Annotated in this window: 48 protein-coding genes (1 of these 48 cut by a window edge); 20 read left to right on the top strand and 28 right to left on the bottom strand. The window is 74.4% G+C overall.

The window, feature by feature from the left end:
- The first annotated feature begins 137 nt into the window (after positions 1–137).
- On the top strand, positions 138–1,043 hold the full coding sequence (locus ACI78V_RS17850; protein WP_456853141.1) for a TIGR01777 family oxidoreductase: 906 nt from the start codon (positions 138–140) through the stop codon (positions 1,041–1,043).
- A gap of 1 nt (position 1,044) precedes the next feature.
- Here the strand turns inward: ACI78V_RS17850 and ACI78V_RS17855 are convergent, their stop codons facing one another.
- Positions 1,045–2,763 carry a protein kinase domain-containing protein gene (locus ACI78V_RS17855; RefSeq protein ID WP_456853143.1) on the bottom strand — a complete coding sequence of 573 codons (1,719 nt, stop codon included), beginning with the start codon at positions 2,761–2,763 and terminating at the stop codon, positions 1,045–1,047.
- Positions 2,764–2,914: 151 nt separating this feature from the next.
- On the opposite strand from ACI78V_RS17855, the gene ACI78V_RS17860 reads away from it, so the two are divergent.
- Positions 2,915–3,649 (top strand): Type 1 glutamine amidotransferase-like domain-containing protein, encoded by a 735-nt coding sequence (locus tag ACI78V_RS17860; RefSeq protein ID WP_456853145.1) that lies wholly within the window; start codon positions 2,915–2,917, stop codon positions 3,647–3,649.
- A gap of 73 nt (positions 3,650–3,722) precedes the next feature.
- Entirely contained in the window at positions 3,723–4,367 is a 645-nt protein-coding gene (gene lipB, locus ACI78V_RS17865) for a lipoyl(octanoyl) transferase LipB (RefSeq protein ID WP_456853147.1), read from the top strand.
- A gap of 53 nt (positions 4,368–4,420) precedes the next feature.
- Here the strand turns inward: lipB and leuS are convergent, their stop codons facing one another.
- Together leuS and ACI78V_RS17875 are read right to left on the bottom strand one after the other, a co-directional pair.
- Entirely contained in the window at positions 4,421–7,324 is a 2,904-nt protein-coding gene (gene leuS, locus ACI78V_RS17870) for a leucine--tRNA ligase (protein WP_456853149.1), read from the bottom strand.
- A gap of 223 nt (positions 7,325–7,547) precedes the next feature.
- Positions 7,548–8,477 carry an LLM class F420-dependent oxidoreductase gene (locus tag ACI78V_RS17875; RefSeq protein WP_456853151.1) on the bottom strand — a complete coding sequence of 310 codons (930 nt, stop codon included), beginning with the start codon at positions 8,475–8,477 and terminating at the stop codon, positions 7,548–7,550.
- 81 nt (positions 8,478–8,558) lie between these two features.
- Between ACI78V_RS17875 and ACI78V_RS17880 the strand changes: the two genes are divergently transcribed.
- The 3 genes from ACI78V_RS17880 to ACI78V_RS17890 all read left to right on the top strand — a co-directional run bounded on the left by ACI78V_RS17880 (position 8,559) and on the right by ACI78V_RS17890 (position 11,627).
- Positions 8,559–9,665, top strand: coding sequence for a hypothetical protein (locus ACI78V_RS17880; protein ID WP_456853153.1), 1,107 nt, complete (start codon positions 8,559–8,561; stop codon positions 9,663–9,665).
- A gap of 75 nt (positions 9,666–9,740) precedes the next feature.
- Complete coding sequence (gene lipA, locus ACI78V_RS17885) at positions 9,741–10,715, top strand: lipoyl synthase (RefSeq protein WP_456853155.1); 975 nt, start codon at positions 9,741–9,743, stop codon at positions 10,713–10,715.
- A 54-nt stretch (positions 10,716–10,769) separates the two neighbouring features.
- Positions 10,770–11,627 (top strand): DUF4191 domain-containing protein, encoded by an 858-nt coding sequence (locus ACI78V_RS17890; RefSeq protein ID WP_456853157.1) that lies wholly within the window; start codon positions 10,770–10,772, stop codon positions 11,625–11,627.
- A gap of 219 nt (positions 11,628–11,846) precedes the next feature.
- Here the strand turns inward: ACI78V_RS17890 and ACI78V_RS17895 are convergent, their stop codons facing one another.
- Positions 11,847–12,266, bottom strand: a complete 420-nt coding sequence (locus tag ACI78V_RS17895; RefSeq protein ID WP_456853159.1) for an RDD family protein — start codon at positions 12,264–12,266, stop codon at positions 11,847–11,849.
- Positions 12,267–12,432: 166 nt separating this feature from the next.
- Between ACI78V_RS17895 and glnA the strand changes: the two genes are divergently transcribed.
- Positions 12,433–13,866: a type I glutamate--ammonia ligase gene (gene glnA, locus ACI78V_RS17900; RefSeq protein WP_456853161.1), complete on the top strand. Its 1,434-nt coding sequence runs from the start codon at positions 12,433–12,435 to the stop codon at positions 13,864–13,866.
- Positions 13,867–14,011: 145 nt separating this feature from the next.
- The gene (locus tag ACI78V_RS17905) at positions 14,012–14,239 is read left to right on the top strand and encodes a hypothetical protein (RefSeq protein ID WP_456853163.1); all 228 of its coding nucleotides are present in this window, start codon (positions 14,012–14,014) and stop codon (positions 14,237–14,239) included.
- 319 nt (positions 14,240–14,558) lie between these two features.
- Here ACI78V_RS17905 and ACI78V_RS17910 read toward each other — a convergent pair whose 3' ends face one another.
- Complete coding sequence (locus tag ACI78V_RS17910; RefSeq protein ID WP_456853165.1) at positions 14,559–14,726, bottom strand: hypothetical protein; 168 nt, start codon at positions 14,724–14,726, stop codon at positions 14,559–14,561.
- Between the two features lie 123 nt (positions 14,727–14,849).
- On the opposite strand from ACI78V_RS17910, the gene ACI78V_RS17915 reads away from it, so the two are divergent.
- On the top strand, positions 14,850–15,257 hold the full coding sequence (locus ACI78V_RS17915) for a four-helix bundle copper-binding protein (RefSeq protein ID WP_456853167.1): 408 nt from the start codon (positions 14,850–14,852) through the stop codon (positions 15,255–15,257).
- Between the two features lie 63 nt (positions 15,258–15,320).
- Here ACI78V_RS17915 and ACI78V_RS17920 read toward each other — a convergent pair whose 3' ends face one another.
- From ACI78V_RS17920 to ACI78V_RS17935, 4 genes are all read right to left on the bottom strand, one after another.
- A complete protein-coding gene (locus tag ACI78V_RS17920; RefSeq protein ID WP_456853169.1) occupies positions 15,321–15,500 on the bottom strand; it encodes a hypothetical protein in 180 nt (59 codons plus the stop codon).
- A 113-nt stretch (positions 15,501–15,613) separates the two neighbouring features.
- Positions 15,614–16,279: a hypothetical protein gene (locus ACI78V_RS17925; RefSeq protein WP_456853171.1), complete on the bottom strand. Its 666-nt coding sequence runs from the start codon at positions 16,277–16,279 to the stop codon at positions 15,614–15,616.
- A gap of 2 nt (positions 16,280–16,281) precedes the next feature.
- Positions 16,282–16,764 carry a hypothetical protein gene (locus tag ACI78V_RS17930; RefSeq protein WP_456853173.1) on the bottom strand — a complete coding sequence of 161 codons (483 nt, stop codon included), beginning with the start codon at positions 16,762–16,764 and terminating at the stop codon, positions 16,282–16,284.
- Entirely contained in the window at positions 16,761–19,223 is a 2,463-nt protein-coding gene (locus ACI78V_RS17935; RefSeq protein ID WP_456853175.1) for a molybdopterin oxidoreductase family protein, read from the bottom strand. The genes ACI78V_RS17930 and ACI78V_RS17935 overlap by 4 nt, the downstream gene beginning before the upstream one ends.
- 150 nt (positions 19,224–19,373) lie before the next feature.
- On the opposite strand from ACI78V_RS17935, the gene ACI78V_RS17940 reads away from it, so the two are divergent.
- Positions 19,374–20,774, top strand: a complete 1,401-nt coding sequence (locus tag ACI78V_RS17940; protein WP_456853177.1) for a DUF2254 domain-containing protein — start codon at positions 19,374–19,376, stop codon at positions 20,772–20,774.
- Positions 20,775–20,909: 135 nt separating this feature from the next.
- Positions 20,910–22,166: a cation:proton antiporter domain-containing protein gene (locus tag ACI78V_RS17945; RefSeq protein WP_456853179.1), complete on the top strand. Its 1,257-nt coding sequence runs from the start codon at positions 20,910–20,912 to the stop codon at positions 22,164–22,166.
- Positions 22,167–22,175: 9 nt separating this feature from the next.
- Here the strand turns inward: ACI78V_RS17945 and ACI78V_RS17950 are convergent, their stop codons facing one another.
- Positions 22,176–23,042: a potassium channel family protein gene (locus ACI78V_RS17950; protein ID WP_456853181.1), complete on the bottom strand. Its 867-nt coding sequence runs from the start codon at positions 23,040–23,042 to the stop codon at positions 22,176–22,178.
- A 71-nt stretch (positions 23,043–23,113) separates the two neighbouring features.
- Between ACI78V_RS17950 and ACI78V_RS17955 the strand changes: the two genes are divergently transcribed.
- Positions 23,114–23,638 (top strand): DUF421 domain-containing protein, encoded by a 525-nt coding sequence (locus ACI78V_RS17955; protein ID WP_456853182.1) that lies wholly within the window; start codon positions 23,114–23,116, stop codon positions 23,636–23,638.
- A 236-nt stretch (positions 23,639–23,874) separates the two neighbouring features.
- On the opposite strand, the gene ACI78V_RS17960 is transcribed toward ACI78V_RS17955, so the two are convergent.
- Positions 23,875–24,414: an OsmC family protein gene (locus tag ACI78V_RS17960; protein ID WP_456853184.1), complete on the bottom strand. Its 540-nt coding sequence runs from the start codon at positions 24,412–24,414 to the stop codon at positions 23,875–23,877.
- A 330-nt stretch (positions 24,415–24,744) separates the two neighbouring features.
- Between ACI78V_RS17960 and ACI78V_RS17965 the strand changes: the two genes are divergently transcribed.
- A complete protein-coding gene (locus tag ACI78V_RS17965) occupies positions 24,745–26,334 on the top strand; it encodes an acyl-CoA synthetase (protein ID WP_456853186.1) in 1,590 nt (529 codons plus the stop codon).
- 57 nt (positions 26,335–26,391) lie between these two features.
- Here ACI78V_RS17965 and ACI78V_RS17970 read toward each other — a convergent pair whose 3' ends face one another.
- The 6 genes from ACI78V_RS17970 to ACI78V_RS17995 all read right to left on the bottom strand — a co-directional run bounded on the left by ACI78V_RS17970 (position 26,392) and on the right by ACI78V_RS17995 (position 36,003).
- The gene (locus ACI78V_RS17970; RefSeq protein ID WP_456853188.1) at positions 26,392–27,387 is read right to left on the bottom strand and encodes a phosphotransferase enzyme family protein; all 996 of its coding nucleotides are present in this window, start codon (positions 27,385–27,387) and stop codon (positions 26,392–26,394) included.
- Positions 27,384–28,409: a phosphotransferase family protein gene (locus tag ACI78V_RS17975; RefSeq protein WP_456853190.1), complete on the bottom strand. Its 1,026-nt coding sequence runs from the start codon at positions 28,407–28,409 to the stop codon at positions 27,384–27,386. The genes ACI78V_RS17970 and ACI78V_RS17975 overlap by 4 nt, the downstream gene beginning before the upstream one ends.
- The gene (locus ACI78V_RS17980; RefSeq protein WP_456853192.1) at positions 28,406–29,608 is read right to left on the bottom strand and encodes a phosphotransferase; all 1,203 of its coding nucleotides are present in this window, start codon (positions 29,606–29,608) and stop codon (positions 28,406–28,408) included. The genes ACI78V_RS17975 and ACI78V_RS17980 overlap by 4 nt, the downstream gene beginning before the upstream one ends.
- A 13-nt stretch (positions 29,609–29,621) precedes the next feature.
- Positions 29,622–31,463: an ABC transporter ATP-binding protein gene (locus ACI78V_RS17985; RefSeq protein WP_456853194.1), complete on the bottom strand. Its 1,842-nt coding sequence runs from the start codon at positions 31,461–31,463 to the stop codon at positions 29,622–29,624.
- Between the two features lie 74 nt (positions 31,464–31,537).
- The gene (locus ACI78V_RS17990; protein ID WP_456853196.1) at positions 31,538–32,554 is read right to left on the bottom strand and encodes a phosphotransferase; all 1,017 of its coding nucleotides are present in this window, start codon (positions 32,552–32,554) and stop codon (positions 31,538–31,540) included.
- Positions 32,551–36,003, bottom strand: coding sequence for a glycogen/starch synthase (locus ACI78V_RS17995; protein ID WP_456853197.1), 3,453 nt, complete (start codon positions 36,001–36,003; stop codon positions 32,551–32,553). Before ACI78V_RS17995 ends, ACI78V_RS17990 begins: the two co-directional genes overlap by 4 nt.
- Positions 36,004–36,359: 356 nt before the next feature.
- On the opposite strand from ACI78V_RS17995, the gene ACI78V_RS18000 reads away from it, so the two are divergent.
- Positions 36,360–37,034, top strand: coding sequence for a response regulator (locus ACI78V_RS18000; RefSeq protein ID WP_456853199.1), 675 nt, complete (start codon positions 36,360–36,362; stop codon positions 37,032–37,034).
- Positions 37,031–38,449 (top strand): sensor histidine kinase, encoded by a 1,419-nt coding sequence (locus ACI78V_RS18005; protein WP_456853201.1) that lies wholly within the window; start codon positions 37,031–37,033, stop codon positions 38,447–38,449. Before ACI78V_RS18000 ends, ACI78V_RS18005 begins: the two co-directional genes overlap by 4 nt.
- 45 nt (positions 38,450–38,494) lie before the next feature.
- Here the strand turns inward: ACI78V_RS18005 and ACI78V_RS18010 are convergent, their stop codons facing one another.
- Together ACI78V_RS18010 and ACI78V_RS18015 are read right to left on the bottom strand one after the other, a co-directional pair.
- Positions 38,495–39,250 carry an IclR family transcriptional regulator gene (locus ACI78V_RS18010; protein ID WP_456853203.1) on the bottom strand — a complete coding sequence of 252 codons (756 nt, stop codon included), beginning with the start codon at positions 39,248–39,250 and terminating at the stop codon, positions 38,495–38,497.
- On the bottom strand, positions 39,247–40,734 hold the full coding sequence (locus ACI78V_RS18015; protein WP_456853205.1) for an APC family permease: 1,488 nt from the start codon (positions 40,732–40,734) through the stop codon (positions 39,247–39,249). The genes ACI78V_RS18010 and ACI78V_RS18015 overlap by 4 nt, the downstream gene beginning before the upstream one ends.
- Positions 40,735–40,977: 243 nt before the next feature.
- Here ACI78V_RS18015 and ACI78V_RS18020 point away from each other — a divergent pair, with 243 nt between their 5' ends.
- Genes ACI78V_RS18020 through ACI78V_RS18035 form a run of 4 tightly spaced genes read left to right on the top strand, consistent with a single transcriptional unit; the run spans position 40,978 to position 46,585 of the window.
- Positions 40,978–42,459, top strand: coding sequence for an APC family permease (locus tag ACI78V_RS18020; protein WP_456853207.1), 1,482 nt, complete (start codon positions 40,978–40,980; stop codon positions 42,457–42,459).
- A gap of 33 nt (positions 42,460–42,492) precedes the next feature.
- Positions 42,493–44,433, top strand: a complete 1,941-nt coding sequence (locus ACI78V_RS18025) for a primary-amine oxidase (protein WP_456853209.1) — start codon at positions 42,493–42,495, stop codon at positions 44,431–44,433.
- Entirely contained in the window at positions 44,430–44,885 is a 456-nt protein-coding gene (locus ACI78V_RS18030) for a hypothetical protein (RefSeq protein ID WP_456853211.1), read from the top strand. The genes ACI78V_RS18025 and ACI78V_RS18030 overlap by 4 nt, the downstream gene beginning before the upstream one ends.
- Positions 44,882–46,585, top strand: coding sequence for an AMP-binding protein (locus tag ACI78V_RS18035; RefSeq protein WP_456853213.1), 1,704 nt, complete (start codon positions 44,882–44,884; stop codon positions 46,583–46,585). The genes ACI78V_RS18030 and ACI78V_RS18035 overlap by 4 nt, the downstream gene beginning before the upstream one ends.
- Before the next feature lie 45 nt (positions 46,586–46,630).
- Here the strand turns inward: ACI78V_RS18035 and ACI78V_RS18040 are convergent, their stop codons facing one another.
- From ACI78V_RS18040 to ACI78V_RS18050, 3 genes are all read right to left on the bottom strand, one after another.
- Positions 46,631–46,840 carry a YbdD/YjiX family protein gene (locus ACI78V_RS18040; RefSeq protein ID WP_456853215.1) on the bottom strand — a complete coding sequence of 70 codons (210 nt, stop codon included), beginning with the start codon at positions 46,838–46,840 and terminating at the stop codon, positions 46,631–46,633.
- Positions 46,837–49,074: a carbon starvation CstA family protein gene (locus ACI78V_RS18045; RefSeq protein WP_456853216.1), complete on the bottom strand. Its 2,238-nt coding sequence runs from the start codon at positions 49,072–49,074 to the stop codon at positions 46,837–46,839. The genes ACI78V_RS18040 and ACI78V_RS18045 overlap by 4 nt, the downstream gene beginning before the upstream one ends.
- Positions 49,075–49,187: 113 nt before the next feature.
- The gene (locus ACI78V_RS18050; protein WP_456853218.1) at positions 49,188–50,318 is read right to left on the bottom strand and encodes a 5-methyltetrahydropteroyltriglutamate--homocysteine S-methyltransferase; all 1,131 of its coding nucleotides are present in this window, start codon (positions 50,316–50,318) and stop codon (positions 49,188–49,190) included.
- A gap of 152 nt (positions 50,319–50,470) precedes the next feature.
- Here ACI78V_RS18050 and ACI78V_RS18055 point away from each other — a divergent pair, with 152 nt between their 5' ends.
- Complete coding sequence (locus ACI78V_RS18055; protein WP_456853219.1) at positions 50,471–51,208, top strand: ComF family protein; 738 nt, start codon at positions 50,471–50,473, stop codon at positions 51,206–51,208.
- Positions 51,209–51,236: 28 nt separating this feature from the next.
- Here the strand turns inward: ACI78V_RS18055 and ACI78V_RS18060 are convergent, their stop codons facing one another.
- The 6 genes from ACI78V_RS18060 to ACI78V_RS18085 all read right to left on the bottom strand — a co-directional run.
- Complete coding sequence (locus ACI78V_RS18060) at positions 51,237–51,806, bottom strand: DUF1353 domain-containing protein (RefSeq protein ID WP_456853220.1); 570 nt, start codon at positions 51,804–51,806, stop codon at positions 51,237–51,239.
- Between the two features lie 97 nt (positions 51,807–51,903).
- Positions 51,904–54,165, bottom strand: coding sequence for a xanthine dehydrogenase subunit D (pucD, locus tag ACI78V_RS18065; RefSeq protein ID WP_456853222.1), 2,262 nt, complete (start codon positions 54,163–54,165; stop codon positions 51,904–51,906).
- Positions 54,166–54,236: 71 nt separating this feature from the next.
- Positions 54,237–54,707: a (2Fe-2S)-binding protein gene (locus ACI78V_RS18070; RefSeq protein WP_456853225.1), complete on the bottom strand. Its 471-nt coding sequence runs from the start codon at positions 54,705–54,707 to the stop codon at positions 54,237–54,239.
- Positions 54,707–55,567 (bottom strand): FAD binding domain-containing protein, encoded by an 861-nt coding sequence (locus ACI78V_RS18075; protein ID WP_456853227.1) that lies wholly within the window; start codon positions 55,565–55,567, stop codon positions 54,707–54,709. The genes ACI78V_RS18070 and ACI78V_RS18075 overlap by 1 nt, the downstream gene beginning before the upstream one ends.
- A 138-nt stretch (positions 55,568–55,705) precedes the next feature.
- Complete coding sequence (locus ACI78V_RS18080; RefSeq protein ID WP_456853228.1) at positions 55,706–56,053, bottom strand: cytoplasmic protein; 348 nt, start codon at positions 56,051–56,053, stop codon at positions 55,706–55,708.
- 95 nt (positions 56,054–56,148) lie between these two features.
- Positions 56,149–57,547, bottom strand: the 3' portion of a protein-coding gene (locus ACI78V_RS18085) for a bifunctional metallophosphatase/5'-nucleotidase (RefSeq protein ID WP_456853230.1). 341 nt of this gene lie beyond the right edge of the window; only the last 1,399 of its 1,740 coding nucleotides appear in the window; its start codon lies beyond the right edge, outside the window; it ends in the stop codon at positions 56,149–56,151.

Here is a 57,547-nt window from a genome sequence, read left to right on the forward strand (position 1 = left end):
CCCCCCCGGTGCGGCACCCCCCCGAGCCCCCAAAGTCCCCCGGCGCGCGCGGTCACGCCTCACCCCCACCGTGGGGGGCCCGGGGTGAGGCGGGCCCCCCGATCGCGTTCTGCCGCCCGTGCTCGGCGAGGAGACACATGAAGGTCGCGGTCACCGGCTCCTCGGGGCTGATCGGCTCCCACCTGGTACCGGCGCTGCGCGCCGACGGGCACGAGGTGCTGCGCCTGGTCCGGCGGACGCCGCGCACCGCTGACGAGCACCGCTGGGATCCCGAGCACCACCGGATCGACCCGGCCCTGCTCGCCGACGTCGACGCGGTGGTCAACCTGGCCGGGGTGGGCATCGGCGACCGCCGGTGGACCGGGAAGCACAAGCAGCGGGTGCTCGCCAGCCGGGTGGACGCCACGCGCACCGTCAGCGAGGCGATGGCGGCCGCGGCGGTCGCCGACCCGACCCGACCCCGCGTCCTGCTCTCCGGCTCGGCGGTCGGCTGGTACGGCGACACCGGCGATCGCGTGGTCGACGAGAGCGCACCGGCCGGCGAGGACTTCCTCGCCCGGGTCTGCACCGAGTGGGAGGCGGCGACGGCACCGGCAGCCGACGCCGGGATCCGCGTGGCCCTGCTCCGCACCGGCCTGGTGCTGGGCCCGGGTGGGCTGCTGGGCCGGCTGGCTCCGCTGTTCAAGGCCGGGCTGGGGGGCCGGCTGGGATCCGGGCGGCAGTACTGGCCCTGGATCAGCCTCACCGACGAGGTCGACGCCATCCGCTTCCTGCTGGCCACCCCCGTAACCGGGCCGGTGAACCTCACCGCCCCCGCGCCCGTGACCAACGCCGAGTTCACCCGGGCACTCGCCCGCGTGCTCCACCGGCCGGCGCTGCTCCCGGTGCCGGGCACCGCGCTGCGCCTGGTGGTCGGCGAGTTCGCGCCCGTGGGCGTGCTCGCCGGCCAGCGCGCGGTTCCTGCGCGGCTCGAGGAAGCCGGCTTCAGCTGGACCCACGCCGACCTGGAGACCGCGCTGCGGGCCGCACTCCACCGCGGCTGACTCACCCCGTCCGCACCGCTGAGTGGATCCGCCAGCCTCCGGCGGCAGCCACCAGCGTCATCCGCACCCGCGCCTCGCCTCTGGCAGCCACCGTCCGGACCGCCGGCCCGTCCGGCTCCGCGGCAGCGACCACCTCGTACGCCGGCCATGCGTCCACGACGTCGAGAGTCACCCGGCCCTCGGCTGTCCCGCCCTCGACCACCGTGACGCGCTGGACCGCCGGCGCGAAACCCCGCACGGTCTCTCCGGTTCGGGCGAACGACGCGACGGTCGCCGCGTCGGTGGACAGCAGCGGGCTCCCGTCGGGGTACACCTCGTCGAGGAGCTGCGCCGCACCCGTGCCGAAGGCGGCGGCCCGCCGCTCGTAGAGCTCGGTGAGCCGTGCCGCCCACACCTCGGCCGAGTCGGGACCGGCGGCGGCCGCGGGCTCGGGCGCCGTCACGACCTCCGCGTCCCCGGGCGACACCCCGCCGTCAGTCCCCGTCCCTCCCCCGCCGTCGTCCGCCGGAGGGGCGGTGCCGGCCGTACCGGCGGGCGTCGGGGCCGCCGTCGGGCTGGGGGTGGCCGCCCGGTCGTCCGCCCCGGCGGCGACCCGTTGCCCCCCGGGGTCGTCCGGCTCGCCGGAGGGACCACCGAGCCACAGTGCTCCCGCCACCAGCGCGAGCGCGACGAGGAGCACGCCGATCCGACCGGCCAGCGCACCGGGCCGGACCACCGGCCGTACCGACCCGGCCCGGACCGCGGCGACGACCCGTGCCGCCAGGCCAGGGGCAGCCGATGCCGGTTCCGTCGCCGGACGCCGGTGTCGTCCCGGCACCTGGTGGGTGAGCTCCGTCCGGGGGATCGAGCCCGGGTCGTCGTCGTCCGTGCCCGCCGCGGCGAGCCGCACGGGCTCCGGCCGGCACGCGTGCCGCAGGTCCAACGCGAAGGCCGCGGCCGAGCCCCGTTCAGCGGGGTCCGGGGACAGCCCACGGGCGATGACCGCGAGCAGCTCGACCGGGGCGTCGGGAGCCAGTTCCGCCAGGTCCGGCAGGTGCCCCTCCGCGGCGACCCGCAGGGTGTCGGCGGGCGTGGCGGCGTTCCAGGGCGCCACCCCGGTCAGCGCATGGAAGGCGGCGGCCGCCACCCCGAACACGTCCGAGGCGGGGCCGGGCGCGCCGCCGCGGGCGACGGTCGGGTCGACGTAGGCCGGCGTCACCTCGGCCGCGGCGCTCTCGCCGAGGACCCGCGCCACCCCGAGGTCGGTGAGCACGGGGCGCCCCTCGACGGTGAAGACGATGTTGCCCGGTGAGAGGTCACCGTGCACGACCCCCCTGTCGTGTGCGTGCGCCAGCGCGGCGGCCACGGGGGCCATCGCGGTGACCACCTCCCCCGGTCGCAGCCGGCCGCGGCGGGCCAGGAGCGCGGCGAGGCTGCCGCCGGGCAGGAGGTCGAGCACGAGGGCCACCCGGGGCTGACCGCCGCGCCGGGGCTGGTGCACCACCTCGTGCAGGCAGACCAGGTGGGGGTGGTCGAGCTCCCCGAGCAGCGCCGCCTCCCGCGCCTGCCGCTCCGGGTCACCGGCCACCAGCACCTTGACCGCGACCGGTGCGCCACCGGAGCGTGGCACCGCCCGCCACACCTCGCCGGAGCCACCCCGGCCCAGCAGCTGCTCCAGTCGGTACCCGGGCACCACGGGGGTGTCGGCGGACCCGCGTGGCGCGGGAGGGGGTGTCGGCATGGCGGGCACCGTAGATCGCGCGAGGCCGACCGTGCCGGGGCCGTCCACAGGCCGCGGCGTCGTCCACCGGTACCGCACCCGTCGGGTGCGGTACCCGCCGGCGGCCTAGGTTCGGTGCGTCCCGCCCCCTCCAGCGAGGAGCTGCCTGACCGTGCCCGCCTCCGCGCCGACCATCCTGGCGACCAGCATCGGCTTCGACTCCCGGGGCCGCGGGCCCTACGACTGGGCGCCCGGCCCGGTCTTCGACCTCGCGTTCGACCTCGCCGGGGCACCCGACCGGCCGAAGCTGTGCTACCTGGGCACCGCCACCGGCGACGACCCGGTGCGCGTGGCCGGCGTCTACGGCGCCTTCGCCGGCAGCGGCGTCCAGGTCAGCCACCTGAGCCTGTTCACCATGCCCACGGTGCCAGACGTGCGCGGCCACCTGCTGGCGCAGGACGTGGTGTGGGTGGGCGGCGGCAGCGTGGCCAACCTGCTCGCGGTGTGGCGGGTGCACGGTCTGGACGAGCTGTTCCGCGAGGTGTGGGAGGCCGGGGTCGTCCTGGGCGGGGTGTCGGCCGGCTCGTTGTGCTGGCACGTCGGCGGCACCACCGACTCCTACGGCCCGGACCTGCGCCCGGTCACCGACGGTCTCGGGCTCATACCGACGTCCAACGGGGTCCACTACGACTCCGAGGAGCAGCGGCGGCCGCTCTACCACCGGCTCGTCGCCGACGGCACGCTGCCCGGCGGGCACGCCACCGACGACGGCGTGGGCCTGGTCTACCGCGGCACCGAACTGGTGGAGGCCGTCGCCGACCGCCCCGACAAGGGCGCCTACCGCGTCGAGCGGGGCCCGGACGGCACCGCCGTCGAGACCCGGCTCGAGCCCCGGCGGCTGCGCTGACCTTCCCCGTCCAGCGTCCGCCCCGAGTCGGCGGGAGGTGGGGAGGACGGGTCCCTTCTCTAGGCTGGGTGTCGTGAGCGATCTCCAGGTTCTCCGCCTCGGCACCGTCGACTACGAACAGGCCTGGGCGCGGCAGCGCGACCTGCACGCTCGCGTGGTCGAGGGCTCCGCACCGGACACGCTCCTGCTGCTGGAGCACCCGCCGGTGTACACCGCCGGCAAGCGCACCGAGCCGCACGAGCGTCCCTTCGACGGCACCCCGGTCATCGACGTCGACCGTGGCGGCAAGATCACCTGGCACGGGCCGGGGCAACTGGTCGGCTACCCCATCGTCCGGTTGCCCGACCCGGTCGACGTGGTCGCCCACGTCCGGCGCCTGGAGGGGGCGCTCATCGACGTGTGCGCCGGTGTCGGCCTGGCCACCGAGCGGGTCGACGGGCGCAGCGGGGTGTGGGTGCGCGCCGACGGGCGGGGTCCGGACCGCAAGGTGGCGGCGATCGGCGTCCGGGTCGCCAAGGGCGTGACGATGCACGGCTTCGCGCTCAACTGCGACCCCGACATGACGGCCTTCAGCAACATGATCCCCTGCGGGATCGTCGACGCCGGCGCCACCTCACTGTCGGCCGAGCTCGGCCGCGACGTGCCCGTCGCCGAGGTGGTCGACGCCGTGGAGGCCGCGATGCGGCGGGTGCTGACGCTGCAGGCTGCCACCGCCTGATCGCCGGGCCGGCCCCCTCCTCGGCCTCGGGGACGCCGAGGAGGGGGCGGTCCTCAGCCGAGAACGAAGTTGACCAGGCGCCCGGGGACGGCCACGACGCGGCGCACGGTCCTCCCGTCCAGGTGTCCGGCGATCTTCTCGTCGGCCCGGGCGGCGGCCTCCAGCGCGGCGGCGTCGGCGTCGGCCGGCACCGTCACCTGGGACCGCACCTTGCCGTTCACCTGGACGGCGACCTGCACGGTGTCCTGCACCAGCCACTCCTGGTCGGCCACGGGGAACGGCGACCACGCCACCGAGTCGGTGTGGCCCAGCCGCGACCACAGCTCCTCGGCGATGTGCGGAGCCAGCGGCGCCACCAGCAGCACCAGCGGCTCGGCGACCGACCGCGGCACCGGCGAGCTGGCCCCGTACGCCGAGGTGAGGTGGTTGGTCAGCTCGGTGATCCGGGCGATGGCGATGTTGAACCGCAGCGTGGCCATGCCGTCGCGCACGCCGTCGATGGCCCGGTGCACCGCGCGCAGCGTCTCCTCGGAGGGCTCCAGGCCGTCGTCGGCGCGGACGACCCCGGTCTCCTCGTCGACCACCACCCGCCAGATCCGCTGCAGCAGCCGCTGGGAGCCGACGACCGCCTTGGTCTCCCACGGCCGGGACTGCTCCAGCGGGCCGGTCGACATCTCGTACACCCGGAAGGTGTCGGCACCGTAGGCGCCGATCATCTCGTCCGGCGTGACCATGTTCTTCAGGCTCTTGCCGATCTTCCCGTACTCACGGTTGACCGGCTTGCCCTCGTGGAGGAACTGCCCGTCCACCTCCACCACCTCGGCGGCGGGCACGTAGAAGCCGCGCTCGTCGGTGTAGGCGTAGGCCGAGATGTACCCCTGGTTGACCAGCCGGCGGAACGGCTCCTCGCTGGACACGTACCCCAGGTCGTGCAGGACCTTGTGCCAGAAGCGGGCGTACAGCAGGTGCAGGACGGCGTGCTCGACCCCGCCGACGTACAGGTCCACGCCGCCGACGTCGCCCTCGCCGCGCGGGCCCAGCCAGTACCGCTCCAGCTCCGGGTCGACCATCCGCTCGTCGTCGCCCGGGTCCAGGTAGCGCAGGTAGTACCAGCAGGAGCCGGCCCAGTTGGGCATCGTGTTCGTCTCGCGGCGGTACCGGCGCGGCCCGTTCCCCAGGTCCAGCTCGACCGTCGTCCACTCCGTGGCGCGCGACAGCGGCGGCTCGGGGGCGGAGTCGGCGTCGTCGTCGGCGAAGGTCTTCGGCGAGTAGTCGTCGACCTCGGGCAGCAGCACCGGCAGCATCGAGTCCGGGACGGCGACCGGCAGGCCGTCCTCGTCGTAGACGATGGGGAACGGCTCGCCCCAGTAGCGCTGGCGGCTGAACAACCAGTCGCGCAGCTTGTAGGTGGTCGTCGCCTCGCCGTGACCGTGCTCGACCAGCCAGTCGGTGATCGTCGCGATGGCGGTCGCCTTGTCCAGGCCGTCGAGCGAGATCTCGTCGTTGGCGGAGTTGATCATCGGGCCGGTGCCGGTGTAGGCCCCGCCCTCGAAGTCCTCCGGCGGCTGCACCGTGCGCACCACCGGCAGGCCGAACGCCTCGGCGAACTCGAAGTCACGGGTGTCCTCGCCGGGCACCGCCATGATCGCGCCGGTGCCGTAGCCGGTCAGCACGTAGTCGGCGACGAAGACCGGCAGCTCCCGGCCGTTGACCGGGTTGACGGCGGTGACGCCCAGCCAGACACCGGTCTTCTCGCGGCCGGCGTCCTGCCGGTCCAGCTCGGAGCGGCGCGACGCCTGCCGCTGGTAGGCCGCCACCGCCTCCGCGGGCGTGGCCGCTCCGCCGGTCCAGCGGGGGTCGGTGCCGTCGGGCCAGGCCGCGGCGGTCAATGCCTCGACCAGCGGGTGCTCGGGGGCCAGCACCATGTAGGTGGCGCCGAACAGCGTGTCGGGCCTGGTCGTGAAGACCTCGATCGTCTCGGCACCGCAGCGGAAGCCGATCCGCGCACCGGTCGAGCGGCCGATCCAGTTGCGCTGCATCTGCTTGAGCGAGTCCGACCAGTCCAGCCGGTCCAGGTCGGTCAGCAGCCGCTCGGCGTAGGCGGTGATCCGCATCATCCACTGGGTCAGCGGACGCCGGAACACCGGGAAGTTGCCCCGCTCGGAGCGGCCGTCCGGGGTGACCTCCTCGTTGGACAGCACCGTGCCCAGCCCCGGACACCAGTTGACCGGCGCCTCGTGCCGGTAGGCCAGCCGGTGCGCGTCGACGACCTGCCGCCGCTCCACGTCGGACAGCTGGGCCCAGGGCCGGCCGGAGGGGTTGGTCCCCGGAGCGGGCTGCCGCGTGCCGGCGTCCAGCTCGACCACCAGCTCCTCGATCCGTCGCGCGCGGCCGCGGCCGCCGTCGGCGGACTCGTCGAACCACGAGCCGAAGATCTGCAGGAAGATCCACTGGGTCCACTTGTAGTAGCCCGGGTCGATCGTGGCGAAGCTGCGGCGGTCGTCGTGGTCGACACCCAGCCGGCGCAGCTGCGCCTTGATCGCCGCGATGTTGGCCTCGGTGGTGATCCGCGGGTGCTGCCCGGTCTGCACGGCGTACTGCTCCGCGGGCAGGCCGAAGGCGTCGTAGCCCATCGGGTGCAGCACGTTGTCGCCGTCCATGCGGCGGAACCGGCTGGTGACGTCCGTGCCGAGGTAGCCCAGCGGGTGCCCGACGTGCAGGCCGGCGCCCGACGGGTACGGGAACATGTCCATCACGAAGAACTTGGGCCGGTCGGCCACCCGCTCGAACCCGGCGGCGAGCCGGCCGGTCGGGTTGGGCGTGTGGAAGGTCCCCTCGCTCTCCCAGCGGTCCTGCCAGGCGAGCTCGATCTGCTGCGCCAGCGCGGGGGTGTAGCGGTGCGGGGGGACGCCGTCGACCGTGGGGTCGGCGCTGGGCTGGCTCGCCGTCTGGCTCATCGTTTCGTGCTCCCGGATCGTCGTACCGGCGGCGGACATGAAAAGACCCCTCGCGCAGGAGGGGTCGCCGTGCTGTCCGGACTGCTCAGGTCAGCACGGCCTGGGGAAGCAGGAGCCGCCTGGTCACGCCCATGAGACTACCGCGCGCGGCCACGACCCGGGCCGCGCGCAGGGCGCCCCCCTCCGGCTGGACCTCCACCTGAGGTGCAGCCGTGCGGCACCCTCAGCCCAGCTGGGGCGCGATCTCGGCGGCGACCAGGTCCAGGTGGTCCAGGTCGGCGAGGTCGAGCACCTGCAGGTAGACCCGCGACGCGCCTGCCTCGGCATACCGGCCGAGGGTGTCCACCACCTCGGCCGGCGTGCCGGCGGCGCCGTGCTCGCGGAGCTCGTCGACCTCGCGGCCGATCGCGGCGGCCCGGCGGGCCAGCTCGGCCTCGTCCTCGCCGACGCAGAGCACCAGCGCCGAGCTGTAGACCATGGACGACGGGTCGCGGCCGGCCGCCTCGCACGCCTCACGCACCCCGGCGAAGAGCCGCGCGTTCTCCTCCACGGGGGCGAAGGGCACGTTGAACTCCCCGGCGTAGCGGGCCGCCAGCCGCGGGGTGCGCCGCTTCCCGCGACCGCCGACCAGGATCGGGACGCCGCCCGCCTGCACCGGCTTGGGCAGCGCCGGGGAGCCGGCCAGCCGGTAGTGCTCCCCGGCGAAGTCGAACGTCTCCCCTGGCGGCGTGCCCCACAGGCCGCTGATGACGGCGAGCTGCTCCTCGTACCGGTCGAAGCGCTCACCCAGCTCCGGGAAGGGGATGCCGTAGGCGCGGTGCTCCTCCTCGTACCAGCCGGAGCCGATCCCGAGCTCGACGCGGCCGCCGCTCATCTGGTCCACCTGCGCGACCGAGATCGCCAGCGGGCCGGGGAGGCGGAAGGTCGCCGCACTCATCAGCGTCCCCAGCCGGATGCGGCTGGTCTCGCGGGCCAGCCCGGCCAGGGTGACCCAGGCGTCGGTGGGCCCGGGCAGGCCGTCCCCGCCCATGGCCAGGTAGTGGTCGGAGCGGAAGAAGGCGTCGAAGCCGGTCTCCTCGGTCCGCCGCGCGACGGCGAGCAGGTCGTCGTAGGTGGCGCCCTGCTGGGGCTCGGTGAAGATGCGGAGCTGCACCCCGGAACGCTATCCACGGCCGCCGGGATCCGTCGTCCCGAGATCGCGTTCGGGGTGTGCCCGGTGCAGCGAGCGGGCAGGATGGCCGCCGAGACGATCAACCCGGAGGTGCATCCCGTGTTCCGCAAGAAGACGCACGGCCAGATCATCGGCGAGGAGCTCCAGGAGGGCTTCAGCCACATCGGCACGGCGGTGGCGGAGGCCGGTCGGGCGGCGGCGGAACAGCTCGCACCGCGCGTCGAGGCCGCCCGCGAGGCGACCGGCCCGGCGCTGGAGGCCGCAAGGGTCGCCGTGGCGCCGAAGGTCGCCGCCGCTGCGGCCGTCGCCGCGCCCGCCGTGGCCTCGGCCCGCGACGCCCTGTCCCCCCACGTGGAGGCCGCGCGTGAGGCGCTCGTCCCGCGGGTGGAGGCCGCCCGCGGGGCAGCGGCGCCCCGCGTCACGGCGGCCCTCACCGCCGCCCAGCTCGCGGCCAGCAAGGCCGCCGGTGACCTCGGCCCGCGGGTGGAGGCGGCCCGCGAGGCGGCGCAGAAGACCCTCGAGCACGACGTCGTCCCGCGGCTGACCGCCGCGCAGGCGGCCACGCTCGCCTACGCCGCACCCAAGGTGCTGGCCGCCCGTGAGGCGGTCGTCCCCGTGCTGGAGTCCACGCGCGAGTCCATCGCGACCGGCCTCCACCACGCGCTGGAGGAGCTCGACGCCCGCCGCGAGGAGCTCACCGCCACCACCGCCGAGGCCAAGAAGAAGGCCGCCAAGCGACGGCGGACTCTGGAGAAGAAGGCGGCCAAGCAGGTCAGGCGGAAGGTGGGGGCCGAACCCGGGCCCCGCCGCTGGCCGTGGCTGCTCGCCGTCCTCGCGGTCGGTGCGGCGGCCTTCGCCGTCCTCCGCCGGCGCAAGGACGACGACCTGTGGACCCCCGCCCCCACCGGCGACGGGCCCGTGCCCAGCTACCGAGAGGACCCCGTGCCCAGTTCCCCGAGCAACTCAGGCAAGACCGTCTCCACCGCCCAGGACGTCCCCGGCGACTCCGCGCCCGCAGAGTCCGACATGGGCGTGCGCGACGCCCAGCTGGTCGAGGGCGACGGCCCCGACACCGAGACCGTCAACGGATCCGACGCCCCGCAGCCGTTCAGCGGCGGCGGTGGCGCCGACGAGGGCCCGACCGCCGGCCCGCGCGGCCAGCAGCCCTGACCCGAGCCCCGTCCCACGCCGCCCCCGTCGTCGACGCGACGGGGGCGGCGTGCGTCCGGAGTACCGTGGCCGATCATGAGTGAGACGGTGGCCCCGACCCCCTCCTCGGACTCCCCGATCGCGCCGTCCGGTCGCAAGCTGCTGCGCCTGGAGGTCCGCAACAGCCAGGTGCCGATCGAGCGCAAGCCCGAGTGGATCAAGACCCGGCTGAAGACCGGTCCCGAGTACACCGAACTGAAGTCGCTGGTCCGCCGCGAAGGCCTGCACACCGTCTGCGAGGAGGCGGGCTGTCCCAACATCTACGAGTGCTGGGAGGACCGCGAGGCCACCTTCCTCATCGGTGGGGACCAGTGCACGCGACGCTGTGACTTCTGCCAGATCGACACCGGCAAGCCCGCGGACTTCGACGCCGACGAGCCGCGGCGCGTGGCCGAGAGCGTCGCCACGATGCAGCTGAAGTACGCCACGGTCACCGGTGTCGCCCGGGACGACCTGCCCGACGGCGGCGCCTGGCTCTACGCCGAGACGGTCCGCCAGATCCACGCCGCCGTCCCCGGCTGCGGTGTCGAGCTGCTCATCCCGGACTTCAACGCCGACCCCGACCAGCTGGCCGAGGTCTTCTCGTCCCGCCCGGAAGTGCTCGCGCACAACGTCGAGACGGTGCCCCGGATCTTCAAGCGCATCCGCCCCGGGTTCCGCTTCGAGCGTTCGCTGGCGGTCATCACCGCCGCTCGCGAGGCCGGGCTGGTCACCAAGTCCAACCTCATCCTCGGGATGGGCGAGGAGCCCCACGAGGTGGTGGAGACGATGCGGGCGCTGCACGAGGCCGGGTGCGACCTGCTGACCATCACGCAGTACCTGCGGCCCTCGCCCCGACACCACCCGGTGGTCCGCTGGGTCAAGCCCGACGAGTTCGTCGGCTTCCAGGCCGAGGCCGAGCGGATCGGCTTCCCGGGGGTGCTGGCCGGGCCCCTGGTCCGCAGCTCCTACCGGGCCGGCCGGCTGTACCAGCAGGCGGTCGAGGCGCGGGGCCTGACCTCCTCCGTCTGAGGGACACCGGGCCGGTCCACCGGACCGGCCCGGTCGCGCCCCTATCCTGGGTGCATGGCACGCAGCAAGTCTCCGGACTCCCCCGCACCGACCGGCAAGGCCGGGCGGGGCCCGACCGCCGCCCGCGGCCGGGGTGGGTCGACGGCCGCGGGGGCCAAGGCCGGCGCCACCGCCCCGGGCACGAGCGGCAAGGCCCCGAAGCTGGACAAGAACGGGAAGCCGAAGGTCGGCCGGCTCAAGCGGGCCGGGAACCAGGCCCGCATGATCAGGCAGGCCTACTCGCTGACCCGCAAGAACGACCCGAAGCTGCCCTGGATCATGCTCATCGCCTTCGTGGCGGTGGCCGCGGTGGTGGAGCTGCTCGGCATCCTCTTCGGCTCGCCCTTCCTCTTCCTCCCCATCGCGATCCTGCTCGGCGCCCTGGTCGCGCTCATCGTGTTCGGCCGGCGAGCGCAGGGCTCGGCGTACCGGCAGGTGGAGGGGCAGCCCGGCGCGGCGGCCTGGGTGCTGGAGGGGATGCGGGGTGACTGGCAGGTGTCCTCCGGCGTCGCCGGCACCACCCAGCTGGACGCCGTGCACCGGGTGCTCGGCCGCCCCGGCGTGGTCCTGGTCGGCGAGGGCGCCCCGTCCCGGGTGCGGCCGCTGCTGGCCCAGGAGAAGAAGAAGGTCGCCCGCATCTCCGGCGACGCCCCGATCTACGACATCCTCGTCGGCGACGAGGAGGGGCAGGTGCCGCTGCGCAAGCTCAGCGCCCACGTCATGAAGCTGCCGCGCAACCTCTCCGGCGCCGAGCTCAATGCGCTGCGCAAGCGGCTCGCCGCGCTCGGCGGCGCCCGGATGCCGGTCCCCGGCGGCCCCCTCCCCGGCGGCCGGCAGATGTCGGTGAGTCAGCGGCAGGTCCGCCGCCGGTAGGACGACGCGACGAGCGAGCCCCCGTGCCGGCCGGCACGGGGGCTCTCTCGTCGTCAGGACGCGGGCAGCGGCTCGGCGCCGACCGGGAACGGCACCTGGCCGCGGGTGGCCCGATCGCGGGGGCCGGAGGCTCCCGATCGGGACGCGGGCAGCGGCTCGGCGCCGGCCGGGAACGGCACCTGGCCGCGGGGTCGTCCGGTAGGACGACCATGACACGACTCAGTCCCGGACGACGGCGGTGCCGGTGAGCCGGTCGTGCAGGCCACGCCCGTCGCCGTCCACGATCAGCGCGGGCACCAGCAGCATGAGCAGCGCCGTCCGGACGACGGCCCGCCACGGCGCCAGCCGCGCGCCCGGCCGCGGGTGCGCGAGGCGCAGCCCGAACAGCCGCATGCCCGGGGTCTGGCCGAGGACGACCAGGGCGATCACGGTGACCAGGCCGAAGGACAACAGGCTCCAGTTGCCGGGCAGCTCCGGGGCGGTGAAGAGGCCGGCCACGAGTGCCGCGCCGATCGCGTCGACGACGAACGCGCCGGCGCGGCTGCTGAAGGCGGCCAGCGAGCCGGGGCCGTCGGCCGGCAGCCCCAGCGACGCACCGCGGCGACGCTCCTGAGAGGGTGGCTGCACGTTCCCGACCATGTCCGCCAGCGTAGGACCCCCTGTCGGCCGGCCCCTGCGACCGGCTCCGGTGCCGCTCCGGCGACACGCCCGTCCGTTGTTACCGGTCTGAAACACCGGAGACACTGGCGGGCAACTCCGCGCTCGTAGTTTTCGGTTCGGCTGTTCGCCCACACCCGGAGGATCGATGTTCACCAGTCCCGACGAGGTCGCCGCATACATCCGCGACAACGACGTCGAGTACGTCGACGTGCGTTTCTGCGACCTGCCCGGCGTCATGCAGCACTTCACCATCCCGGCGTCGACGTTCGGCGAGGACACCTTCACCGAGGGCCTCGGCTTCGACGGCTCCTCGATCCGTGGGTTCCAGGCGATCAACGAGTCGGACATGCTGCTGCTCCCCGACGCCAACAGCGCCTTCCTCGACCCGTTCCGCGTGCACAAGACGCTGAACGTCAACTTCTTCATCCACGACCCGATCACGCGGGAGGCCTACAGCCGCGACCCGCGCAACGTGGCGAAGAAGGCCGAGGCGTACCTCGCCAGCAGCGGCATCGCCGACACCGCGTACTTCGGGCCGGAGGCGGAGTTCTACATCTTCGACTCCATCCGGCACTCGACCGGCATCAACGAGGGCTACTACCACATCGACTCGGTCGAGGGGTCGTGGAACTCCGGCGCCCTCACCGGTGAGAACGGCGGCCCGAACCTGGGGTACAAGACCCGCGCCAAGGGCGGTTACTTCCCGGTCGAGCCCTACGACCACTACAGCGACCTGCGGTCGACGATGATGACCAACCTGACCAACGCCGGCCTCGAGCTCGAGCGCGGTCACCACGAGGTCGGTACCGGCGGTCAGGCCGAGATCAACTACAAGTTCGACACGCTGCTGCGGTCGGCCGACAGCCTGATGCTGTTCAAGTACATCATCAAGAACACCGCCTGGGCCCACGGCAAGACCGCCACCTTCATGCCCAAGCCCCTCTACGGCGACAACGGGTCGGGCATGCACTGCCACCAGAGCCTCTGGAAGGACGGCGAGCCGCTCTTCCACGCCGAGACCGGCTACGCGGGCCTGTCCGACACCGCCCGCCACTACATCGGCGGCCTGCTGGCGCACGCCCCGTCGCTGCTGGCCTTCACCAACCCGACGGTCAACAGCTACCACCGCCTGGTGCCCGGCTACGAGGCGCCGATCAACCTGGTCTACTCGGCCCGCAACCGCTCGGCGTGCTGCCGCATCCCGATCTCCGGTGACAGCCCCAAGGCCAAGCGCATCGAGTTCCGCGTGCCCGACCCGTCGGCCAACCCGTACCTCGCCTTCTCGGCGATGCTCATGGCCGGCCTCGACGGCATCAAGAACAAGATCGAGCCGCCGGCGCCGGTCGACAAGGACCTCTACGAGCTGCCGCCCGAGGAGGCGCTCGGCATCGAGAAGGTCCCGGCCTCGCTCGACGCCGTCCTCGACAACCTCGAGACCGACCACGAGTACCTGATCGACGGCGGCGTCTTCACGCCCGACCTGATCGAGACCTGGATCGAGTACAAGCGGGAGAACGAGATCGACCCGATCCGTCTCCGCCCGCACCCGCACGAGTTCGCGATGTACTACGACATCTGATCGACGAGGGCGTCACCGCCCCTGAGCTGCACGTTCGCGCGGCCCCCGCCAGGGTTCCCCCGGATCCCCTGGCGGGGGCCGCGCTGCGTCCGGCGCCGGGCGCGCGGACTCCCGTGAGCGGCGCGACGGCCGGTCCCTGGGCGACGTGGACCGTCCGGGCGACTGCCGTGCTCGCCGGCTCCGGACCGGCAACCCCTCCCTGCTGATCGTCGCGGTCAACTCCGCCGCCGGGTTCGCCGCACACGCCGGCGAGGCGACGCTGAACGTGCCGGTCACCCTCGCGTTCACCGCGGCCGCCGTCGCCGCCGCGCTCCCCGCGGGCCGCCTGGCCACCCATCTGGACACCGCCCGGCTGCGCCGCTGGTTCGCCTAACTGGTGTTCGCGGTCGCCGCCGGCATCCTCGTGCAGATCGCCGGCTCCGTGCTCGGTTGACCGCCTGGGTGCCGTAGCGCCGCCTGGCGCTGAAGCCCGAGGCGGTGTTGCACCCCGGCGTACCGTTCCCAGCGGGATGAGATCGGCACCTCGCCGACCTGACGCGGGCCCCCGTCCACCGCTGCCCGACCTGCCACTTCAGGCGCTACCGCCGCCAGTCCACCTCCGAGGCCCGGCCCGACGGCCGGACGCGAGCGACCCCGCCGATCTGCCTCGCCTCTCCGACCGGTGAGCGCGTTGACCGCGGGGTCTGCTGGGCTCACGCCTCGCTCCTGCCGAGGGTCGTGCCGCGGTGCGGCCGGGTGGGGATGGCGGCGAACGGGATGGGGCAGCAGTCGTTGTCGGAGCACGCGACCAGGTCGTCGCAGCCGGCGTCCAGTGCGGCCCGGTGGGTGTCGCGGATGGTGGTGAGGTCGGTGATGCGCACCGCCGCACGTCCGGCCGATGACGATGTGTGCAGTGCGCCGCGCTCAGGGGTAGGGGCTGCGGACCGGTGCACGAAGTGGGGCCGTACGGGCATCCCGCTACCGGTACCACGAGGAGGCCAGCCGTGACCGTCGCCGCCCAGATGCTCGACACGTACCCGAAGGACCTCGGCGGGGTCGACCGGGACAAGCTGCGGGCCTGCATCGAGGCCTGCGTCGAGTGCGCTCAGGCCTGCACCGCGTGCGCGGACGCCTGCCTGAGCGAGGACTCGGTCGCCGACCTCACGAAGTGCATCCGGACCAACGCCGACTGCGCCGACGTCTGTGACGCCACCGGCCGGGTGCTGTCCCGGCACACCGGCTACGACGCCAACCTCACCCGCGCGGTGCTGGAGGCGTGCGCCGCGGCCTGCAAGGCCTGCGGCGACGAGTGCGGACGTCACGCCGAGATGCACGAGCACTGCCGCGTGTGCGCGGAGGTCTGCCGCCGCTGTGAGCAGGCCTGTCGCGACCTCATCGGCAGTCTCGGCTGACGTCGCCGCCCCGCAGGTCCCCGGCTCGCGGGACACATCGGGGGCGCGACCTCCTCCTGTCGCTCAGGTGTTCAGGTCCCGGCGGCCGTAGCGGCGACACCCGGCCACCGTGAGCACCGCGGCGGGGGTGGGCAGGCCGGCTGCCCCCGCGGCGTTCCACGGCTCGGCCGGGACCGCGTTCAGGTGGGCGAACGGGGAGAGCCAGCGGACCGCGCCCGGCCAGTCGAGAGTGTCGGCGAGCACCAGGAAGCTCCCGGCGGCGCACCGAGTCAGGCCGTAGCCCCGCCGGTGTGGGTCGGGGAGGCCCCGGGCCGCGGACGGAGCGCGATCCCGGGACTGCGCAGCGGCGCGGGCCCTCAGAGCTGCGGTCGGATCCCCGGCTCTCGAGCCAGCGCGTCGGGTTCGAGCGCCCCCTCGCCGCGAACCGCGGCCTCGGCCGGACCGTGCCGGCCGGCCGGGAGGACGGTCCTCCCGCGGGCACCCTCGAGTTCGAGGACCACCGCCGCGTAGAGGGCCAGCACCGCGAGGGCCAGGCCCACCCAGCCGGCCGTCGTCTTCCAACTCGCGGACCCGGTGAGCTCGTAGGCGCCGGTGACGAGGAACCGGATGCCGGCCAGCGCCATGACGGCGGCCGGGACGAGCTTGGTCGCACCGGCGGACGCGGGGACGAACATCGAGGTCCCCGCGACGATCAGGAGGACCCCGAGGCCCTTGCTGGCGGTGCCGGGCGGAGAGGTCACGGTGGTGAGACCGACGACCGCCCACGTGCCACCGAGGACCCCCATCCCGGTGGCGGCCACCGGGTCGCGCGCCAGGAAGCCGATGACCGCCGCGGTGAGCTGCAGCGGCACGGTCGCGACCAACGCGGTGAGGGCGGCCACCCGGCCCTCGGTGGGCGGGATCCAGCCGAGCTGGACGGTCGCGAAGACGGTCGTGGCCAGGGCCAGGGCCAGGAAGCCGAGTGGCAGCGGTGTGGCCAGCGGTCGGAGGACGACGCGGGTGGCGGTCTGCGGAGTGGTCACCGTCAGCTCACCAGGGCCTGGGTCGCGGACTCCTTGAGCTTGGCGTTGGCCCAGCGCATCTGCCGCAGCGTGTCCGGATGACAGCGCTGGGCCAGCTCGAGCAGCTCCCGCTGGCGCGCGCCCTGGGCGGCCTGGGCGAGCAGCTCCCAGTCCAGTGACACCCCGGCCGCCTCGCGGTGGATGTGACGGAGGTCTGCCAGCAACAGCAGGCCCGGCTCGGGCCGGCGCCCGAGCAGGTCCGACGTCGCCTGCTGGACCTTCTCCAGGATCCCGGGTTCGCCCTCCGGCTCGGGGTCGAGGTCGAGGTCGTAGTCGGCACCGATGCGGGCGAGCTCGGTGACGTGCCGCTGCGACCAGCCGGCGATGTCACGGGCGACGTAGAAGACCTCGTGGTCGGCCTTGTGCCGGTCCGAGGCCGCCAGCAGGGCGCGCGCCAGGTGGTTCTCCGAACGGTGCAGCTCCTCGATGGCCAGGTGCAGCTTCACCGGGCACCTCCCGGCGCCGGCTCCTCGAGTGCCTCGGCGGCGGCCCCACCGCGGGTCTCCGGTATGCCGGCGGACACCACCGGCCGGGAGCCGGTCGTGGTGGGCGCCGGGGCGGGGCCGGTCGCCTCCGCGAGCCGGGTGACCGCGGCAGCGGCGGTCTTGAAGATCGGCTGCTTGGAGCAGGCGTCCCAGTCGGTGAGCGTGAGCTCGTTGGCCGCCCGGCCGCGGTCACCGGCGGGCTCGTGGCCGCCCGGCTCGTCCCAGTAGCCGTAGTGGAACGGCAGGAACACCACACCTGGCCGGATGCCGCTGATCCGCAGCCGGCCCTCGACGCGCCCGCGCGGGGTGGCGACCTCGAGCAGGTCGCCCTCGGCCCAGCCGCGGTCCGCGGCGTCGGAGGCGGACAGCTCGACCCACACCTCCGGGGCGGCGGCCTGCAGCTGCGGTGCCCGGCCGGTCTTGGTGCGGGTGTGGAAGTGGTAGAGGGTCCGGCCGGTGACCAGCTGGAACGGGAACTGCTCGCTGGGCAGCTCGTGCGGCGGCAGGTACTCGGCGGCCTTCAGCACCGCCTTGCCGGTGGGGTTGAGCGCCTTGTACTCGGTCTCGTCCAGCGGCGCTCCGGTGACCAGGTCGCGGCCGTAGCTCTCGCAGTAGGACGGCTCGGCCCAGAACTGCCCGTCGACGTAGATGCGCTCGGTGCCGTCGGGGTGCTCGTCGTTGCACGGCCACTGGATGCCGCTGCCGCCGCGCAGCTTGTCGTAGGACAGGCCGGTGTAGTCGCACGGCCGCCCGCGGCTGCACTCCTTCCAGCCCTCGAACGCGCCCTCGGGGTCGGACCACTTGACCAGGGGGGCGCCGTCCTTGTCCTCCAGGCCGAGCCGGTGGGCGAAGTCGATGAGGATGTCCAGGTCCGGGCGGGCCTCGCCGGGCGGGTCGACGGCCTTCTCCGACAGGTGCACCGTGCGGTCGACGTTGGTGAACGTGCCGGTCTTCTCCCCCCAGGTGGCGGCCGGGAGGACGACGTCGGCCAGCTGCGCCGTCTCGGACAGGAAGATGTCCTGGACGACGAGGAAGAGCCCGTCCTGGCTCAGCAGCTCGCGCACCCGCCGCAGCTCCGGCAGGGAGACCGCAGGGTTGGTGCAGGTGACGTAGAAGAAGCGGATCGATCCCTCCTCGATGTAGCGCAGCTGCTGCATGATGTGGGTCGGCGGTGAGTAGTGCGGGATGTCGAGCGGGTCGACGTTCCACACCCGGGCGAGGTCCTGGATGTGCTGGTCGTTGGACCAGTTGCGGAACGCGGGCAGGTCGCCGTCCGCGCCGGCCTCCCGGGTGTTCTGCGCGGTGGGTTGGCCGTTCATCTGCAGCAGGCCGCACCCGGGCCGGCCGAGCATGCCGCGCAGGACGTGCACGTTGTTGACCTGGACCGCGGCCGCGGTGGCCTGGTGGGACTGGTAGAAGCCCTGCAGGACGGTGGACACCAGGCGCTCGGCGGTGCCGATGATCCGTGCGGCCTCGCGGATCTGCTCCACGGGGACGTCGCAGACCTCCGCGGCGACCTCGGGCGGGTAGTCGCCGACGCGCTTGGCCAGCTCCTCGAAGCCCACCGCGTGCGCCTCCACGTAGTCGGAGTCGACCCAGTCGTTGGCGACGATCTCGTGCAGCAGGGCGTTCATCAGCATGACGTTGGTGCCCGGCCGCGGCGCCAGGTGCACGGTCGCGGACCGGGCGACCGGCGTCTCCCGAGGATCGACGCAGATGACCTTCGGCGGGTTCGGGCCGGCCAGCCGGTCCAGCACGCGGGTCCACAGCACCGTCTGCGTCTCGGCCATGTTGTGCCCGTACAGGCAGATCACGTCGGCCGAGTCGATGTCGGTGTAGGAGCCCGGCTGCCCGTCCGAGGCGAAGGTCTCCTTCAGCGCGGCCGCGGCGGTGGCGGTGCACAGCCGGGTGTTGCCGTCGACGTGGTTGGTGCCGATGCCGCCGTGGGCGATCAGCCCCAACGTGTAGTACTCCTCGAGGAACAGCTGCCCGGTCGTGTAGAAGGCGATCGAGCTGGGGCCCCGCTCGCCGAGCAGCTCCCGGCACCGGCCGGCGGCGGCGTCCATCGCGGTGTCCCAGTCGCACTCCACCAGCTCGCCGTCCCGCCGGATCAGCGGCCGCGTCAGCCGGTCCGGTGAGTTGTTGGCCTGCCACCCGAACAGGTCCTTCGGGCCCAGCCGGCCGTGGTTCACGCGATCCACCCCGCGGCCGCGGACGCCGACGATCCGGCCGTCCTTGACCGCGATGTCCAACCCGTCGCCGTTGGAGTGCAGGATCGTCGCCGACTGCACCCAGCGGTCGACGTCGTCCTCGGTCAGCCCGTCGGCGAGGTAGGAGTCCACCCGCGTCGGCCAGGTCTCCCCCGGCCCGTACGGCGTCCGCGTCCCCCACGGCTCGGCGATCCGGTCGACACTGGGCACGGCGGTCCTCCTACCGGACGGGTCGGGTGCCCGCCGAGTCTCGCCGCCGGTCCGGCTCACCGCAGCCTGGAGTGGGCGTGCTCGGGCGGAGGTCGCCCCGCTGCGGGACGCTCGCAGCGTGCTGACCGAAGCCCCGGAGAGGTCCTTCCGGTGAACTCCAGGAGACCCAGGCGACGCAGTGCGGTCCGTGCGATCACCGCACGGCTGCGCGGGGCTCTCTGGCCGATCCCGGTGGTCGCCGTCGTGATCGCGGTCGGCGTCGGCATCGGGCTGCCTGCGGTGGACGGACTGCTCGAGAATCGCGACTCGGGTCACCCCCTGACCTTCGTCTTCGGCGGCGGGCCGTCGGCGGCACGTGACCTGCTCGCCGCGATCGCCGGATCGCTGATCTCCGTGACGGGGCTGATCTTCTCGCTGACCGTCGTGGCCTTCCAGCTGGGCAGCAGCCAGTACTCACCCCGGCTGCTGCAGACCTTCGCCACCGACCGGGTCGTCCAGTTGACCCTGGCGCAGCTGACGGCGACGTTCGTGTACGCGCTCACCGTGCTGCGGACCGTGCGCACCGAGAGCGCCACCGAAGGGGAGACCGCGTTCGTCCCCCGGCTCTCGATCACCGTGGCCTACGTGCTGACGCTCGGCAGCGTCCTGGCCGTGGTGCTGTTCCTCGGGCACCTGGCCCGCGCCCTCCGGGTCGAGACGATGCTCCGCGACGTCCACGAGGAGGCCGGGGCCACCCACGACCGGGAGCTGCCCGATGACCTCGAACACCCGGCGACGCCCGTCCGGCTGCCTCCCGGACCGGGGATCCCGGTCGCCGCCCCGTCCAGCGGCTTCATCGTCGACGTGGACGAGGAACGCCTGGTGTCCGCCGCGGCGGGCTCGGACATCGTGGTCCTCCTGGCCGCCCGGATCGGTGACTCCGTGGTGGCCGGGACACCTCTCGCCCACGCCTGGGCCAGGGACGGCGTGCACCATCCCGACACAGCGGCGTTGCAGGAGGCCCTCGGCCGCTCGGTACGACTGGACTTCGAACGCTCCCCCGCTCGCGACATCGCCTACAGCCTGCGCAAGGTCGTCGACATCGCCGTCCGTGCGCTGTCGCCCGGCATCAACGACCCGACGACGGCCGTGCACGCCCTGTCCCATGCCTCGGCGCTGCTCGGTGACCTCGTCTCCCGGCCGCTCGGCCCCGACTGCCGTGTCGACGACGACGGGGTCGTGCGCCTGGTCGTGCCGCGCTGGACCCCGGGTGACCTGGTCGACCTCGTCCTGGAGGAACCCCTCCACTACGCCTCGGGGCAACCGGCCGTCCTGCGCCGCATCGCCGCCCTGCTGCGGGAGGTGGCGTGGCGTGCGCCCCGGGGCGTCGTGGACCACACGCTGCGCGACCGGCTCCGTTCCGTCGTGGACCTCGCCGCGGAGTCCACCCGGATCACCGCGGCGGAACGCCGCACCTGGGAGGAGACGATCGACTCAGCCCTTAAGGGGGTGTGGGCTGCTGAACGACCGGGCCGACCCGGATCGGCTGGCTGGCCGCGGGGACCGGTGTGATGCCGCCCGCCGGCAGCCGGCTCCTCTACATCGGCGGCGCCGGCGACCGCTACGGTCCCGCACCGCACGAGACCGCGCTCGCCACCTGTGCGCGCCCGCCGCTTCGAACCCCTCAGAAGCGGGCACGGGGAGCCCGTGAAGACGGACCTCGTCCTGCTCGCCGGTGGACTCATCGCGCTCGGCGTCGCGGCCCTGTCCGAGCGCCTGCGCCGGCTACCGGTCTCCGAGCCGCTGCTCGGCCTGCTCGCCGGGATCGTCCTGGGCCCGGCCGTCGCGGGCCTGCTCGACGTGCGACCGCTGACCGAGGACCACACCTGGCTGCACACCGCCACCCGGATCCTCCTGGCCATCTCCGTGATGGCGGTGGCCCTGCGCTACCCACTGGGGGCGGTGCGGTCGCGGATGCGTCCGGTGCTGATCCTCCTGGCCGTCGCCATGCCGCTCATGGCCCTCATCACCGCCGGCCTGTCGGCGTGGGTGCTCGGCGTGGGACTCGGCGCCGCGGCGCTGCTCGGCGCGGCGCTGTGCCCGACCGACCCGGTCCTCGCGTCCAGCGTCGTCACCGGAGGCCCGGCGGAGGAGGACCTGCCCGCCCGGGACCGGCAGGTCCTCTCGCTGGAGTCCGGCGCCAACGACGGCCTGGCGCTGCCCCTGGTGCTCGTCGCCATCGCGATCGTCGGCCCCCTGACCGGAGCCGAGGCCGTGCTGGAGTCCCTCTGGCAGGTGGCCGGGGCCGTCGTCGTCGGGCTGGTCACCGGGTGGCTGGGCGCGCGGGCGCTGAGGGCCGGCGAGGAACACGGCTCCACCGACCCCGGCCCCCTCGCCCTGTTCACCGCCGTCCTGGCCCTCACGGTGCTCGGGCTGTCCGGGCTGGTCCACGTCGACGGCGTGCTCGCCGTGTTCGTCTGCGGGCTGGCCTTCAACGGCGTGAGCACCGGCTCCGAACGGACGTCGGACGTGCCGATCGACGAGGCCGTCAACCGCTTCCTCGTCCTGCCGCTGTTCATCGGCGTCGGCGCTGCGCTGCCGTGGGCGGCCTGGGCCGACCTCGGCTGGCGTGGGGTGCTCCTGGCCGGAGCCGTGCTCCTGCTGCGCAGACTGCCGATCCTGGTGGCGCTGCGCCGCCCGCTGCGGCTGGGCTGGCCGGACGCGCTCCACCTGGGGTGGTTCGGACCGATCGGCGTCTCGGCGCTGTTCTACCTCGCGCTGGAGGCCAAGCGGCTCGGCGCCGAACCCACCGTGCTCGCCGCCGGCAGCCTCGTGGTGGTGGCCAGCGTCGTCGTCCACGGTGTGACCGCCGCACCGGGCCGAGCTGCCTACCGGGCCGCCACCCGGCACGACGCCCGCCCCGCCACGTCGACCGCCCCCCGACAGTCGCACCGGCAGGGATGAGCCCCGATCTCATCGGGCGCGGGCGAGCTCCTGCCCGTGGTCTTCCGCGTACGCCGAGGCGATCGCCCTGGCCGGGCCACCGACGTGGAGGAAGTGCTCGTCCACCACGTGCAGGTAGTCCCCCACCGCGGTGTCCAGCAGTTCCCCGGCGTAGCGCGCGTCCGCACCCGGCGTGCGCCGGGCGTGCTCGCTCAGGTGCAGCGCCACCCCCAGCATCGCCGGCAGGGAGGCCTCGGGATCGCCGTCCCGGAAGTAGTAGGTCTCGGCGTACTGGGTCAGGTCGACCCGCAGCTGCGCGAGCCCGACCGCCAGGTCCTCCAGGAGGGGCGCGGCCATCGCCGACCGGGGGTCGGCCACCAGCCCGAGCGTGTCGACCCGGCGCAGCAGCGACAGCCGCACCGCCAGCGCACGGCGCCGGGTCAGCGCCGGGTACACCTGCAGCACCCACGAGACCGCGGCCGTGATCAGCCCGAACCCGACGAGCGCCTGGAGCGGCACCGCGATCCGCAGCCAGTCCGCCGCCGGGACGATGTCACCGAAACCGAGCGTGGCCAGGGTGACCGTGGACAGGTAGACGGCGTCCAGGAAGCCGGCCCGGGAGGTGGGGTCGAGGCTGCTGCCGAAGACGAAGCCGCCCGGTAGGTGCGGCCAGTACACCAGCGCCCACCCCAGCAGGATCAGCAGCACCCAGGCCAGCACGACCACGACCATCGCCAGCGGCCCGACCAACGCCTCCAGCGCCCGGCGCCGATGCCCGACATGCCACACCGCCGCCATGAGTCGGCGGCTGAGCCCACCGCGGCCGGTGGGGTGCCAGATCGTGTGGAAGATGTCGCGCAGCGCCATGAACACCAGCGCTGCGCCGACCGCGGTCACGACCCATCCCAGAGCACCCGTCACCCGCCGAGACTGTCAACCGTCGGGTGCGACGCGGGTAGAGGGTCAGCATGTGGTTCGACTCCTGGTCCGACATCGTCCGGATCCTCGCCGTCGGGGCGGCGGCCTACCTCACGCTCGTGGTCCTGCTCCGGGTGTCCGGCAAACGGACGCTGGCCAAGCTCAACGCCTTCGACTGGGTGGTCAGCGTGGCCTTCGGCTCCACCCTGGCGACCATCCTGCTCAGCAGCGACGTCAGCTGGAGCGAGGGAGCCGTCGCGCTGGTCCTGCTCGCCGCCCTCCAGTTCGTCGTCGCGCGGACGACGACCTGGCTGCCGGGGGGCCGCAGCGTGGTCACCGCCCGGCCGACCCTCCTGCTGGAGGACGGCCGCCCCCTCCCCGAGGCGCTCGACCGGCAGCGGATCACCATGAGCGAGCTGCGCCAGGCCATCCGCGCCACCGGCTCCGGGGATCTGTCCTCGGTGGCCGCCGTCGTCCTGGAGACCGACGGTTCCCTGAGCGTCATCTCCACCCGACAGGCCGGGAACCGGTCGGCCCTCGAAGGCGTGACCGGAGCGACCGAGCGCAGGAGATGACCGAACAGGGGCGGGCGTCTCGACTGGCGCGGTCAGCAACACCTCGAGACGGCCTTCCTGGAGCAGCGCAGCACCGGTGGCTCACACCGCCCCCGCAGGAGGCAACCCCGCGGCGGGAGCGCACGCCCGGGCCGCCGCCCCGGCAGGGGACACTCATCCGCGCCCAGCCGGCGACGTCAGCGGTGTCCGACCGGGGCCGCCCGGAGCAGGGCGGTTCGTCCCCCCCCTCACAGGGCTCAGCCGATGACCAGCTCGGTCCGGACCGGCGTCGGGTTGCGGAAGATGTCGAGAGTGGGGCAGTGCTCGTTCACCGCGGCAGCCAACTCCTGGTACCGCTCCGGCGCTGCGGGACCCCGGACCGTCACGGTGAACCGGACCTCGCCGTACCCGGGCCGCACCTGTTCGTCGAGGCCCAGGAAACCGCGCAGGTCGAGGTCACCGTCGACGGTCGCCCGGATGTCGTCGATGGGCACGTCGAGCTTGGCGGCCCAGAACCGGTAGGTCACGAGCTGGCACGACAGCAGCGCGGCCAGGGCGTACTCGACCGGGTTGGGCGCGGCGTTGCTCCCGGCGAACACCGCCGGCTCGTCCTGCCGGACGGCGTGCCCACCGATCCGCAGCCGAGTGCCGACCGGCTCCTCGCACTGCCCGGTGGCACGGAACGTGACAGCGGCGTTCCCGGCGTCGGCTTCGATGGCGGCGGCGAGGTCGCCTATGACCCGGCCCAGCAGGTCGTTGCGCTCGGTGGCAGTGGTGTTCGCAGTGTCCGGTGACATCCTTCGATCCCCCTCCGACCCGGCTGGCGAGGCGGCCGCCGCGACGACGATCCAGCGTCCTCGCACTGTCCCGCGGGTCGCAAGGGGGCTCGTCCGCGGCCTCCGGTCGAGCACCGCGGCCACGCCTGGAACCGCGAGCGGGTGGCCGGGCTCGGGGGCATGGAGGGCACCCACCGCCGCCCGCGGTGACCGCACCTGCCCACCCGGCCCCGGTCCCGGGCTCCGTCCCGGACGCACGACCGGAGCGGGACGGCGTGACCCGAGGGCGCGCCACGGGCCAGACTGCCCGGAGTCGCGCCGCCTGCCGACCCGCCACCGGGAGGACCTGCCATGACCAGCTCCGACGTCGTCCGTGCCCGTCAGCACGCGGTGGGTGACCTGCTGCACCGGACCGCGCAGCGGTACCCGGACAAGCTCGCGGTGGTCGCCGGTGAGCTGCGGGTCACCTACGCGGAGTTCGACGCCGCGGTCAACCGCACCGCGCACGCGCTGGCCGACCGCGGCCTGGTCAAGGGCGACCGGCTGGCCCTGCTGAGCCACAACTGCTGGCAGTACGCGGTGCTGGCCTTCGCCACCGCCAAGCTGGGCGTGGTGCTGGTGCCGGTCAACTTCATGCTCGGCCCCGAGGAGATCGCCTACATCCTGCGCCACAGCGGAGCCGGCGGGCTGGTCACCGAGGATGCCCTGGCCGCCACCGCGGACAAGGCGCTGGCCGCCGCCGGCACCGCCGGCGGGATCCGCGGCTGGATCGGGCTGTCCGGGGCCGCGCCGGCGCCCGGCTGGGAGGACGTCGACCCCTGGTGGCGCACCGGGGACGACCGCGCACCGGAGGTGGCCGTGGCCGATGACGACCCGCTGCGGCTGATGTACACCTCCGGCACCGAGTCCCGGCCCAAGGGCGTGCTGCTGTCCTCCCGCTCGCTGATCGCCCAGTACGTCTCCTGCGCCATCGACGGCGGCATGAGCGCCGAGGACGTCGAGGTGCACGCGCTGCCGATGTACCACTGCGCCCAGCTGGACTGCTTCTTCTCCGTCGACGTCTACCTCGGCGCCACCAGCATCATCCTGCCCGCCCCCGACCCGGCCACCCTCCTGGCCACCATCGCCGGCGAGCGGGTCACCAAGCTGTTCTGCCCGCCCACGGTGTGGATCTCCCTGCTGCGCTCCCCGGACTTCGACACCACCGACCTGTCCAGCCTGCGCAAGGGCTACTACGGCGCCTCCCCCATGCCGGTGGAGGTGCTGCGCGAGCTGCAGCGCCGACTGCCCGACGTGGCGCTGTGGAACTTCTACGGCCAGACCGAGATGGCCCCGCTGGCCACCATCCTGCGCCCCTCCGAGCAGCTGGCGCGGGCCGGCTCGGCCGGCCGCGCCGCCCTCAACGTCGAGACCCGCCTGGTCGACGACTCCGGCCATCCCGTCCCGCCGGGCACCGTCGGGGAGATCGTGCACCGCAGCCCCCAGGCCACCCTGGGCTACTACCACGACCCGGCCAAGACCGCCGAGGCCTTCGTCGACGGCTGGTTCCACTCCGGCGACCTCGGCGTGATGACCGCCGACGGCTACCTGTCCGTCGTCGACCGCAAGAAGGACATGATCAAGACCGGCGGGGAGAACGTCGCCAGCCGCGAGATCGAGGAGGCCGTCTACACCCTCGACGGCGTCGCCGAGGTCGCCGTCTTCGGCATCCCCCACCCGCACTGGATCGAGGCCGTCACCGCCGTCGTCGTCCCCAAGCCCGGCGCCACCCTCACCGCCGAGGACGTCCACGCCCACATCCGCGACCGGCTGGCCGGCTACAAACGCCCCAAGTACGTCGTCCTCGCCGACGCCCTGCCCAAGAACCCCAGCGGCAAGATCCTCAAGCGCGAACTCCGCCAACAGCACGCCGACCTCGCCCAGCAGGACCCCTCGAGGTGACCACACCACGGTGGACGACGCGGGCGGCGCCGTCCACCGTGGCCCGGTCGGCAGGCCTCAGGACAGCACGCTGCGGCAGGCGGCCACCAGGTCGTCGCGGTGCTCGTCCAACCAGGCCAGCCGGCTGTCCTCCAGGCGGATCTTGGCGTGGTCGTTGGCCGACAGCGGCTCCCCCGCGCAGACGCGCACCCGGCGCCCCAGGCCGCGCTTGAGCCGTTTGGCCTCCACCAGCAGCGGCACCGCCTCGGCCTCGGCTGCGGTGAGGCGGACCTCCCGTCCGTAGGCGGCGAGCAGCTCGGTGACCCTGGGCAGGTCGAGCGCGACCTTGTGGTCGTCCGCCCCGAGCCGCGTGTAGATCTTGCCGACGTCGTGGACGGCCACGGCCAGGTCCAGCACCCGGACGTCGGGATGGGCGCTGTCGAAGTCGAGGACGCCCACCACCTCGTCCCCGGCGAAGACGAGGCTGCCGCGCCGTGCCCCGCCGTGCACGACCACCCTGGGCAGCTCCGGCAGCAGGGCGGTCAGCCGGTGGACCACCCGCTCGGCCCGGGCGCGCAGCGCGGGGTCCAGCGCCGGCTCGTCCAGCCGTCGGCGCAGCTCGGCGAGCACCGGCGGTTCACCCACCTCGGCCGGGAGGTCAGCGACGACGCCGTGGTACCGCCCGACGGTCCGCCCCAGCGCCCGGACGTGCGCCGGCGAGCTGTCGTCGAACGGCGTCCCCTCGACGCCTCTGGTGGCGATCCACGACCGCCCGGCGAGCTCGGCGTGATCGAGGCCGGTGCGGGTGGGGACCACCTCGGGGGCGGGGAACCCCCTGTGCCGGAGCAGTCGCATCAGCGCCAGCTGCCCGACCAGCTCCTCCCGGGACTTGGACCGGTAGGAGCGCCGGAGGTAGTGGACACCGTCCCGGGCGACCACCCGGAGGTGCTCGTTCTTGCCACCGGGGACCGGGCCGACGGTCCTCCAGCCCCCCAGCGGCCACAGCGCGGCGAGCTCCGCCAGCGGCAGGGGCTGACCGGCGCGGTCGAGCACCGGGTCGGTCAGCAGCGTCATGCCCCCGCCCGTCCCGCCACGACCCGGTCGAACTCGTCGCGGTAGAGGAGGAACTCGGCGTTCCCGCCGTCGCGCCAGTCTGCCTCCCCGGTCTTGATCTTCCGGTGGAGGCTGTGCAGGACGTAGCGGGCCCAGTGGAAGCGCAGGTTGACCAGGCCTCCGTCGCCGCGGGCGGCCCCGCGGTAGGCGTCGAGGAACGCCGCGCACGGCGCGTCGGCCCGGCCGACGTCGCCGGTGGCGGAGTGCACCCCCAGCCGCAGCCGGTGCAGGAACTCCGCCACGTCCCGGGCGGGGTCGGCGGGGGCGCTGCGGTCGAGGTCGATGACGGTCGCGACGTCCTCGGTGAGGAAGACGTGGATCGGCCGGTACTGCCCGTGGCTCTGCGCCAGCACGCCGTCGACGGTGCCGCGGGTCAGGGCGTCGAGCCGTTCCAGCATGCCCAGTCCGACGTCGACGTAGCCGGGGTGGTCGGCGGCGACCTTCGCCAGGCGCTTGGCGAGGCTGGTGAGCTCGCCCGTGACCAGGAGGGACTGCGGCGCCCCCAGTCGCAGGTCCGAGCCGTGCAGGTGGGCCAGCCAGGCCCCGGCGCGGGCGCAGGCCTCCGCGAGCTCCGGCCCGTCCGAGCCCAGCAGCTCCGACAGCGGCCGACCCGGCGCTCCGCGGCACAGGAGGACCTTCTCCCCCTCGTACCAGGCCAGGGGCTCCACGGCCTGGAACGACGAGCCGGCCCCCAGTCCGGCCGCGCGCAGGGCCCGCAGCTTGGCGTGCACGGCCGGGCCGTCGTCGAAGGGGAACAGCTTGGCGAACACCGGCGCGCCACCGTCCAGCTCGACCTGCACGGTCGCGGCGCCGCTGCCGTCCAGCTGGATGACCTTCGTCGTCCACGTGCCACCGGTGGCGGGCGCGTCCAGGTGCGGGCGGACGTAGCGGTCGAGGAACTCCGGGGTGCAGACCCACTCGGCCCGGCTGACCTGGTGCTCCTTCACCCGGCGGCTCTGCGTGCGGCTCTCGGTGCGGTTCATGCGGCGTCCTCGGTCAGGGGGAAGGGGTTGTCGGTGAGCCAGCGGACCCGGGCGCACTCACGCTCCAGGACCAGCGCGAACTTCACGGCGTCCTTGGCCTGCTGGGCCACCATCGCCTGCTTGGTCAGCAAGTTGTCGCACTTCTTGACGATCTTGACCAGCCGCTGCGCCCGGAAGACCTCCGGCATGGCGGCGAGATCGGCGCCGGCCAGGGGTGCCTGGCCGCGGTAGTGCGACAGGAACAGCCGGCACCGGTCCGGGTCGATGCCGACGCCGGAGCGGCGGACCGGGCCCGTGCGGCAGAAGGCCTTGAGCGCGTAGGCGAGGTCCAGGCCCAGCAGGTCCAGGCCGGCGCGGTCGAAGTCCAGCACCGCGGTCAGCCGGCCGTCGTCGAGCAGCACCGCGGACTGGCCGAAGGAACCGTGCGCCACCAGGGCGGTCAGCTCCTCCTGCCGCTCCCCCAGCTCGACGTTCAGCCGCTCCATCTGGTCGGCCATGAACCGGGCGTCCTCCCGGAGCGCCGCTGCGGCCTCGGGCGCGAGCAGCGGCGCAACGACCTCCACGGCGGCGTAGAGGTTCTCCTGCCCCTGCTGCCCGAGCGAGGCCAGCGCGGAGGAGCGCTCCCGTTCCGGGATGGTCAGCTCCGAGACGATGGCGTGATAGCGGCCCAGACCGCGGGCCACCGCCACCAGGTGGGCGGGGTCCGCGGGGTCGTAACCGCGTCCGGGCATCAGCCCCATGACCATGTGCAGCACGCCCTCGACCTGCACCAGGATCGCGCCGTCCCGGGTACGGACCACCGGCGGCGCGGGGTAGCCGTGCCCACGCAGGTGGTCGATGAGGGCGCACTCGAACTCCGCGCCCGCGACGGTCTTGAGGTTGTGGGAACGGCGCAGCACGACCTCGCCGGCGTCGGTGCTGACGAACCAGCTGATGTTCGAGGCCCCCTTGTCGGTGCGCCGCCACGAGTGCCAGCGACCCAGGTCGTAGGCGTCCTGGAGCACGGTGACCAGGGCGGGCTCGTCCACCTCCTCCACCGGCAGCCGTCCACCCTGCCGCGGCACGGAGCTGCGCAGCAGCAGCCGGTCGTCCGGGGCGGGCGCCGACTCGGCGACGTCGGAGATCGCGGCGAGGACCTGGTCGACCGACCCGGTCGTCACCACCGCGAGATCGGACGGTTCGGTGCTGGACTGCGTCATGGTCGGGCTCTCCTCAGCTGGGTGGGGTGCTGGCCTGTCCGGTGAGGGCTTCCGCGGCGTGGCGTCCGTAGCGGGCCGCGCTGCCGTTCAGGGCGGGCCGGGGCGGGGAGAGTCCCTGCAGCCGGCACATCTCGGTGTAGAGGCCGCCCGCGGCGATCAGCTCGGCGTGCGTGCCGCGTTCGACGACCCGGCCGGCGTCCAGGACGACGATCTCGTCGGCGGGCATCGCCGCGGCCATCCGGTGGGTGATGACCACCGTCGTCCGGCCCGCGCCCACCCGTCGCAGCGCGCAGAGGACGGCGTGCTCGGACCGGGCGTCCAGGCCGGTCGTCGGCTCGTCGAGCACCAGCACGGGGCAGTCCTGCAGGACGGCGCGCGCCAGGGCCAGCCGCTGCCGCTGGCCACCGGAGAGCGTCGCCCCCCGCTCGGCCAGCACGGTGTCGTAGCCGTGCGGCAGCGCCTGCACGAAGTCGTGCGCCTGGGCCACCCGGGCGGCGTGCTCGACCTCGTCGGCGGAGGCCCCCGGGCGCGCGTAGGCGACGTTCTCCCGCACCGAGGACCGGAAGAGCATCGCCTCCTGCGGCACCAGCCCGACCTGCGCGTGCAGGCTGTCACTGGTCAGGTCGCGCAGGTCCACGCCGTCCAGCAGGACCCGGCCGCTGGTGGGGTCCTGCAGCCGGCAGAGCAGGGCGGCGATCGTCGACTTCCCCGCCCCCGTGGGCCCGACGACGGCGAGGGTGCGGCCCACGGGCACGGTCAGGTCGACGGCGTGCAGGACCGGGCGGTCCGGGCTGTAGGCGAAGCCGACCCGGTCCAGCCGGAGGCCCTCCCGGGGCGGTCCGGCCGCGCGGGCCCCGGGCCGGTCGACCACGGCCGGGCGCCGCTGCAGGGTGTCGGCGATGCGGGCAGCGCGCACCCCGGCCCGCGCCAGCTGCGCCGGCAGCTTCGACAGCGCCCGGGTGGGTCCGAAGAAGTCGCGCAGGTAGGAGGTGAAGATGACCAGCTCGCCGGGGGTCAGTGCGCCGGCCAGGACGCGATGGGCGCCCAGCCACACGAGTCCGGCGACGGCCACGGCCACCACCGCGTCCACCGCGGCCCCGAAGGCCGCGCTCGTGCGGGCCGTGCGCAGCACCGCGGCGACGGAGGCGTCGGAGTGGCCCCGGAACCGCCGGGCCTCGTGGTCCTCCCGGCCGGTGGCCTTGACCAGCTTGACCGCCACCAGCGTCTCCTGCGCCACCGCGGCGAGGTCCCCTTCCACCTCGCGCGCCCCCTCCTCGACCGCGCGGATGCGGGCGCGGAAGCGGGCGACCGTCATCAGCAGCAGGGGCAGCACCAGGAGCAGGGCCAGGCTGAGCTGCCAGTCCAGGACCAGCAGCACCCCCGCCATCCCGGCCAGGGTCAGCACGTTGGTGGTGGCGTCGACGAGGGTCCCGGTCATCAGCCCGCGGACCTTGTCGACGTCGCCGGTCAGGCGGGTGGTGAGCTCGCCGGTCGGTGTCCGCTCGTGGTAGCTGAGCGGTAACCGCTGCAGGTGGTCGTACAGGCGCGTCCGGATGGCGGCGGCCACCCGCTCGCCGACGAGCGTCAGGGTGTAGGTGCGCGCGGCCCCCACGAGGGAGTCGAGCACCGTCAGGGCGGCCAGCGCCACGACGACGGCGACGAGGACGCCCTGCACGTCCTGGCGGGCCGGCCCGCCGCCCGGCAGCAGCACCTCGTCGAAGAGGTACTTCAGCGGCCACGGCTTGAGCAGCCCCACGCCCGTCCCCGCGACGGCGAGCAGCCCGGCCAGCACGCACCAGGGCCACTGCGGCCGCAGGAAGGGCCCGAAGGTCCGCAGGATTACGCGGGCCGGCATGACGGGGACCGACGAGGCGCCGCTCCGGGGCCGGACCCGACCGCTCGCCGTGCCGGTCCCGGCCCCGTGCCGGGTCACGGCAGCCCTCCGACGGCTCCGTCCACCGCGGCCGCCCAGGCGTCGAGCCAGTCCGGCACGAACGCCGTGTCCCCCACCGGACGGACGACGAGCCGGTAGAAGAGGACCTCGGCGAAGGTGCGGGCCACGTACGCCGGGGCCGCGCGGACGGCGTCGGGATCGCCGCCGTTCCCGGTGTAGCCGCGCGCGAACGCCGCCACCCAGCTCCGGGCGCAGGCCAGGTCCCCGTGTCGTGCCGCGGCCATGGTCAGCGTCTGGCCGACGAAGTGGCCCAGGTCGCGGGCGGCCGGGGCACGGGCCGCCCGGTCGAAGTCGATGACCACGATGCGGGAGCGGTCGAGGTGGATGTTCTTGGGCTGGAAGTCGCCGTGGGTCACCACCTCCGCGCCGCCACCGCGGGCCAGCCCGGCGAGGGTGCCCCGGGTGAGCTCGGCCAGCCGGGGAGCGGCGCCGGGCAGCACCTCGGCCAGCGCCGCGGCGTACTCGGTCAACTTGTGCCGCTCGAAGTCCCCCGCCAGCTCCGGCAGCGGTGTCCCGCGGACGGCGTGCAGGCGGGCGAGCCAGCGTCCGGCACGCCGGGCGTCGGACGACGCCGACGCGGGGTCGGCGGCCAGGAGGTCGTACAGCGTCGCCGCCGGCGCCTCCTCCTGCGCCAGGAGCTGCCGGGCCGGGTCGAAGCCGTACGCCGCGGGCACCTGCAGGTCGGGGGCGTCGAGTCCGGCCCGCCGCAGGCCGTCCAGCAGCTCCCGCGCCTCCCCCCCACCGCCCTTGCGGTAGCCCTTGCCGATGACCGCCAGCGGGGCCGAGGGGCCGTCGCCGTGGTCCAGGGTCACGGTCCACCGGACCACCGGCCGGCTGCGGGAGGCGTGCACGACCGAGCGGGCCAGGACCTCCACCCGCCCCGGCGGGAAGGCGTCCAGCGGCGGTGGCCGGAGCAGCAGCGACTCGGCCACGGCCAGTCGCTGCGCCCGGCGGGCGTCGGCGGCCGAGGCCGGAGCGGTCCCGGTGCTCATGCCAGCACCGCCACGGGCACCGCCGTCCGGGCCAGCCGCCGGCAGGCGACCCGGACCGCTGTCTCCGCGGTGGGGTCGTCGACGTCGCCGGTGCCGACCACGAGGTGGAACGACCGGGCCTCGGCCCGCACGCGGACGAGCACCCCGTGCCCCGGGTGCGGTCCGGGCGGCTCGCAGAAGGTGGTGCCCTCGTCGGGTGCCAGGGCGATCCAGGTCGTGACGCGCCCGGTGCGGGCTGCGCGCCAGCAGGCACCGCCCTGCCGGTGGACCGCTCCCGCGCCGAAGCGCAGCAACGAGTAGTAGTCCGGGGACAGGCAGGTGTCGACGACGGTGCCGGTCATGGTCGCCGGGAGCTCGTAGCGCACCAGCAGCACGGCGGCCTGGTCGTCTAGCAGGACCTGCTTGCGGAGCCCGTAGGAGGGGCTGCCGACCTCGACGTCGACCAGCTCCACCCGCACGGCGTCGTCCTCGAGGTGGACCGTCGCCTCGAAGCGGTCGTGCACGGCACCGCCGTCGGCGAGCGCACCGGGGTGGTTCGCCGGGGCGTCCATGTACCGGTTGAGCTCCTCCTGGCGGTTCCAGTCGTCGGTCGGGTTGCCGATCACGAGCACCCCGCCGTCCCGGTCGCGGCAGGCCAGGTAGACCAGCCGGCCGCCGTGCTCGGGCGCGAACACGGCGAACAGGCGCCGGTTGTGCACGACCAGCTCGTCGGTGCCGTCCTCGTCGACGTCGACCAGGGCGGCGCCGACGGGACGCAGCGGCTGCCCGAGCCACCGGGCCGCGGTGGCGAGGACGGTGGCGGCCCGGGCGTGGCTGGCGACGGCCTTGGCCCAGGCGGCCGGGGGCCGGCCCGGGTGGTCGGTGTCGTGCCAGGCCGTCTCGTAGCCCGAGGCGAGCAGGTGCTTCCAGGCCAGGGCGGTCAGCCGCGGTTCGGCGCCGGCGGACTCGGCGCGGGCCACCGCCTGCCGGGCCCGGGCCAGGTGGTCCCGGTAGGGACGCCATGCCTCGTCCTCGGACCAGCCGCGGTAGTCCTCCCCCGCGTGCCAGTCGTGCGCCAGCTCCACGAAGGTGCCGCGTTGCAGGACGCGGGTGCCGGGATCCCGACGGCGCTCGCGCAACCACGTCGGCAGCGGGACCGGTGCCAGGTTCGGCTGGGCGGTGAGCCAGCGGAGGAACGCCTCGTAGCGGCCCAGGGCGCTGGGGTGCCACGGGCCCACCCCGGCGCTCTTCTCCATGTCGTCGGCGTAGACCAGCACGGTGTCGTCGCCGGGGGCGGTGGGCAGCTCCGCCACCCGGGCCAGGCTGCGCCAGTGACTGCGGTCCTCCGGTGGCAGCCAGTAGCGCAGGCGGGTCGACATGGGCACGACCTGCAGGCCGTTGCCGCCGGCGATGGTGTACGGGCGCAACGCGTCGGCCGGCGGTGGGCTGGCCGGGTCGGCACCGTCGAAGTCGGCGCGGTCGTCCACGCCGTCCGCACCGCGGGCGGGGTAGAGCAGGCGGTCGTCGAGCAGGACGTACCGGTACCCGCCGTTGGGCAGCGAGGGATCGGTGACCACCCCGGCGAGGCGGTCGGTGTCCCACACGCGCTCGGGCACCCAGCAGATCTCCAGGTCCTCCGGCCGGCAGTCCAGGTGCCGCTCGTAGAGCCAGAACAGCTCGTCGAGCTGCCGGCGGTTGTACTCCGGGTCGAAGGCCGTGAGGACGTTCTCCGCGTACGTCCCGCCGACCAGCGAGAGCAGGCCGGCGCGGCGCAACCGCCGGACGTCGTCGAGGAGCTCGGGGCGGGACCAGGCGGCGGCCTCCACCAGCGTCCCGGACAAGTGCAGGTTGACCGGGATGCGGTAGCGCTCGTGGAGTCGCAGCAGGGCCGAGTACCCGGCCACGAGCGCGCCGAGCCCCTCCCGGTCCCGGTACCCGTCGGTGACGAGGAACTGGTTGGCGTGGTGCACCAGGGCCAGCGGGAGCGGCGCCGGCCGCCGCCGTGGCCGGCGCGGATGGACGGGGTGGGCCTCGGGCGCCCGCGGGACCTCCGACGTCCGCCGCGCGCAGACCGCCTCCCCGTACACGCCGACGTACTCCCGCGCGGGGGTGCGCCAGGAGAAGTCCGCCGCCATCGCCCGTCGCTGCAGGCGGTGCCATGCCTCCGGCCGGCGGTAGACCGCGAGCGCGGTGTCCACCGCGGCCAGCATCGAGGCGACCCGGCGCTGGACGAAGACGAACCCGAGCCCCGTGTCGGGGTCGTCGACGTAGTCGCGCACCGTGTCCGCCAGCCCCCCGGTCCGCCGGACGACCGGGATCGTCCCGTAGCGCAGCGCGATCAGCGGGGTGAGCCCGCACGGCTCGAAGACCGACGGGGCGAGGAAGAGGTCCGCTCCGGCGTACACCCTGCGGGCCATCGACTCCCGCGCGGTGGGCAGGTAGGCGACGCTGCCCCGGTGTCGCCGTGCGGCGGCGAAGAGGTCCCGCCGGTAGCGCGGCGTCCCCTCCCCCATCACGACCAGCTGGCCGCCGCGGGCCACGATCTGGTCCACCGCCGACGTCAGCAGACCGACGCCCTTCTGCGACACGAGGCGGGCGACCATGCCGAACAGCGGGCGGTCCGGCGCCGCCTCCAGTCCGCTGACGCGCTGCAGGACCGCCTTGTTCGCCCGCTTGCCGACGACGAAGTCGCCGTTGTAGCGGGTGTCGATCCACGGGTCCCGGCGTGGGTCGAACTCCTCGTAGTCGACCCCGTTGAGGATCCCCCGGGCGTCGCTGCCGCGGGCGCGCAGCAGCTCGTCCACCCCGGCGCCCTGCGCGGGGGTGAGGATCTCCTGCATGTAACGCGGGCTCACGGTCGTGACGCGGTCGGCGAAGGCGATGCCCCGTTCCAGGAGCGTGCCCGCCGGCGGGAGCCCGATGAGCTGGTCGGCGGCAGCTCCCACCCGCCCCTGGTAGGCGATGTTGTGGATGGTGAACACCACCCCGGTCCGGTCGAGGGCGCGCCGGTGGGCTCCCTGCCGGGCCTCCTGGGCGACCAGCCCGCAGTGCCAGTCGTTGAGGTGGAGGACGTCGGGCCGCCACGAGTCCTGCGCGGCCAGCGCCGTGACCGCCTTCGAGAACAGGACGAAGGGCAGCACGTCCTCGTCCTGGTAGCCGTAGGGCGCCTCCCGGTCGAACCACTCCGCGACCCCGAGGGTGAGGACGTCGACCGCGCCGACCCCGGCCAGCCGACGGACCTCGATCCGCTCGTCGACCTGACCGAACGGGACGTCCAGCGTCGTCACGGGGGTGCCGTGGAGGCCCCGGTACCCCGGGATGACCAGCCGGACGTCGAGACCCGACTCCGCGAGGGCCTTGGGCAGCGCGCCGCTGACGTCGGCCAGCCCGCCGACCTTCGCGAAGGGGTAGGCCTCCGCGCTGGCGAACAGGACCCGCAGCGGTCGTCCGGGAGTCGGGACCTGTTCCACGAACTCGTCACCTCACCAGGGGAGAGAGGCGGAGGGCATGCGGCGATGGACGCGTGTGGGCCCGCGCCGGTGCACCTGGGGATGTGGACGCGACAGGCAGCGGCCGGGCCGAGGTGCCCACGCCCCCGCGGGGCACCTGGGTCCTACCTGTCGGTGATGTGGACTCCACCTGAACAGCCGGTGGCGTCGTGGTAACGAGACGGTAGCGACCCGGACCCGGCAGTTCCAGACCGGAGATGAACGAATTCTCAGAAACCCGGGTCGCCGTCCCGCCGCGCCCCCAGCACCGGGGGTTCCCGGCGTCTTGAGCCGACGGCCGGGGCCACCCACACTGGCACCGGTCCGGAGGTGGCGTCGTGCAGGTGCTCGTGGTCGAGGACCAGCTCAAGATGCAGGCCCTGCTCCGTGAGGGCCTGCAGGAGGCGGGCTTCGACGTGCACAGTGCCGGGGACGGGCCGGCGGCCGTGGACGAGACCAGCCGTCACGCCTACGACGCCGTCGTGCTGGACGTCATGCTCCCCGGCTTCGACGGGTTCGAGGTCCTGCGCAGGCTGCGGGAGGCCGACGTGTGGACCCCGGTGCTCGTCCTGACCGCCCGGGACTCCGTCGCCGACCGCGTGCGCGGGCTGGACTCCGGCGCCGACGACTACCTGGTCAAGCCCTTCGCGCTCAGCGAGCTGGTCAGCCGCGTGCGGGCCCTGGTCCGCCGGGGCTCGGCGCTGCGACCTGCGGTCCTGCGGTGCGGTCCCCTGGAGTTGGAACCGGTGGCCCGGGTGGCGACGGTGGACGGCACCCGGGTGGAGCTCTCCCCGCGGGAGTTCGCCCTGCTGTGGTTGCTGCTGCAGCGGCGGGGACGCGTGGTCAGCCGCACGGAGGTGCTCGAGGAGGTGTGGGACGCCTCGTGCGACGTCGGGTCCAACGTGGTCGACGTCTACGTCAAGAACCTCCGCGACAAGGTCGACCGCCGGTTCGGGGTCGAGCTGATCCACACCGTCCGCGGCATCGGCTACCGGCTGGGACCACCGCAGTGAGCCGCGCCCCGGTCCGCGCGGCCCGACCGCTCCCGATCAGCCTGCGGCTCGGTGCCACGTACGGGCTCGTGTTCCTCCTCGTCCTGGCCGCGTTCGCCGCCCTGGCCTACGTCGGCTTGGGCCAGATGCTGCGCTCGGACGTCGATCGCGGACTGGTCGCCGCAGCCGACATCCTGGACGACAGCGAGTCCGCCGCCGTCGACGCCGACGACATCGACGAGGACCGCCTGGGCGGCGTGGAGTCCATGCAGTTCGAGAGCCAGCTGGTCACCGCGGGCGGGCGGCTCGTCGACGGCTCCGGGGCGGAGATGCGGGAGCGCCCGCTGATCACCGCCGCGCAGGCCGGCGCCGTGCTGACCGAGGGGCCGTCGTTCGCCGACGTCGTCGCGGACGGCCACGACCAGCGGGCCCTGGCCGTGCCGCTGGAGCAGGCCCCCGACCGGGTCCTGGTCGTGGTGGCGACGCTGGAGTCCGTCGACGACGCGCAGGCGGGACTGCTGCGCATGACGCTCGTCCTGGCCCCCGTGGCGGGAGTCCTGGCGGGGGGCGTGGGGTGGCTGGTGGCGCGCAGGGGTCTGCGCCCGATCTCCCGGATGACCGCGGACGCCGCCGCCATGGGTGCCCGTGACCCGTTCCCCCGGCTGGCCGTGCCCTCCACGCGGGACGAGGTCGCCGAGCTGGGCACGACCCTCAACGGCCTGCTCGACCGCATCGCGGACGCCCGCCGGCGGGAGCGGGAGTTCACCGCGGACGCCAGTCACGAGCTGCGCACCCCGCTGGCCATCCTCCGGGCCGAACTCGAGCTCGCCCGCCAGCACGCCGGCACCGGCCGGCTGTCCGGAGCCCTCGACAGCGCGCTGGAGGAGACCGACCGTCTGGGCCACCTCGTCGACGACCTCCTCCTGCTGGCCCGGGCGGACGCCGGACACGTCACTCCCGGCACGCTCGTCGACGTGGCGGAGGTCGTGGCCGGCCTGCTGCCGGGGTTCCGCGCCCTCGCCGGGCGTCGCGCGGTCACCGTGACCAGTTCCGGCGACTCCGCGGTGCGCGCCGACGGGCGCGCCCTGACCCGCGCCGTGGCCAACCTGCTCGACAACGCCGTCCGCCACGCCCCCGACGGCGGGCACGTCGACGTCTCGATCACCGCGGACCGGGAGGGCACCGCGATCACCGTGACCGACGACGGCCCCGGCGTCCCACCCGAGGACCGGGCGCGGCTGACGCAGCGCTTCGCCCAGCTCGACCGCACCCGGGGCGGAGGCGGCGGCGCGGGCCTGGGCCTGGCCATCGTCGCCTCCGTGGCGGCGGCCCACGGCGGGCAGGTCGACATCGCGGAGGCGCCGTCCGGGCACGGGCTGTCCGTGACCCTCCGCCTGCCGGTGGTGACCCCGGACTCCGTACCCGTCGACGGCTGACGGCGGGCCGCCGGCGTTCTGGTGCCACGCCCGCTGACCGGCGGCTCAGCCGAGCAGCGGCCCCAGGCGCGCGGCGAACCCGGCCGCGTGGCCGGCGCGGGCCGCGGCGGCCTGCTCGTCCTCCCCCGGGCCGGTGACCGCGATCGCCGCGACCAGCACGCCGGACGGCGTCCGCACCGGCACCGCGGCGCAGGAGATCCCCTCGTGCAGCTGGCCGGCCTGCACCGCCGTCCCCCGCTCGGCGACGGCGCGCAGCTCGGCGTCCAGGTCGGCCGGGCGGGTGACCGTGCGCGCCGTGAACGGCACCAGCCGGCGCGGCGGGACGACGTCGCGCCAGTCGGGCTGCTCGGCCAGCAGCAGCTTGCCGACCGCGGTGGCGTGCAGGTGCCGCTCCACATCCGCCGGAGAGCGCAGCGGGTGGTCGGGGTCGACGTCGGCGCAGCGCAGCACCGGGCCGGAGTACAGGACCAGGTGGACGCCGAACCGGACCTGCTGCCGGAGCTCCGCCACCACCTCGCGCGCCGCGGTGGACACCTGCACCGGCCCCGGTCCGCCCGCCAGCCCGGCCACCTTGCGGCCCAGCGCGAACCCGTGCAGGTCCGGGAGCCGGACCAGGTACTCCTCCCCCACGAGCAGGTTCAGCAGCCGGTAGGTGGTGGCCGGCGGGAGGCCGACGTCCTCGGCGACCTCCTTGGCGGTGACCCCGGCACCGGCCCGCGCCACCGCCTCGAGGATCGCCAGGGCGCTCTGCACCGCCTTGGGCTGGCGGCCGGTGAGGCCGCGGTCGACCGCCGGGGTCACCGCCGCGGCTCCAGCGGGACGCTGCCCTGCAGCACGCTGCTGGCGGTGGCCTGGTCGTACACCCCGACCGCCGCGAGCCGGCCGGGGTCCCGGCGGCGCAGCCACGCCGTCCAGGCCAGACCGGGCGCCATCGCGGCCAGGAAGGCGAGGACCACCGTGCGCCCGCCCGACCAGGAGACCCCGGCCATGCCCGCGACGAGGACCAGGAACCCGACCACCCCGGCGACGAGACCGCCGACCGCCGGCAGCGGCGTGAGCTCGCCGATCCGCCGCAGGAAGGCCGGCATCGCCAGGCACGCCAGCACGTAGGCGACGACGTAGCCGAACGCGGAGACGGTGAGGGAGGCCGTCAGCACCGGCCGCGGCCCGCCGCCCAGCGCCAGCGCGACCACCGGCACCCCCACCACCGCCGGCAGCACGACACCCAGCGCGACGTGCGGCGTCTCGAACCGGGGGTGGGTGCGGCCCAGGGCCCGCGGGAGCACGCCCTCGCGGCCCATCGAGAAGAGCACGCGACCGAGCGCGTTGGTCGAGCCGGTGACGCAGGCGAAGAACGAGGCGGCGATGCCCAGGTCGAGCACCCGGCGCAGCAGCCCGAGGCCCTCCCGGTCGGCCAGCTCGGCCACCGGGACGGGGCTGGTCAGCACGTCCAGCGGCGCGGCGCGCAGCAGCACCACCTGGGCGGCGGCGGCCGCGACGAACAGCACCCCGGCCACCGCCGGGGTCCAGAGCACCGCCCGGGGGACGGCGACCAGCGGCCGGCGGGCCTCGACGCCGAGGGTGGCCGCGCTCTCGAACCCCATGAACGCGGTCACCCCGAGCACCACGCCCACCGCGACCCCACCCCACTCCACGCCCGCGTCGACCACCGGCGCGGCGCTCCCCGGCCCGCCGCGCGGAGCGAGCAGCAGCACCCCCAGGACGGCGAGGACGACCGCGGTGGAGAGCAGCTCCAGGGCCAGCGCGACCCGGGCGGAGAGCTGGATGCCCCGGACGGTGCACAGGGTGGCGAGCAGGCCGAGCAGCACGGCCACACCCGCGACGGCCAGCGGTGCCGGCCGCAGCCCGACGGCGCCGGCCAGGTAGATCGACGCTCCCACCAGCGCCGACATGGCGACCGCGGCGTAGCCGACCAGCAGCGCCCAGCCGCCGGTGAGGGCCCCGACCGGTCCCAGGCCCTTGGCGGTGTAGCTGTAGGTGCCGCCGACCGCGGCCATGCGGCGGCCGAACTGGGTGAGGCACCAGCCGACCAGGAGCACCAGCGCGGTCGCCGCGACGAAGGCCGGCAGCGTCGCGGCGCCGGACTCCACCAGCACGATGGAGGGCACGACCACCATCGCCGCCGAGGGGGCCAGGGCGGAGACCGACTGCGCGAGCACCTCGGGGAAGGCGAGGCCGCGGCGGCGCAACCCGGCCACCGGCGACCGTGCGGGCAGGCGCGCGAGGACGCCGCGGCGCACGCCCGGCCCGTTCCGCTGCCCCATGAGCTCCCGCCGTCTCCTGTCGTCGCTGGCCGCGGAGCGTAGTTCGGTGGGCGCCGGCACCGGCCGCGTGCCGGGACGGCGGGAGTCGAATGAGAAAAGTGTGAGTCAGGTCTCGTTCGGGGTTACACGGATGTTTCCGCGAAGTTACGGCTGCGTGACCGAGCAGGCCGGACCGGCGGTCAGGGTGACCGGGTCGCTCCTCGCCGCCCGGCAGCGCCGCGCTGCCGCCCTCCGGAGGTCCGCATGGCCACCGTCTCCGAGCCACCCCCCACCACGACCGGCACCGCCCGCCCGGACGCCGGTCCCCACCGGCTGCGGGGCGCCCTCGGCCCGGCGTCGATCGTCCTCATGGTGGTGGCCGCCGCCGCGCCCCTGACCGTCGTCGCCGGGTCGTTCCCCATCGGCATCGCGGCCGGGAACGGGGCGGGCTATCCCGCGATGTACGTCGTCGCCGGCGTCGTCCTGGCGTTCTTCGCCGTCGGCTTCACGGCGATGACCCGCCACGTGCCGAACGCCGGCGCCTTCTACTCCTACATCGGCACCGGCCTCGGCCGCGGCGCAGGGCTGGGCAGCGCGCTGGTCGCCCTCATCAGCTACGTCACCGTCCAGGGGGCCGTGTACGGCTACGTCGGCTTCCTGCTCGACGACCTGGTCACCGGCTACGGCGGCCCGGACCTGCCGTGGTGGCTGTGGACCGCCGTCGTCCTGGCCGTCACGGGGCTGCTCGGGTTCCGGCACATCGAGTTGTCCAGCAAGGTCCTCGGCGTCCTCCTGGTCGCCGAGGTCGGCATCGTGCTGGTGCTCGACGTCGCCGTCATCGGCCGCGGCGGGGGTGCCGAGGGCCTGTCGTCGGCGCTGGTCGACCCCGCGGACGTCCTCTCCGGCGCTCCCGGCATCGGCCTGATGTTCGCCATCGCCGGGTTCATCGGCTTCGAGGCCACCGCGATCTTCCGCGACGAGGCCCGCGACCCCGACCGCACCGTCCCGCGCGCGACCTACGCAGCACTGGCGATCATCACGGTCTTCTACACCGTCTCCGCGTGGAGCATCGTCAGCGCATGGGGCGACAGCCGCATCGCCGAGGAGTCCGCCGCCGACCCCGGCGGGATCGTGGTGGCCACCGCGCAGCAGTACGTCGGGACGATCGCCGCCGACGTCATGCAGGTCCTGTTCGTCACGAGCCTGTTCGCCGCGATCCTGGCGTTCCACAACGTGACGTCGCGGTACCTCTTCTCCCTCGGGAACACCGGCGTGCTCCCGGCCGTCTGCGGCCGCAGCCACTCCCGGCACGCCTCGCCGCACGTCGCCTCGCTGGTGACCTCCGGCATCGGGGCCCTGCTCATGGCCGTCTGCGTGATCGCCGGCCTGGACCCGGTGCTGGAGATCTTCACCTGGCTGGCCGGCATCGCCAGCGTCGGCATCGTCGTCCTGATGCTGCTGGCCTGCCTGGCGGTGATCGTCTTCTTCCGGCGCACCGGTGTGGACCGGCGGCCCTGGCAGACGCTCGTCGCGCCGTCCCTCGGGCTGCTGGGGCTGGCCGCGATCCTCGTGCTCCTCGTGGAGAACCTGCCGCTGCTCATGGGCGGCTCCACCGTGCTGGGCGTCGGCGCGGGCGTCCTGCTCGCCGTCGCCCTCGCGGCCGGCTGGGCGCTGGCCAGGGCCCGCCCGCAGGCCGCCCGCGCCCTGACCACCGCCGCCCCGTCCGACACCGCTCCGCAGATCTGACCGTCCCACCCGAACCACCCGAACGGAGACGCCATGACCCTCACCGCCCCCACCACCACCGCCACCCACCCCCTGGCGCGGCTGTCCGCCGAGGAGATCACCGCCGCCCGCGAGGTCGTCGAGGCCGCCGGGCTGCTGAGCGACACGACCAAGTTCGTCTACGTCGGCCTCGACGAGCCGCACAAGCGCGAGGTGCTCGGCTGGGCGCCCGGCCAGCCGGTCGAGCGCCGGGTGCGGGTGCTGCTGCTGGACCGGGCCACCGGCCGGGGCCGTGACCTGACCGTCTCGGTCACCTCGGGCACCGTCGTCCGGGACGTCGAGATCGACGGCGTGGCCGACGGTCAGGTGCCGATCCTCGACGCCGAGTTCGAGGCGATCGAGCCCATCCTCGCCGCCGACGAGCGGTGGATCGCCGCGATGGCCAAGCGCGGCCTGGACGTGGCCGACGTCCGCGCCGTCCCGCTGTCGGCCGGTTCGTACTTCCCCGAGGAGTACGGCCACCGCGTGGTCCGGGTCCTCGGTTTCCACCAGGCCGACGAGGCCGACCTGCCCTGGGCGCACCCGGTGGACGGCGTGGTCGCCTACGTCGACATCACCCGCGGGGTCACCACCGCGGTGCACGACCACTACGACCTGCCGGTGCCGGCCGAGCGGGCGGACCTGGACCAGGCGACCCACCCGCACCCGGTGCGCGACCTCAAGCCGCTGGAGATCACCCAGCCCGAGGGGCCGAGCTTCACCGTCGAGGACGACGTCGTCCGGTGGGCCGGGTGGGAGCTGCGTGTCGGCTTCGACGTCCGGGAGGGGCTGACCCTGCACCAGGTGTCGATCGACGGGCGCTCGGTGGTCTACCGGGCCTCGATCTCGGAGATGGTCGTGCCCTACGCCGACCCCTCGCCGGTGCGGTTCTGGCAGAACTACTTCGACACCGGCGAGTACCTCTTCGCCCGGTACACCAACGCGTTGGAGCTGGGCTGCGACTGCCTGGGCGAGATCCACTACTTCGACGCCACGATCGCCGACGAGGAGGGCGCGCCGCGGGTGCTGCGCAACGCCATCTGCCTGCACGAGGAGGACTACGGGGTCGGGTGGAAGCACACCGACCTGTTCAACGGGATGGCCGAGACCCGTCGCTCCCGCCGGCTGGTGATCAGCTTCTTCACCACGATCGGCAACTACGACTACGGCTTCTACTGGTACCTCTACCTCGACGGCACCATCCAGCTGGAGTCCAAGGCCACCGGCATCGTGTTCACGTCGTCCTACCGCGGCGAGGAGCACCCGTACGCGACCGAGATCGCGCCCGGGCTCGGGGCGCCGTTCCACCAGCACCTGTTCTCGGCGCGGCTGGACATGGCCGTCGACGGCGACCGCAACACGGTGCACGAGGTGGACGCCGTCCGGGTGCCGGTGAGCGACACCAACCCCTACGGCAACGCCTTCACCCGCCGGTCGACCCCGATCACCCGCGAGTCCGAGGGCGCCCGGGTGAGCGACGGCACGGTCGGGCGGGTCTGGCACGTGCTCAACCCGGAGAGGACCAACCGGCTCGGCCAGCCCGTCGGCTACGCGCTGCACCCGGAGAACCTGCCGCTGATGCTGGCCGACGAGTCCTCCTCCATCCACCAGCGCGCCACCTTCGGCACCAAGAGCCTGTGGGTGACGCAGTACGACCCGGCCGAGCGCTACGCGGCCGGCGACTTCGTCAACCAGCACCCGGGGGCGGCGGGGCTGCCGGCCTTCGTCCAGGCGGACCGGCCGCTGGAGGGTGAGGACGTCGTCCTGTGGCACACCTTCGGGCTGACCCACTTCCCGCGCCCGGAGGACTGGCCGGTCATGCCGACCGACTACGCCGGGTTCACCCTCAAGCCGGTGGGCTTCTTCGACCGGAACCCGGCGCTCGGGACGCCGCGGTCGACCTCGGCCCACTGCGCCGCCGAGGGCGCCGCGGACGGCGGGTCGCACTGCTCGTGACCGCGAGCGTCCCCGTCCGCCGGTCCCGGTCCGCGCTGCGGGCCGGGACCGGCGCCGCCGGGTGGTTGCCGGGCCGGGTGGCCGCCGTGCTCGCGCTCGCCTCGGCCGGGGTGCACGCGGCCGCGGTGGACGCCGCGTCGCTGACGTCGCTGGCCATGACGGGGATGGCACTGGCCTGCCTGCCCTGCGCCTGGCACCTGTGGCGCGCCCCGGCGCCCCGGGTGTGGGGCACCACCGTCCTGCTGGACCTGGGCATGCTCGCCGTCCACGCGCCGGTCGCGGCCGGCTCCGGCGGGCACGTGCACGGGGGCACGGGCCCGGCCCAGGTCGGCGTCGCCCTCGTCACCGCCTCCCTGCTGCTCGGCCTCGCCGTCCTCGGCGCCCTCGCCGTCCGGACCGCGGCCGGCCGACTCCCCCTGCCCGCCGACGGAGAGGAGACTCCCCGACCATGACCGCGACCGACGCCTACCGTGCCGCCCGCGACCAGCTGCTCGCCCTCCGGGGCCAGCACGACCGCGCCGTCGCCGAGTTCCGCTGGCCCGACCTCGGGGACCGGTTCAACTGGGCGGTGGACTGGTTCGACGCGATCGCGCGGGGCAACGGGCGGCCGGCGCTGGTGCTCGCCGAGGACGACGGCTCCACCACCACGCGGACCTTCGACGAGATGGCCCGCCGCTCCGACCAGGTCGCCGCCTGGATGGCCGCCCGGGGCGTGGGCCGCGGCGACCGGGTGCTGCTGATGCTGGGCAACCAGGTCGAGCTGTGGGAGTCGATGCTGGCGATCATGAAGCTGGGCGCGGTGATCATGCCGACGACCACCGCCCTCGGCCCCAACGACCTGACCGACCGGGTCGACCGCGGCGGCGCCCGCCACGTGCTGTGCAACGCCGCCGACACCGCGAAGTTCGACTCCGTGCCCGGCGACTACACCCGCCTCAGCGTCGGCCCGGCCGACGGCTGGGCCGACCTGCGCGAGGCCGACGGCACGGACGCCGCGCCGGCCGCGCACCCGGGCACCGCCCCCGGCGACCCGCTGCTGCTCTACTTCACCTCCGGCACGACGTCCCGGCCCAAGCTGGTCGAGCACACCCAGGTCTCCTACCCCGTCGGCCACCTGAGCACGATGTACTGGCTGGGACTGCGGCCGGGCGACGTCCACCTCAACGTCTCCTCCCCCGGCTGGGCCAAGCACGCCTGGTCCTGCTTCTTCGCCCCGTGGACCGCCGAGGCCACGGTCTTCCTGCACAACTACAAGCGACTGGAGCCGGCCACCCTGCTCGAGCGGATCCGCACGCACGGGGTGACGTCGTTCTGCGCCCCGCCCACGGTGTGGCGGATGCTCATCAACGCCGACCTCTCCGGCGGGCCCGGTGCGCTGCGCGAGGTGATCGGCGCCGGGGAGCCGCTCAACCCCGAGGTGATCGAACAGGTCCGCCGCGCCTGGGGGCTGACCATCCGCGACGGCTACGGGCAGACCGAGACCACGGCGCAGGTCGGCAACACCCCGGAGGCGCGGGTGCTCCCCGGCTCCATGGGCCGACCCCTGCCCGGCGTCCCCGTGGTCCTGGTCGACCCGCTCACCGGCCGGCCGGTCGAGGGGGCCGGGGAGGGCGAGATCTGCCTGGACCTCTCGCAGGCCCCGCTCCCCCTGATGACCGGTTACCAGGGCGACCCCGAGCGCAACGCCGAGGCCATGGCCGGCGGCTACTACCACACCGGGGACATCGCCGGCCGCGACCAGGACGGCTACATCACCTACGTCGGGCGCACCGACGACGTCTTCAAGGCCTCCGACTACAAGATCAGCCCGTTCGAGCTGGAGTCGGTGCTCATCGAGCACCCGGCGGTGGCCGAGGCCGCCGTCGTCCCCGCGCCCGACGCGGTGCGCCTGGCCGTCCCGAAGGCCTACGTGGCCCTGGCCCCGGGCTACGAGCCGACCGAGGAGACCGCGCTGGCGATCCTGCGCTACGCCCGCGAGCACCTCGCCCCGTTCCAGCGGGTGCGCCGGATCGAGTTCGCCGACCTGCCCAAGACGATCTCGGGGAAGATCCGCCGGGTGGAGCTGCGCGGTCGGGAGGAGGAGCTGGCCGGCCTCGAGGGGCCGCGGCCCGGCGAGTGGCGCGACGACCAGTTCCCGGCGCTGCGCGGCTGAGCGGTCCCCGGACGGCGTCCACGACCGTTCCTGCGACGCCGGGCGTCAGCAGCAGCGGCTGACCGGGGTCCGCTCCACCGCGTCGGCCCGCCGCCGCTCGAACTCCCGGCGGCTGACCGGCTGGTGCCCGTGCTCGGCGCAGTGCCGCAGGTAGTCGTCCCAGCGGGCCTCCCCGCTCCACTCCCGCAGGTACCAGCGCACCCCGCGCCACGCCCGGACGGCGGCCGACCGGGCGGCGACGAGCCTCCCGGTCACCGTGGCGGCCCCTCCACCGTGAACGTGCCGTGACCCCGTGCCCCCGCACCGACCAGCCGCTCGCGCTCGGCCATCGCCCGCTTCTCCTCGGCGGTGGCGAACAGGCCCGAGGGCTCGACGAGCTCCGACGGCACCGCCGGTTCCTCGGTGGTGGGCACCGCGCCCCGCGCGCGGACCGCCCGGGCGATCACGACGACGGCGTTGACCACGACGACCAAGGTGAGCAGCGCGAACACCGCCTGCAGGATGCCGTTGAGCGTCGAGTTGTAGACCACCTGGTCCATCTGGGCGACGTCCTGGGCCGGGGCCAGCACCTCCCCGGCATCCCGGGCCTCGGCGTACCGCTGGCGCTGCGCGAAGTACCCCACCGCGGGGTTGGCGGAGAACACCTTCTGCCAGCTCGCCGTCATCGTGACGACGAGGTCCCAGGCGAGCGGGATCGCCGTCACCCACGCGTACCTCAGCTTGCCGTGCTTGATCAGCAGCACCGTGACCAGCGTCAGCGCGATGGCGGCCAGGAGCTGGTTGGCGATGCCGAACAGCGGGAAGAGCTGGTTGACGCCGCCGAGCGGGTCGGTCACGCCGACGTAGAGGATGTAGCCCCACAGGCCCACGGTGATCGCGCTGGCGATGATGTTGCCCGGCCGCCACGACAGGTCGCCGAACTTCTTCCAGACGTTGCCGATCGTGTCCTGCAGCATGAACCGGCCCACCCGGGTGCCGGCGTCGACGGCGGTGAGGATGAACAGCGCCTCGAACATGATCGCGAAGTGGTACCAGAACGCGGCCATCCCGGCTCCGAACGCGTCGGACAGGATGTTGGCGATCCCGACGGCCAGCGTCGGCGCCCCGCCGGTGCGGGAGACCAGGCTCGGTTCCTGCACCGCCGCCGAGGCCGCGGCGAGGTCCTGCGCGGTGGTGTCGAAACCGAGGCCGTTGACGTAGGTCGCCGCCGTCTCCGCCGTCCCGCCGGTGACGCCGGCCGGTGCGTTCATCGCGAAGTACAGGCCCTGGTCGATGACGACGGCGGCGATGAGCGCGCTGATGGCGACGAAGGACTCCATGAGCATGCCGCCGTAGCCGATCAGGCGGACCTGGCTCTCCTTGGCCACCATCTTCGGCGTCGTCCCGGAGGAGATCAGCGCGTGGAAGCCCGACAGGGCGCCGCAGGCGATGGTGATGAAGACGAAGGGGAACAGCGACCCGGCGAAGACCGGGCCGGTGCCCTCCCGGGCGAACTCGCTGACCGCGTCGGCCTGCAGCACCGGGCGGGCCAGCAGCAGGCCGATGGCGAGCAGGACGATCACGCCGACCTTCATGAACGTCGACAGGTAGTCGCGCGGGGTCAGCAGCAGCCACACCGGCAGCACCGAGGCGACGAACCCGTAGACCACCAGCGCGAGGACCAGCCACTCCTTGGACAGCGTCAGCGCCTCGCCGAGCCCGGTGTCGTCGACCCAGCCGCCGCCGATGACCGCCAGCAGCAGCAGGACGACACCGATCCCGGTGGCCTCGAGGACGCGGCCGGGCCGGATCGTGCGCAGGTAGACGCCCATGAACAGCGCGATCGGGATGGTCAGCGCGATGGAGAACACGCCCCACGGCGACTCGGCCAGCGCGTTGACCACGATGAGCGCCAGCACCGCCAGGATGATGATCATGATGGCGAACACCGCGATGAGCGCGGCGATGCCGCCGACGATGCCGATCTCCTCGCGGACCATCTGGCCGAGGCTCTTGCCGTTGCGGCGCATCGAGAAGAACAGGACGGTCATGTCCTGGACCGCGCCGGCGAAGATGACGCCGACGATGATCCAGATGGTGCCGGGCAGGTAACCCATCTGGGCGGCGAGGACGGGCCCGACCAGCGGCCCGGCGCCGGCGATGGCGGCGAAGTGGTGCCCGAAGAGCACCCGCCGGTCGGTGACGTCGAAGTCGATGCCGTTGTGCAGCCGCTCGGCGGGGGTGGCGCGGGTGTCGTCGACCTGCAGGACGCGCCGGGCGATGAACCGCGCGTAGAAGCGGTAGGCGATGGCGTAGGAGCACAGCGCGGCGAAGAGGATCCACAGCGCCGAGACGGTCTCCCCGCGCGCGAGCGCGAGCACCGTCCAGGCCACCGCGCCGACGGCCGCCACCAGCAGCCAGACGACCACGGACTTCACCGAGGGACGGCGGCGGGCGCCGGCCGGGGCGGGTCCGCCGCCGGCGTCGTCCCTGCTGACAGTCGTCGACATGAGCGCCCTCCCTGCGTGCCGGGCAGCGCCGGACGACGTTGCCCGCGATCGGGACGATCATGCTGCGAACGGGCCCGGCCCACCACTCCAGGCGGACCGGGCCCGTCGCACGATCACGCGTAGCCCCAGACCTCCTGCGCGGTCTCCACGACCAGCGCCAGCTTTGCGATCTGCTCGTCGCGGGTGAGCGCGTTGCCCTCGACGGTCGAGGAGAAGCCGCACTGCGGCGAGATCGCGAGCTGGTCCAGCGGCACGTACTGCGCGGCCTCGTCGATCCGCCGCTTGAGCTGGTCCTTGTCCTCCAGCTCGGGGCGCTTGCTGGTGATCAGTCCGAGGACGACCCGCTTGCCGGGCGGGACGAAGCGCAGCGGCTCGAACCCGCCGGAGCGGGCGTCGTCGTACTCGAGGAAGAAGCCGTCGACGTCCAGGTCGCCGAACAGGGCCTCGGCGACGAAGTCGTAGCCGCCCTCGGCCACCCACGAGGAGCGGAAGTTGCCCCGGCACAGGTGGGTGGTCACGGCCAGGCCCGCGGGGCGGCCGGCCAGCGCGGCGTTGATCTGGCGGATGTAGCGCTCGTGCTGGTGCTCGGCGTCGCGCCCCTGCCCGGCGAGCTCGGCCCGCTGGGCCGGGTCGTTGAGGTAGGCCAGGCTGGTGTCGTCCAGCTGCAGGTACGTGCAGCCCTGCGCGGCGATGCCCTGCACCTGCTGGCGGTAGGCCGCCGACAGGGCGTCCCAGAACGCGTCCTCGTCGGCGTACACGGTCGGGTCGATGGCCGCCGCGCCGCCGCGGTAGTGGACCATCGACGGCGAGGGGATCGTCAGCTTCGCCGTCTGACCGGGGCCGACCACCGACTGCAGGTAGGCGAAGTCGGTGCCGAAGATCGGCTCGTCGATCGACAGCGGGCCGTCGACGTGCAGGCCGGCCGGCACCCAGTCGATGTCCCCGTCGGCGTTGTGGAAGTGGACCGGCCGCCCCTCCCCCTCCACCTTGGTGATCCCGTTGATCGCGTAGATGAAGTCCATGTGCCAGGTGGCGCGGCGGAACTCGCCGTCGGTGGCGGTGTGCAGGCCGACGTCGCCCTGCAGGCGGACGACGTCGGCGATCGCCTCGTCCTCGATGCCGCGCAGCTCCGCGGCGTCGATCTCACCGGCGGCGCGGCGGGCGCGGGCGTCGAGCAGGCGCTGAGGACGCAGGAGGCTGCCGACGTGGTCGGCGCGGAACGGCGGGCCGGAGGAATCGCTCATGGCGCCCAGCTTGGTCGACCCCCGTCCGCCACGCAGCACCCTCCCCCGCGGTGACCGGCCCGTATCCGCACCCGTCGACCGCGCAGCGGTCCCTGCCCTAGGGTCGCCTCCCCCTGTCGGTGCTCAGGAGCCGCTCCCGGAGGCAGTGCCGGATGCCGATCGACCTGGAGAGGTTGCGCCCGTCCCCGGCCGGCCTCGACGCCTGCGAGACCTGCCGCTACCGGAGCTCGGGCACGCCGGCCATCTGCTTCGCGTGCTGCAGCGGCAGGCCCGCCGCGACCCCGCAGTCCGGCTGCGCGGTCTGCGGGCAACGGCTCGATCGCGGCTGCTGCCCGAACACCGTGTGCGCGTTCGACGACCGCGCCTTCTCCCGCATCTACACCGTCTCCGAACAGCCGGAGGCGATGTGGGGCGCGGTCCACCGCTACAAGTACGGCGAGGACCGCAGCTGGGCCGAGGTGCTGGGCCGCATCCTCGTCGGGTACCTCGAGGACCGCCGGGACGAGATGGAACGCTTCGACGTCATCACGACCGGCGCGATCTACGTGGGGCCGCGGGCCGTCCGGCTGTGGGACTACCTCCGGCTCCTCCTCGAGGCGGCCGGGCGCGCCGGGCCCGAGTGGCCGTTCGCCCCGGGCCTCATCGCGAAGTCCGGCCCCACCGGGCGCTTCCTCGGGATCGGCGTGGAGGCCCGTCGGGAGATCGCCGAGGGCGAGCTGCGCAGCGCGCTGTCGGTGCCGGAGCCGGACCGCGTGGCCGGGCGACGGGTCCTCGTCGTCGACGACGTGTACTCCGAGGGCTTCTCCCTGAGGGAGATGGCCCGTGCACTGCTGCAGGCCGGCGCGGCCGAGGTGGCGGGTCTGGTGTTCGCCCGCCGCAAGGGCGGCTGAGCGGCGGGTGCCGGGGCGTGGGCGCCGCTCACGCCCGGGACGACCCCACGGGCGGGGCGGTGCCGGTCGGGACCACCAGCTCCTGCGGGCGCGTGGGCGCGAACCGCCCCACCACCCACTCCACGAGGCCGTAGGCCAGCAGCCCGGGGACGATCACCACGGCCGGCGGCAGGACGAACGGCGCGGCGAGGACCGTGATCGCCACGACCCCGGGCGCGCTGAGCAGCCAGCCGGGCCGCCGCGCCGGGTCGGTGAGCGCACCCCACCGCACGCCGGCCCACATGAGCCAGCGGCGCACGACCGGCACCCCGCTCTCGCGCATCACCCGCCGGAAGATGCCGTCGGCCTGCCGCGAGGTCACCGCCCCCGAGTCGATCCCCTCCTCGCACAACCAGTCGTGCAGGATCGCGGCCAGCGTGTAGGCGCCGTACCGCGGGACCAGCCAGGTGACGAGGTCGGGCACCGACGCGAAGTCGGTGCGGAACCCCGCGGGGACGACGAACCGGTCCCGGTTCCCGCGGTAGACCAGCGGTTCCACGACCGCCCAGGTCTGCGCGTCGACGCGGCGGACGACCAACTCCGGGGACTCGAACGGCACAGCTCACCCTGCCCCATGGCCGGCGCGACCGCGCGGGCACCGACGCCTCCGCGGGCCACGACCGGTCGATCCCGCGCCACCGCCGGAGGGGGCGGGATCAGGTGCCGGTGATGTGCTCCGGGCGGATCGGCACCCGCCGCAGCGGCCGCCCGCAGGCCGCCCGCACGGCCGCGGCCACCGCCGGGCCCGAGGAGATCGTCGGCGGCTCCCCCACCCCGCGGACGCCGTAGGGCGCGTGCGGGTCGGGGTTCTGGAGCAGCTCCACCCGCATCGGCGGCATGTCGAGGACCGTCGGCAGCAGGTAGTCGGTGAACGACGGGTTGCGCACGTGCCCGTCGGTCACCACGACCTCCTCCATCAGCGCCAGGCCCATCCCCTGCGCCGACCCGCCGTGGACCTGACCGACCACCGCGTCGGGGTTGACCGCCTTGCCGACGTCCTGGGCGGTGTCGAGGGCGACCACCCTCACCAGGCCGAGCTCGACGTCGACGTCGACCACCGCCCGGTGCGCGGAGAAGGCGAACTGCACGTGCGCGTCGCCCTGCCCGGTCTCCGGGTCGACGGCGTGGGTGGGCCGGTGCCGCCACTCGACGGTCTGCTCGACCGCGTCGTCCCCCAGCACGTCGGCCAGCCCGGCGAGCACCTCACCGGAGGGTCCGACCACCTTCTCGCCGTCCAGGCGCAGACCGGCGACCGGCCGGTCGAGCGCGACGGCGGCGCGCTGCAGCACCGCCGTCCGCACCGCCTGGCAGGCGGCCTGCACGGCGCCGCCGGTGACGTAGGTCTGGCGGGACGCCGACGTCGACCCGGCCGAGCCCACCGAGGTGTCGGCGGGGACGACGACCACGCGTTCCACGCCGAGCTCGGTGCGGGCGATCTGCTGCTGCACGGTGACCAGCCCCTGGCCGACCTCCGCCGCCGCGGTGTGCACGCTGGCCACCGCCTCCCCGCCGAGGACCGCCAACCGCACCCGTGCGGTGGAGAAGTCGTCGAAGCCCTCGGAGAAGCCGACGTTCTTGACGGTCACCGCGTAGCCCACGCCACGGCGCACGCCCTCCCCGTGCGTGGTGTTGCCGACCGCGCCCGGCAGCGCGCGGATGTCGGTGGTGTCCGGGGGCGGGGGCAGCGGCAGGTCCGCGACCCGCTGCACCAGCTCGGCCACCGGCGCGGCCGAGTCGACCACCTGGCCGGTCACGTTCCGGTCGCCCTCCCGCAGGCCGTTGCGCCGGCGGATCTCCACCGGGCCGAGGCCGACCGCGGCGGCGAGCTCGTCCATCAGCGCCTCGTAGGCGAAGGCCGTCTGCACGCAGCCGAAGCCGCGCATCGCCCCGCACGGCGGGTTGTGCGTGAAGACCCCGTAGGCGTCCACGGCCACCGACGGGAAGCGGTACGGCCCGAGCCCGAGCAGTCCGGCGTTGCCGACGACCGCGCCGGTGGACGACGCGTAGGCGCCGCCGTCGAGCAGCACCCGCGCCCGCGCGTAGACCAGGGTGCCGTCGCGCTCGGCGCCGAACTCGTAGGTCATCGTCGCCGGGTGCCGGTGCACGTGGCCGTAGAAGGACTCCTCCCGGCCGTAGCTCATCTTCACCGGGCGGCCGGTGCGCAGCGCCAGCAGGCAGGCGTGCACGTGCACCGAGAGGTCCTCGCGCCCGCCGAAGGCGCCGCCCACGCCGGCGAGGGTGAGCCGCACCTTCTCCTCCGGCAGCCCCAGCGCCAGGCACACCTGCCGCTGGTCGACGTGCAGCCACTGGGTGGCCACGAACAGGTCGACGCCGCCGTCCTCGGCCGGGACGGCGAGCCCGGACTCCGGGCCCAGGAAGGCCTGGTCCTGCATGCCGACCTCGAAGTCCAGGGAGACCACCACCGGCGCGACCGGCGCGGGGTCGCCCCGGCGCAGTCGTACGTGGCGCACCAGGTTGCCGCCGGGGTGCACGCGCGGGGCGTCGTCGTCCAGCGCGCGACGGGGGTCGGTGAGCGCGGGGAGCACCTCGTAGTCCACGCGGATCCGCCGGGCCGCGCGGCGCGCGGTCTCGGGGTGGTCGGCGGCGACCAGCGCCACCGGCTCGCCCTCGTAGCGGACGACGTCGGCGGCGAGCACCGGCTGGTCGGCGTGCTCGAGCCCGAAGGCGTTCTCGCCCGGCACGTCGTCGGCGGTGAGGACGGCGGTGACCCCGGGGACGGTGAGGGCCTCGGAGACGTCGATCCGGCGGATCCGGGCGTGCGGGTGCGGGCTGCGCAGGGTGACGCCCCAGACCATGTCGTCGTGCCAGAGGTCGCTGGCGTAGGCGAACTCGCCGGTGACCTTGAGCGTCCCGTCCGGCCGGAGCGGGCTGTCCCCGACCCGGCCGGCGCCGGTCACCGGCGTCGACGTGGTGACGGTGCCACCCGCCTCGACGCTCCCCGAGGGGCGGAGACGGCCGCGCCCGCCCCTCATGACCGGGCCTGCCTCGCCGCGGCCAGCCGGACGGCGTCGAGGATCTTCTCGTAACCGGTGCAGCGGCACAGGTTACCGGCCAGCGCCTCGCGGATCTCCGGGTCCGAGGGCTGCGGCACCCGGGTCAGCAGGTGGTGCGCGGCGACGACCAGGCCGGGGGTGCAGAAGCCGCACTGCACGGCGCCCGCCTCGACGAACGCCTCCTGGACCGGCGACAGCGCCCCGGCCGGCGCCAGTCCCTCGACGGTCGTCACCTCGCGGCCCGCGGCCTGCCCCGCGGCGACCAGGCAGGCACACACCGGCTCGCCGTCGAGCTGGACCGTGCACGAGCCGCACTCGCCCTGCTCGCAGGCGTTCTTCGCGCCGGGCAGGCCCAGCCGCTCGCGCAGCACGTACAGCAGGCTCTCCCCCGGCCAGACGTCGTCGACCTCGCGCGCGGTGCCGTTCACGGTGGTGCTCAGGCGCATCAGGCCGCCCTCCTCAGGTCGTCCCAGGCCCAGGCGGCGGCGCGGCGGGCCATCACCGCCAGGGAGTGCCGGCGGTAGGCCGCGGTCCCCCGGACGTCGTCGATCGGCGCGGCCGCGGCGGCCACGCGCCGCCCGAACTCCGCGGCGAGAACCTCGGGCAGCGGGCGGCGGGCCGCCCAGTCCAGCTCGCCGGCCAGGAACTCCTGCGCCTCCCGCGCCGGCCGGGGCGTGGGCGCCGCCGACCCGATGCCCGTACCGACGGCCTGCCGGTCCGGGTGCAGCGCGAGGGCGAAGGCGGAGACGGCGATGACCATGGCGTTGCGGGTGCCGACCTTGCAGAACTGCTGCGGGCCGGTGGCGGCCGGGACCCGCACGGCGGCGATCAGCTCGTCGGGCGCGAGGGCGTTGCGCTTGACGCCGGTGAAGAACTCCACGACCGGGACCAGCCGCACCCCGCGGTCGGCGGACTCGGCCTCGACCACGGCACCGGCGGCCAGCAGCGGCGGGTGCGCGTCACCGGCCGGGGACGCCGACCCGAGGTTGCCCCCGACCGTGCCGCGCGCCCGGATCTGCGGCGAGCCCACCGTGCGGGCGGCCATCGCCAGCCCGGGCAGCCGGGTGCCCAGCTCGGCGACCACCCGCGCGTACGGGACGCCGGCGCCGAGCCGGACCACCTCGCCGTCGGTCGTCCACTCCCGCAGCTCGGGCACGCGGGTGAGGTCGAGCAGCGCGGCGGGACGGCGGCGGTCGAAGTTCAGCTCGACCATCACGTCCGTGCCGCCGGCCAGGGGCAGGGCGTCGGGCCGCTCCGCGCGCGCGGCCAGGGCGCCGGTCCACGTCGTCGGCTGCAGGAAGTCCATGGCGCCTCCTCGCCGCCGCCTCCGGTGCGCGCCCGGGGCTCCGATGACCCGGACGTCGGCACGGGGACGTGCGAGGAGGATTCAGCGCGGGGCCGACCGTGACAAGGAGTACCGGCCGGGTGTGTCCCGGCGCCGCGGTCAGGGCGTGCTCGGCCCCAGCGACGCGGCCACCTCGGGGGAGGTCGGCCGCGGTTCCTTGAGCTCCACGAAGATCGAGTGGCTCGGGGTGCTGCCGGTGTTCTCGCCGGAGTGCTCCTGCGCCGACAGCCACCGGGCCATCCCGGCGTGCAGCTCGACGTCGACCTCGCGGCCGTGGCCGTAGAGCCGCCGGCTGAACGAGCTCAGCGTGACCATGACGCTGTCGGGGTGCCGGTGGGGCTTGGTGCGGTACCCCGGCTCGTCGGTGTACTCCAGCACGCGCACGCGCTCGTTCTCGAACAGCACCCGGTACGCACCCGGGTCGGTGACCGTCGGGTCCTCGCCCATGCCCGGGAACGTAGCCCTCGCCGGGCGCCTCCGACAGGGCCCCGGCGGCCCGCCGCGGGCGGCGGCGGGCCGCCGCGGGCAGGCGACCGCCCGCGTCAGACGGCGCCGATGCGGTCCAGCGCCGGCGCCGCGACCGGCGAGGTCGCGCCCAGGTAGGCGGTGAAGGCGTCCAGGTCGATCGGGCCGGTGACGGCGCCGGTCCCCCCGGTGAGGACGGTGAACCCGTCACCCCCGCCGGCGAGGAAGTTGTTCACCGTGACGCGGTAGGTGGAGCCGGCGAGGACCGGCTGACCGCCGATGAGCACCGACCCGTCGGGCACCCGGGTGCCGGTGCACGGGTCCCCGTCCACCGGGGCGGCCACGCCCGCGGGGTCGACCCGGTAGCTGACGGTCGCGGAGGGGTACAGCACGGTCTCCTCCGAGAACTGCTGCTCGAGCAGGCAGTTGAGCTGCGCGCCGGTGAGGTCGAGGGTCACCAGGTTGTTGGCGAACGGCTGCACCGTGAACGCCTCCTCGTAGGTGACCTCGCCCGCGAGCAGGTCGGCACGCACGCCGCCGGGGTTCATGAACGCCGCGACCGCGCCGGCCTCGTCGTCGGTGGCCGCCAGCTGGGCGTCGGCGATGACGTTGCCCAGGGTCGACTCCGCGCCGTCCAGGACCGGCTCCTGCGCCCGGGTGAGGTCCACCGCCGCCGTCCCGACGACCTCGTTCGCGATCGGCCCCAGCGCCGCCCGGTAGCGGGCGATCAGCTCGGTCTGCGCCGGGTCCGCCGCGACGTCCCGCCGGACGACCACGTTCTCGGCGGCCGCGGTGAGGACGTCGCCGGTGTCCCGGTCGATCGCCAGGTCGATGTCGGTCACCAGCCGGCCGAAGGAGCTGCCGCTGGTCACCAGCTTCCCGGCCAGCTCGCAGTCGTAGGCCTGGTGGGTGTGGCCGCTGACCACGACGTCGATGGCGTCGTCCATGCCGGCGGCGATGTCGACGACCGGTCCGGTGAGGCCGCTGCAGCCGTTGACGTCCCAGGCGTCCGCCCCGGTCTGCACCCCGCCCTCGTGCAGCAGGACGACGATCGCCTCGACCCCCTGCTCCTGCAGCTCGGCGGCGTACCGGTTGGCCGTCTCGACCTCGTCCCGGAACTCCAGGCCGGCGGTGCCCTCGCGGCTGACGATGGCGCCGGTGCCCTCCAGCGTCATGCCGATGAAGCCGATCTCGACCCCCTGCACCCGGTGCACGGCGTACGCCGGCAGCAGCGGCTCCTGGGTCTCGGTGACGAAGGCGTTGGCCGACAGGTACTGGAAGGCCGCGCCCTCGTACGGCGTCCCGTCCAGGCACCCGTCGACCGGGTGGCAGCCGCCGTCCTGGATGCGCAGCAGCTCCGCCGGGCCCTCGTCGAACTCGTGGTTGCCGACGCTGGCGTAGTCCAGGCCGGCCAGGCCCAGCGCCTCGATCGACGGCTCGTCGTGGAAGGCGGCCGACAGCAGCGGCGAGGCGCCG

Source organism: Geodermatophilus sp. SYSU D00742, assembly GCF_054049935.1.

Excerpts from the sequence above, each read along its gene's own strand:
- ACI78V_RS17890 (WP_456853157.1), top strand. The coding sequence starts at position 10,770 with ATGGCACGCAGCAAGTCTCCGGACTCCCCCGCACCGACCGGCAAGGCC.
- ACI78V_RS18070 (WP_456853225.1), bottom strand. The coding sequence starts at position 54,707 with ATGCGCCTGAGCACCACCGTGAACGGCACCGCGCGCGAGGTCGACGAC.
- ACI78V_RS17975 (WP_456853190.1), bottom strand. The coding sequence starts at position 28,409 with ATGAACCGCACCGAGAGCCGCACGCAGAGCCGCCGGGTGAAGGAGCAC.
- ACI78V_RS18015 (WP_456853205.1), bottom strand. The coding sequence starts at position 40,734 with ATGGGGCAGCGGAACGGGCCGGGCGTGCGCCGCGGCGTCCTCGCGCGC.
- ACI78V_RS18080 (WP_456853228.1), bottom strand. The coding sequence starts at position 56,053 with ATGGGCGAGGACCCGACGGTCACCGACCCGGGTGCGTACCGGGTGCTG.
- ACI78V_RS17895 (WP_456853159.1), bottom strand. The coding sequence starts at position 12,266 with ATGGTCGGGAACGTGCAGCCACCCTCTCAGGAGCGTCGCCGCGGTGCG.
- ACI78V_RS18025 (WP_456853209.1), top strand. The coding sequence starts at position 42,493 with ATGACCCTCACCGCCCCCACCACCACCGCCACCCACCCCCTGGCGCGG.
- ACI78V_RS18035 (WP_456853213.1), top strand. The coding sequence starts at position 44,882 with ATGACCGCGACCGACGCCTACCGTGCCGCCCGCGACCAGCTGCTCGCC.
- leuS (WP_456853149.1), bottom strand. The coding sequence starts at position 7,324 with ATGAGCCAGACGGCGAGCCAGCCCAGCGCCGACCCCACGGTCGACGGC.
- ACI78V_RS18045 (WP_456853216.1), bottom strand. The coding sequence starts at position 49,074 with ATGTCGACGACTGTCAGCAGGGACGACGCCGGCGGCGGACCCGCCCCG.
- ACI78V_RS18050 (WP_456853218.1), bottom strand. The coding sequence starts at position 50,318 with ATGAGCGATTCCTCCGGCCCGCCGTTCCGCGCCGACCACGTCGGCAGC.
- ACI78V_RS18020 (WP_456853207.1), top strand. The coding sequence starts at position 40,978 with ATGGCCACCGTCTCCGAGCCACCCCCCACCACGACCGGCACCGCCCGC.
- ACI78V_RS17850 (WP_456853141.1), top strand. The coding sequence starts at position 138 with ATGAAGGTCGCGGTCACCGGCTCCTCGGGGCTGATCGGCTCCCACCTG.
- ACI78V_RS18075 (WP_456853227.1), bottom strand. The coding sequence starts at position 55,567 with ATGGACTTCCTGCAGCCGACGACGTGGACCGGCGCCCTGGCCGCGCGC.
- ACI78V_RS17955 (WP_456853182.1), top strand. The coding sequence starts at position 23,114 with ATGTGGTTCGACTCCTGGTCCGACATCGTCCGGATCCTCGCCGTCGGG.
- ACI78V_RS17990 (WP_456853196.1), bottom strand. The coding sequence starts at position 32,554 with ATGAGCACCGGGACCGCTCCGGCCTCGGCCGCCGACGCCCGCCGGGCG.
- ACI78V_RS17855 (WP_456853143.1), bottom strand. The coding sequence starts at position 2,763 with ATGCCGACACCCCCTCCCGCGCCACGCGGGTCCGCCGACACCCCCGTG.
- ACI78V_RS17880 (WP_456853153.1), top strand. The coding sequence starts at position 8,559 with ATGGCCGCCGAGACGATCAACCCGGAGGTGCATCCCGTGTTCCGCAAG.
- ACI78V_RS17960 (WP_456853184.1), bottom strand. The coding sequence starts at position 24,414 with ATGTCACCGGACACTGCGAACACCACTGCCACCGAGCGCAACGACCTG.
- ACI78V_RS17980 (WP_456853192.1), bottom strand. The coding sequence starts at position 29,608 with ATGACGCAGTCCAGCACCGAACCGTCCGATCTCGCGGTGGTGACGACC.
- ACI78V_RS18055 (WP_456853219.1), top strand. The coding sequence starts at position 50,471 with ATGCCGATCGACCTGGAGAGGTTGCGCCCGTCCCCGGCCGGCCTCGAC.
- lipA (WP_456853155.1), top strand. The coding sequence starts at position 9,741 with ATGAGTGAGACGGTGGCCCCGACCCCCTCCTCGGACTCCCCGATCGCG.
- ACI78V_RS17965 (WP_456853186.1), top strand. The coding sequence starts at position 24,745 with ATGACCAGCTCCGACGTCGTCCGTGCCCGTCAGCACGCGGTGGGTGAC.
- glnA (WP_456853161.1), top strand. The coding sequence starts at position 12,433 with ATGTTCACCAGTCCCGACGAGGTCGCCGCATACATCCGCGACAACGAC.
- ACI78V_RS17970 (WP_456853188.1), bottom strand. The coding sequence starts at position 27,387 with ATGACGCTGCTGACCGACCCGGTGCTCGACCGCGCCGGTCAGCCCCTG.
- ACI78V_RS17985 (WP_456853194.1), bottom strand. The coding sequence starts at position 31,463 with ATGCCGGCCCGCGTAATCCTGCGGACCTTCGGGCCCTTCCTGCGGCCG.